48 protein-coding genes and 1 pseudogene (1 of these 49 cut by a window edge) are annotated in these 57,238 nt (G+C 68.6%); 24 read left to right on the forward strand and 25 right to left on the reverse strand.

Going from position 1 to position 57,238, the window contains the following annotated elements; all coding sequences use genetic code 11:
- Nucleotides 1–162: 162 nt before the first annotated feature.
- The 4 genes from ACFVT2_RS32330 to ACFVT2_RS32345 all read right to left on the reverse strand — a co-directional run bounded on the left by ACFVT2_RS32330 (nucleotide 163) and on the right by ACFVT2_RS32345 (nucleotide 4,861).
- The gene (locus ACFVT2_RS32330; protein ID WP_390023794.1) at nucleotides 163–1,233 is read right to left on the reverse strand and encodes a threonine aldolase family protein; all 1,071 of its coding nucleotides are present in this window, start codon (nucleotides 1,231–1,233) and stop codon (nucleotides 163–165) included.
- A complete protein-coding gene (locus tag ACFVT2_RS32335) occupies nucleotides 1,230–2,027 on the reverse strand; it encodes an SDR family NAD(P)-dependent oxidoreductase (protein ID WP_390023796.1) in 798 nt (265 codons plus the stop codon). Before ACFVT2_RS32335 ends, ACFVT2_RS32330 begins: the two co-directional genes overlap by 4 nt.
- A gap of 68 nt (nucleotides 2,028–2,095) precedes the next feature.
- Nucleotides 2,096–3,493, reverse strand: a complete 1,398-nt coding sequence (locus ACFVT2_RS32340) for a DUF6421 family protein (RefSeq protein ID WP_390023685.1) — start codon at nucleotides 3,491–3,493, stop codon at nucleotides 2,096–2,098.
- Between the two features lie 207 nt (nucleotides 3,494–3,700).
- A complete protein-coding gene (locus ACFVT2_RS32345; RefSeq protein WP_390023687.1) occupies nucleotides 3,701–4,861 on the reverse strand; it encodes an LLM class flavin-dependent oxidoreductase in 1,161 nt (386 codons plus the stop codon).
- Between the two features lie 49 nt (nucleotides 4,862–4,910).
- On the opposite strand from ACFVT2_RS32345, the gene ACFVT2_RS32350 reads away from it, so the two are divergent.
- The 5 genes from ACFVT2_RS32350 (at nucleotide 4,911) to ACFVT2_RS32370 (ending at nucleotide 9,151) form a co-directional block, all read left to right on the forward strand.
- The gene (locus ACFVT2_RS32350) at nucleotides 4,911–5,516 is read left to right on the forward strand and encodes a PadR family transcriptional regulator (protein ID WP_390023689.1); all 606 of its coding nucleotides are present in this window, start codon (nucleotides 4,911–4,913) and stop codon (nucleotides 5,514–5,516) included.
- 164 nt (nucleotides 5,517–5,680) lie between these two features.
- Complete coding sequence (locus ACFVT2_RS32355) at nucleotides 5,681–6,364, forward strand: glycerophosphodiester phosphodiesterase (RefSeq protein WP_390023691.1); 684 nt, start codon at nucleotides 5,681–5,683, stop codon at nucleotides 6,362–6,364.
- A 152-nt stretch (nucleotides 6,365–6,516) separates the two neighbouring features.
- Nucleotides 6,517–7,398: an ABC transporter substrate-binding protein gene (locus tag ACFVT2_RS32360; protein ID WP_390023693.1), complete on the forward strand. Its 882-nt coding sequence runs from the start codon at nucleotides 6,517–6,519 to the stop codon at nucleotides 7,396–7,398.
- A 65-nt stretch (nucleotides 7,399–7,463) separates the two neighbouring features.
- Entirely contained in the window at nucleotides 7,464–8,345 is an 882-nt protein-coding gene (locus tag ACFVT2_RS32365) for an amino acid ABC transporter permease (RefSeq protein WP_390023695.1), read from the forward strand.
- Complete coding sequence (locus ACFVT2_RS32370) at nucleotides 8,342–9,151, forward strand: amino acid ABC transporter ATP-binding protein (protein ID WP_390023697.1); 810 nt, start codon at nucleotides 8,342–8,344, stop codon at nucleotides 9,149–9,151. The genes ACFVT2_RS32365 and ACFVT2_RS32370 overlap by 4 nt, the downstream gene beginning before the upstream one ends.
- 27 nt (nucleotides 9,152–9,178) lie before the next feature.
- Here ACFVT2_RS32370 and ACFVT2_RS32375 read toward each other — a convergent pair whose 3' ends face one another.
- The gene (locus ACFVT2_RS32375; RefSeq protein WP_390023699.1) at nucleotides 9,179–9,712 is read right to left on the reverse strand and encodes a GNAT family N-acetyltransferase; all 534 of its coding nucleotides are present in this window, start codon (nucleotides 9,710–9,712) and stop codon (nucleotides 9,179–9,181) included.
- Nucleotides 9,713–9,860: 148 nt separating this feature from the next.
- On the opposite strand from ACFVT2_RS32375, the gene ACFVT2_RS32380 reads away from it, so the two are divergent.
- Together ACFVT2_RS32380 and ACFVT2_RS32385 are read left to right on the forward strand one after the other, a co-directional pair.
- On the forward strand, nucleotides 9,861–10,247 hold the full coding sequence (locus ACFVT2_RS32380) for a VOC family protein (protein ID WP_390023701.1): 387 nt from the start codon (nucleotides 9,861–9,863) through the stop codon (nucleotides 10,245–10,247).
- 645 nt (nucleotides 10,248–10,892) lie between these two features.
- Nucleotides 10,893–11,933, forward strand: coding sequence for a pentapeptide repeat-containing protein (locus tag ACFVT2_RS32385; protein WP_390023703.1), 1,041 nt, complete (start codon nucleotides 10,893–10,895; stop codon nucleotides 11,931–11,933).
- Between the two features lie 136 nt (nucleotides 11,934–12,069).
- On the opposite strand, the pseudogene ACFVT2_RS32390 reads toward ACFVT2_RS32385, so the two are convergent.
- From ACFVT2_RS32390 to ACFVT2_RS32410, 5 genes and pseudogenes are all read right to left on the reverse strand, one after another.
- Nucleotides 12,070–12,353 (reverse strand): annotated as a pseudogene (locus ACFVT2_RS32390) (transposase); the annotation flags it as partial.
- Between the two features lie 21 nt (nucleotides 12,354–12,374).
- On the reverse strand, nucleotides 12,375–13,100 hold the full coding sequence (locus ACFVT2_RS32395) for a hypothetical protein (protein WP_390023705.1): 726 nt from the start codon (nucleotides 13,098–13,100) through the stop codon (nucleotides 12,375–12,377).
- Entirely contained in the window at nucleotides 13,097–13,915 is an 819-nt protein-coding gene (locus tag ACFVT2_RS32400; protein WP_390023707.1) for a DNA-methyltransferase, read from the reverse strand. The genes ACFVT2_RS32395 and ACFVT2_RS32400 overlap by 4 nt, the downstream gene beginning before the upstream one ends.
- 77 nt (nucleotides 13,916–13,992) lie before the next feature.
- Nucleotides 13,993–14,886, reverse strand: a complete 894-nt coding sequence (locus ACFVT2_RS32405) for a TRM11 family SAM-dependent methyltransferase (RefSeq protein WP_390023709.1) — start codon at nucleotides 14,884–14,886, stop codon at nucleotides 13,993–13,995.
- A 12-nt stretch (nucleotides 14,887–14,898) separates the two neighbouring features.
- Complete coding sequence (locus ACFVT2_RS32410) at nucleotides 14,899–15,561, reverse strand: hypothetical protein (RefSeq protein WP_390023711.1); 663 nt, start codon at nucleotides 15,559–15,561, stop codon at nucleotides 14,899–14,901.
- A gap of 605 nt (nucleotides 15,562–16,166) precedes the next feature.
- Here ACFVT2_RS32410 and ACFVT2_RS32415 point away from each other — a divergent pair.
- From ACFVT2_RS32415 to ACFVT2_RS32490, 16 genes are all read left to right on the forward strand, one after another.
- Complete coding sequence (locus ACFVT2_RS32415; RefSeq protein WP_390023713.1) at nucleotides 16,167–16,481, forward strand: ESX-1 secretion-associated protein; 315 nt, start codon at nucleotides 16,167–16,169, stop codon at nucleotides 16,479–16,481.
- A gap of 1 nt (nucleotide 16,482) precedes the next feature.
- On the forward strand, nucleotides 16,483–17,574 hold the full coding sequence (locus ACFVT2_RS32420) for a WXG100 family type VII secretion target (protein WP_390023715.1): 1,092 nt from the start codon (nucleotides 16,483–16,485) through the stop codon (nucleotides 17,572–17,574).
- Nucleotides 17,575–17,576: 2 nt separating this feature from the next.
- The gene (locus ACFVT2_RS32425) at nucleotides 17,577–18,182 is read left to right on the forward strand and encodes a hypothetical protein (RefSeq protein WP_390023717.1); all 606 of its coding nucleotides are present in this window, start codon (nucleotides 17,577–17,579) and stop codon (nucleotides 18,180–18,182) included.
- A 350-nt stretch (nucleotides 18,183–18,532) separates the two neighbouring features.
- Entirely contained in the window at nucleotides 18,533–19,360 is an 828-nt protein-coding gene (locus tag ACFVT2_RS32430) for a hypothetical protein (protein WP_390023719.1), read from the forward strand.
- Between the two features lie 350 nt (nucleotides 19,361–19,710).
- Nucleotides 19,711–20,097, forward strand: a complete 387-nt coding sequence (locus ACFVT2_RS32435) for a pilin (RefSeq protein ID WP_390023721.1) — start codon at nucleotides 19,711–19,713, stop codon at nucleotides 20,095–20,097.
- Nucleotides 20,098–20,447: 350 nt separating this feature from the next.
- On the forward strand, nucleotides 20,448–22,073 hold the full coding sequence (locus tag ACFVT2_RS32440; RefSeq protein ID WP_390023723.1) for a hypothetical protein: 1,626 nt from the start codon (nucleotides 20,448–20,450) through the stop codon (nucleotides 22,071–22,073).
- A gap of 5 nt (nucleotides 22,074–22,078) precedes the next feature.
- A complete protein-coding gene (locus ACFVT2_RS32445; RefSeq protein WP_390023725.1) occupies nucleotides 22,079–23,029 on the forward strand; it encodes a PrgI family protein in 951 nt (316 codons plus the stop codon).
- Nucleotides 23,026–24,879, forward strand: a complete 1,854-nt coding sequence (locus ACFVT2_RS32450) for a VirB4 family type IV secretion system protein (RefSeq protein WP_390023727.1) — start codon at nucleotides 23,026–23,028, stop codon at nucleotides 24,877–24,879. Before ACFVT2_RS32445 ends, ACFVT2_RS32450 begins: the two co-directional genes overlap by 4 nt.
- A gap of 10 nt (nucleotides 24,880–24,889) precedes the next feature.
- Nucleotides 24,890–27,301 carry a type IV secretory system conjugative DNA transfer family protein gene (locus ACFVT2_RS32455; protein ID WP_390023729.1) on the forward strand — a complete coding sequence of 804 codons (2,412 nt, stop codon included), beginning with the start codon at nucleotides 24,890–24,892 and terminating at the stop codon, nucleotides 27,299–27,301.
- A gap of 46 nt (nucleotides 27,302–27,347) precedes the next feature.
- A complete protein-coding gene (locus tag ACFVT2_RS32460) occupies nucleotides 27,348–28,334 on the forward strand; it encodes a replication-relaxation family protein (RefSeq protein ID WP_390023731.1) in 987 nt (328 codons plus the stop codon).
- A complete protein-coding gene (locus tag ACFVT2_RS32465; RefSeq protein WP_390023733.1) occupies nucleotides 28,328–29,272 on the forward strand; it encodes an NlpC/P60 family protein in 945 nt (314 codons plus the stop codon). Before ACFVT2_RS32460 ends, ACFVT2_RS32465 begins: the two co-directional genes overlap by 7 nt.
- Nucleotides 29,269–30,105, forward strand: coding sequence for an extensin (locus tag ACFVT2_RS32470; protein ID WP_390023735.1), 837 nt, complete (start codon nucleotides 29,269–29,271; stop codon nucleotides 30,103–30,105). Before ACFVT2_RS32465 ends, ACFVT2_RS32470 begins: the two co-directional genes overlap by 4 nt.
- A gap of 379 nt (nucleotides 30,106–30,484) precedes the next feature.
- Nucleotides 30,485–31,471, forward strand: coding sequence for a hypothetical protein (locus ACFVT2_RS32475; protein ID WP_390023737.1), 987 nt, complete (start codon nucleotides 30,485–30,487; stop codon nucleotides 31,469–31,471).
- A gap of 287 nt (nucleotides 31,472–31,758) precedes the next feature.
- A complete protein-coding gene (locus ACFVT2_RS32480; RefSeq protein WP_390023739.1) occupies nucleotides 31,759–32,223 on the forward strand; it encodes a hypothetical protein in 465 nt (154 codons plus the stop codon).
- Nucleotides 32,223–33,977, forward strand: a complete 1,755-nt coding sequence (locus ACFVT2_RS32485) for an alpha/beta hydrolase (protein ID WP_390023741.1) — start codon at nucleotides 32,223–32,225, stop codon at nucleotides 33,975–33,977. Before ACFVT2_RS32480 ends, ACFVT2_RS32485 begins: the two co-directional genes overlap by 1 nt.
- A gap of 88 nt (nucleotides 33,978–34,065) precedes the next feature.
- Nucleotides 34,066–34,548: a hypothetical protein gene (locus ACFVT2_RS32490; protein ID WP_390023743.1), complete on the forward strand. Its 483-nt coding sequence runs from the start codon at nucleotides 34,066–34,068 to the stop codon at nucleotides 34,546–34,548.
- Between the two features lie 219 nt (nucleotides 34,549–34,767).
- On the opposite strand, the gene ACFVT2_RS32495 is transcribed toward ACFVT2_RS32490, so the two are convergent.
- The 7 genes from ACFVT2_RS32495 to eccD form a co-directional block, all read right to left on the reverse strand.
- Nucleotides 34,768–35,064, reverse strand: coding sequence for a WXG100 family type VII secretion target (locus ACFVT2_RS32495; RefSeq protein WP_390023745.1), 297 nt, complete (start codon nucleotides 35,062–35,064; stop codon nucleotides 34,768–34,770).
- An 83-nt stretch (nucleotides 35,065–35,147) separates the two neighbouring features.
- Complete coding sequence (locus tag ACFVT2_RS32500) at nucleotides 35,148–35,510, reverse strand: WXG100 family type VII secretion target (protein ID WP_390023747.1); 363 nt, start codon at nucleotides 35,508–35,510, stop codon at nucleotides 35,148–35,150.
- Nucleotides 35,511–35,647: 137 nt separating this feature from the next.
- The gene (locus ACFVT2_RS32505) at nucleotides 35,648–36,847 is read right to left on the reverse strand and encodes a S8 family serine peptidase (protein WP_390023748.1); all 1,200 of its coding nucleotides are present in this window, start codon (nucleotides 36,845–36,847) and stop codon (nucleotides 35,648–35,650) included.
- A gap of 1,777 nt (nucleotides 36,848–38,624) precedes the next feature.
- Nucleotides 38,625–39,116 (reverse strand): hypothetical protein, encoded by a 492-nt coding sequence (locus tag ACFVT2_RS32510; protein WP_390023750.1) that lies wholly within the window; start codon nucleotides 39,114–39,116, stop codon nucleotides 38,625–38,627.
- Between the two features lie 189 nt (nucleotides 39,117–39,305).
- Nucleotides 39,306–40,547 (reverse strand): type VII secretion-associated serine protease mycosin, encoded by a 1,242-nt coding sequence (gene mycP, locus ACFVT2_RS32515; protein ID WP_390023752.1) that lies wholly within the window; start codon nucleotides 40,545–40,547, stop codon nucleotides 39,306–39,308.
- A gap of 88 nt (nucleotides 40,548–40,635) precedes the next feature.
- Complete coding sequence (gene eccB / locus ACFVT2_RS32520; RefSeq protein WP_390023754.1) at nucleotides 40,636–42,192, reverse strand: type VII secretion protein EccB; 1,557 nt, start codon at nucleotides 42,190–42,192, stop codon at nucleotides 40,636–40,638.
- Nucleotides 42,193–42,279: 87 nt separating this feature from the next.
- Entirely contained in the window at nucleotides 42,280–43,755 is a 1,476-nt protein-coding gene (eccD, locus tag ACFVT2_RS32525) for a type VII secretion integral membrane protein EccD (RefSeq protein WP_390023756.1), read from the reverse strand.
- A gap of 287 nt (nucleotides 43,756–44,042) precedes the next feature.
- Here eccD and eccCa point away from each other — a divergent pair, with 287 nt between their 5' ends.
- Nucleotides 44,043–47,993 (forward strand): type VII secretion protein EccCa, encoded by a 3,951-nt coding sequence (gene eccCa / locus ACFVT2_RS32530; protein ID WP_390023758.1) that lies wholly within the window; start codon nucleotides 44,043–44,045, stop codon nucleotides 47,991–47,993.
- 281 nt (nucleotides 47,994–48,274) lie between these two features.
- Here eccCa and ACFVT2_RS32535 read toward each other — a convergent pair whose 3' ends face one another.
- The 8 genes from ACFVT2_RS32535 to ACFVT2_RS32570 form a co-directional block, all read right to left on the reverse strand.
- A complete protein-coding gene (locus tag ACFVT2_RS32535) occupies nucleotides 48,275–48,727 on the reverse strand; it encodes a hypothetical protein (RefSeq protein ID WP_390023760.1) in 453 nt (150 codons plus the stop codon).
- Nucleotides 48,728–48,861: 134 nt separating this feature from the next.
- Complete coding sequence (locus tag ACFVT2_RS32540; protein ID WP_390023762.1) at nucleotides 48,862–49,125, reverse strand: hypothetical protein; 264 nt, start codon at nucleotides 49,123–49,125, stop codon at nucleotides 48,862–48,864.
- A gap of 94 nt (nucleotides 49,126–49,219) precedes the next feature.
- Nucleotides 49,220–51,040 carry a VWA domain-containing protein gene (locus ACFVT2_RS32545; protein WP_390023764.1) on the reverse strand — a complete coding sequence of 607 codons (1,821 nt, stop codon included), beginning with the start codon at nucleotides 51,038–51,040 and terminating at the stop codon, nucleotides 49,220–49,222.
- A gap of 70 nt (nucleotides 51,041–51,110) precedes the next feature.
- Complete coding sequence (locus tag ACFVT2_RS32550) at nucleotides 51,111–52,196, reverse strand: AAA family ATPase (protein WP_390023766.1); 1,086 nt, start codon at nucleotides 52,194–52,196, stop codon at nucleotides 51,111–51,113.
- Between the two features lie 1,000 nt (nucleotides 52,197–53,196).
- A complete protein-coding gene (locus tag ACFVT2_RS32555; protein ID WP_390023768.1) occupies nucleotides 53,197–55,980 on the reverse strand; it encodes a BTAD domain-containing putative transcriptional regulator in 2,784 nt (927 codons plus the stop codon).
- Between the two features lie 42 nt (nucleotides 55,981–56,022).
- Nucleotides 56,023–56,472: a pilus assembly protein TadG-related protein gene (locus ACFVT2_RS32560; RefSeq protein ID WP_390023770.1), complete on the reverse strand. Its 450-nt coding sequence runs from the start codon at nucleotides 56,470–56,472 to the stop codon at nucleotides 56,023–56,025.
- Nucleotides 56,469–56,849 (reverse strand): TadE/TadG family type IV pilus assembly protein, encoded by a 381-nt coding sequence (locus ACFVT2_RS32565; RefSeq protein WP_390023799.1) that lies wholly within the window; start codon nucleotides 56,847–56,849, stop codon nucleotides 56,469–56,471. The genes ACFVT2_RS32560 and ACFVT2_RS32565 overlap by 4 nt, the downstream gene beginning before the upstream one ends.
- 53 nt (nucleotides 56,850–56,902) lie before the next feature.
- On the reverse strand, nucleotides 56,903–57,238 hold the 3' portion of the coding sequence (locus ACFVT2_RS32570; RefSeq protein ID WP_390023772.1) for a TadE/TadG family type IV pilus assembly protein. The gene runs 72 nt beyond the window's last position; only the last 336 of its 408 coding nucleotides appear in the window; its start codon lies beyond the right edge, outside the window — the gene reads right to left on this strand; the stop codon is at nucleotides 56,903–56,905.

The raw sequence follows: 57,238 nt of genomic DNA on the forward strand, positions 1-57,238 counted from the left end.
GGACGTAAAGCGCAGCAGTCCTGCACACCGACCCCTCCGCCCCGACACCGCACCCAACAGCCCCGCGCAGCGGCCCCGCCCGCGCCGCCAGGCGCAAAAACAGCAACCCCCACGGCGGGACGGCCGACAACGTGGGAAGCCCAGCCAAGCGCAGCGGACCGGTTAGCGCCCCATCTCCTCGCGGATCGCGGTCAGGAAGCCGTCGATGTCGTCCTCGGTCGTGTCGAAGGCGCACATCCAGCGGACCACGCCGGCGCGCTCGTCCCAGAAGTAGAAGCGGAACCGCTTCTGGAGGCGTTCGGTGACGTCGTGCGGGAGGCGGGCGAAGACGCCGTTGGACTGGACGGGGTAGAGGATCTCGATGCCGGGGATCTCACGGACGCCGGTGGCCAGGCGTTGAGCCATGGCGTTGGCGTGGCGGGCGTTGCGGAGCCAGAGGTCCTTGGCCAGGAGCGCCTCCAGTTGGACGGAGACGAAGCGCATTTTGGACGCCAGCTGCATGGAGAGCTTGCGCAGGTGCTTCATGGCGCCGACCGCGTCGGGGTTGAGGACGACCACGGCCTCGCCGAAGACCGCGCCGTTCTTGGTGCCGCCGTACGAGAGGATGTCGACGCCCACGGCGTTGGTGAAGGCGCGCATGGGGACGTCGAGGGTGGCGGCGGCGTTGGCTATGCGGGAGCCGTCGAGGTGCACCAGCATGTTGCGTTCGTGGGCGTGGTCGCAGATGGCGCGGACCTCGTCCGGGGTGTAGACGGTGCCGAGTTCGGTGCTCTGGGTGATCGAGACGACCTGCGGCATGGCCCGGTGCTCGTCGTCCCAGCCGTACGCCTCGCGGTCGATGAGTTCGGGGGTGAGTTTGCCGTCCGGGGTGGGGACGGTGAGGAGTTTGAGGCCACCGATCCGCTCGGGGGCGCCGCATTCGTCGACGTTGATGTGTGCGGATTCGGCGGTGATCACCGCGCCCCAGCGGTCGGTGACGGCCTGGAGCGCGACGACGTTGGCGCCGGTGCCGTTGAACACCGGGAATGCCTGGGCGCGCTGCCCGAAGTGGCTGCGGAAGACGCGCTGGAGGTGCTCGGTGTAGTCGTCCTCGCCGTAGGCGACCTGGTGGCCGCCGTTGGCGAGGGCGAGCGCGGCGAGCACTTCGGGGTGTGCACCGGCGTAGTTGTCGCTGGCGAAGCCGCGGATCTGCGGGTCGTGGTGCTGCCGGGCGTCGGTCTTCGCCCGGTTCACGGCGTGGGGGTCAGCCACAGACGCTGTCCATTCACTTCCTGGGCGGGCCGGTTCCAGACTCCGGCGATGGCCTCGGCCAGCTCCGTGACGTCGGTGAAGCCCGCGAACTTTGCGTTCGGTCGCTCGGCGCGCATCTGGTCGTTGACGAGCGCCTTCACGATCAGGATGGCAGCTGCGGCGCGTGGCCCTTCCTCGCCCCCCGACTTGCGGAAGCCGTCCCCCATGGCGAGGGTCCACGCTTCGGCGGCCGCCTTGGACGCGGCGTAGGCGGCGTTGCCCGCGGTGGGATTGCTCGCGCCGGCCGCGCTGATCAGGACGTAGCGGCCGTTGCCGCTGCGTTCGAGGGCGTCGTAGAAGGCGAGGGAGGTGTGCTGGACGGTGCGGACCAGGAGTTTGTGCAGGGTGTCCCAGTCGCCCAGGTCGGTCTCGGTGAACGTGGAGCAGCCGCGCCAGCCTCCGACGAGGTGGACGACGCCGTCGACCCGGCCGAATTCCTTCTCCGTACGGGCGGCCCATTCGCGGGTCTGGTCGAGGTCGAGGAGGTCGACGGTCTCTCCGATGACGGTGGCGCCGCCGTGGGCGTAGCGGGCCGCGTCGACGGCCTCCGCCAGCCGCTCGGCGTTGGAGTCGGAGCCGACCACGACCGCGCCAGCCTCGGCCAGTCGCATCAGGGTGGCTCGGCCTGCCGGGCCGGCCGCGCCGGCCACCGCGATGACCGCACCGTCCAGCGGCCCCTGGCCGCCCGTCGAAGTAACCATCTCCGTCGCCTCCTCGTCCTGCCCCTGGACGGCCATTGGCCGGGTGTTCCGGTCGGTCCGCACGCTCTGCTGTCCGTTCTGTTCCTGGTCGGTCCGCACGCTTCTCACGCCGCCGCCGGCACGTCGCTGTGGGCGGTGATGCCCTTGGTCGAGGCGATCACGGTACGCAGCTTCTTGGCGAGCGCCTCGTAGAACATGCTCAGCGGGAACTCGTCGGGAAGCACGTCGTCCACGAGTTTGCGCGGCGGCTGGTCCAGGTTGAGGGCGTCCGGACCCTTGGCCCAGACCGAGCCCGGGTGCGGGGCGAGGTAGGTCGAGACGAGGTCGTAGGCGGCGAACCAGTGGACCAGCTTCGGCCGGTCGATGCCGTCGCGGTAGAGCTGTTCGATCTCGCCGCAGAGCTGGTTGGTGACCCTGGGCGCCCGCTCCCAGTCGATGTGCAGTGTGTTGTCCGTCCAGCGTACGACGTCGTGCTTGTGGAGGTACGCGAAGAGCAGCTGGCCGCCGAGGCCGTCATAATTGCGCACCCGGTCGCCGGTGACCGGGAAGCGGAACATCCGGTCGAAGATCACCGCGAACTGTACGTCGCGGGCCTGCGGGTAGCCCTCGGCCTCCAGCTTCACGGCCTCCTTGAAGGCGGTGAGGTCGCAGCGCAGCTCCTCCAGGCCGTACATCCAGAACGGCTGGCGCTGCTTGATCATGAACGGGTCGAACGGCAGGTCGCCGTGGCTGTGGGTGCGGTCGTGGATCATGTCCCAGAGGACAAACGCCTGCTGGCAGCGCTGCTGGTCGTCGAGCATGGCCTCGACGTCCGGGGGGAGTTCGACGCCGAGCAGGTCCACGGCGGCCTCGCTGACCCGGCGGAAGCGGGCGGCCTCGCGGTCGCAGAAGATGCCGCCCCAGCTGAACCGCTCGGGGGCCTGGCGGACCGCGATGGTCTCGGGGAAGAGGACGGCCGAGTTGGTGTCGTAGCCGGCGGTGAAGTCCTCGAAGGTGATCCCGCAGAAGAGGGGGTTGTCGTAGCGGGTGCGCTCCAGGTCGGCGAGCCAGTCCGGCCAGACCATGCGCAGGACGACGGCCTCGAAGTTGCGGTCCGGGTTGCCGTTCTGCGTGTACATGGGGAACACGACGAGGTGCTGGAGGCCGTCGGCCCGCTGCTGGGCGGGCTGGAAGGCGAGCAGCGAGTCGAGGAAGTCGGGGACGCCGAAGCCGTCGTCGGCCCAGCGGTGCAGGTCGGCGGCGAGCGCCTGGTGGTAGGCGGCGTTGTGCGGAAGGAGCGGGGCGAGTTCGCGGATGGCGGCCATCGCCCGCTCGACCTCGTGGCGGACGGCCGCGGCGGTCGGTGCGCCGTCCGCTGCGAGGTCGATCGAGCCGTCCTTGGCCTGCCACGGGCGGATGGCCTCGATGGCGTCCTTGAGTACGGGCCAGGCGGGGTGCGCAACCACGGACTCGTCGGACAGGGTGCCACCCCGGACACCCACAGGCGAAAGAATTTCCGTCATGACTGCCCTCCGGCGGTAGATCGTCCTGTGAGGACACCGTAACCAGCCAAGGATCGCCCATTCAAGTGGGGTCGGTGAAAATTATTCTGCCTACCCCCCGTGGTCACGACTGTTTTTCCTGTGAGGTAAGGCTCGGACCTCACTTCCTGGCATGCAGGGCACCGGATTCCGCGTTTTCTCCGGAGGGTGGCGGGGTAGGCGCTGGAGTCACGGCCCGGCCGGGCGGGTGACGGGCGCCGGGCGGACGCGGTCCCCGGCGAAGTGCGGAATGACCTTTTCACCCCATTGGCGGATGGTCTCCAGACAGGCTTCCTGCGGCACGGTGCCCATCTGGATCAGGCACATCACCTCGTCGGCGCCGGCCACCCGGAGCCGCTCCACGTAGGCGATGGCGTCCTCGGCCGTCCCGTAGGCGTGGTCGGCCCGGAACGTCGCGGTGGCGTTCGGGCGGACCGGGATGCGCTGCTCGTGGAGGTGGGCGACGACCGTCTCGGCGGCCCGCCGCAGTTCGGCGGCCTCGTCCGCGCCGTCCACCACGGCCTCGTCGGGGATCCCCGCCCCGCCGTACCAGTGCGCGATGGCCTGGGCGAAGAAGCGCTGGCCGCGCAGGCCGACGGCGCGGGCCCGCTCGCGGTCGGCCAGGACGATGGTCGGGCAGAGCACCGCGAAGTGGTCGTTGATCCGCCCGGAGACCAGCCGGTCGTCGGTGCGGGCGGCACGGGCGGCGTCGTACGCGGTGCGCAACTCGGCGACCGCCTCCGGGCCGGCGAAGCCCATGACGAGGGCGCCCACGCCCAGTTCGGCGGCCTGCCGGAGGGTCTCGGTGCGGCTACAGGCGAGGAAGAGCGGCGGGTGCGGCATCTGGTGCGGCCGGGGCAGGATCGGGTGCGGCGGGATGTCGATCAACTCCCCGTGGTAGGCGAGCTGTTCGCCCTGCCAGGCACGGCCGATGATGCGCAGCGCCTCCTCCACCTCCTGGGTCGTGCGGTCGCGGTCGACGCCGCACAGCGAGGTCTCCTGTGCGGTGCCGCCGCGGCCGGCGCCGAGGTCGAGGCGACCGCCGGAGAGCAGGTCGAGGGTGGCGGCGCGCTCGGCGACCCGGGCCGGGTGGTTGAAGGCGAACGGCATGCAGACCACGCCGTGGCCGACGCGGATGGTGCGGGTCCGGGCGGCGACCCAGGTCAGGAAGACCTCCGGGGCGCTCATGTGCGCGTACCACTTCAGGGAGTGGTGCTCGACGGCCCAGATCCGGTCGAAGCCCATCTGCTCGGCGAGCACGGCCTGTTCGACGCAGTCGTGGAACAGCTGGTGCTCGCGCCCGACGGTCGGATCGGCGAGCTGGGCCTCGAAGATGATCGAGAACTGCATGGCGCCTCCTGGCTTGTCCGGCGGCCAACTCACTATTTCAATCAGCTATATGACTAATCGTCAGATGTTGGAAGGGGCGGGACTGCCGGACCTCCCGCCGACCGCGTGGGCGGTGCTCGGACTGCTCTCCTTCCGCGGTGCGCGCACCGGCTACGAGCTGAAGAAGTGGGCCGACTCCTCGCTGCGGTTCTTCTACTGGTCGCCGGCGATCAGCCAGATCTACGCGGAGCTGCGCCGGCTGGAGCGGCTGGGGCTCGCCACGTCGCGGCGGTCAGGACCGGAGGAGCCCCGGCCCACCCGCCGCTACACCCTCACCGACGCCGGGCGCGCCGCGCTCGCCGGTTGGGCGGACGGCACCGACGACCCGGGTCCGCCGGTCCTCAAACACCCGCTGGTGCTGCGCCTCTGGCTCGGCCACCTCGCCGCCCCGGAGACCCTGCACGCCCTGGTGGAGCAGCACCTCGCGCGGACCCGGGACGCATTGGCCGAGGTCCGTGGCGCCCTGCGGCGCGCCGAACAGGTCCCGGAATGGGCGTTCCCCCGCGTCGCGCTGGCCTGGAGCGAGCGCCAGCACCTCGCGGAACTGGCGCTGGCCGAGGCGATGCTGGCGGATCTGGCGCGGATGGCGGCATCCGGTCCGGCCGACGGTGCGTAGAGGGCGCGGCACGGGGGCACTCGTACGGGCTAGAGGGCACTTGTCCCTACCGGGCTGCCGCTGTTGCGCGGATTAGGCTGTGGGCCATTTCGGGCAGCAGTGCGCCGGCGGCCGACATGTGCGCGGAGCCGACAGCAACCGAGCCGACTTAAAGCGAGGCAGCCTTGTCCTTTCTCACCATCGGGCACCGCGGAATGATGGGTGTGGAGCCGGAGAACACCCTGCGCTCCTTCGTACGGGCCGAACGTGAGGGCGTCGACGTCATCGAACTGGACCTGCATCTGAGCAAGGACGGCGCGCTGGTGGTGATGCACGATCCGGACGTCGACCGGACCACCGACGGCACCGGCACGATCGCCGAGCGCACCCTCGCCGAACTGCGGGAGCTGGACGCCGGGCAGGGCGAGCGGGTCCCGGTGTTCGAGGAGGTGGTGGACGCGGTGCGGCTGCCGCTCCAGGCGGAGATCAAGGACGTCGCGGCGGCCCGGGCGCTGGCCGAGGTGGTGCGCTCGCGCGATCTGACCGGCCGGGTGGAGGTGATCTCGTTCCACGACGAGGCGCTGGCCGCGATCCGCACGCTGCTGCCGGGGGCGCGCACCGGGCTGGTGGGCGAACGGTACGGGGCCGATGTCATCGACCGCGCCAGGGCGGTGGGCGCGGAGCTGGTGTCGCTCGACATCCGGCGGCTCACCCTCGAACTCGTCGAGCAGGCGCATGCCGCGCAGTTGACGGTGCTGGGCTGGACGGTGAACACCCACGACCAGCTGCGGCTGGCGCGCGGGCTGGGGCTGGACGGGGTGGTGACCGACCAGCCGGAGATCCGGCGGGCGGTGCGCTTCACCGCGTAGCCGGCGGACCGGCGGGCGGGCCGGCCGAGCCGGCACACGGGGGTCGCCCGGCGGGAAACCCGCAGTTCACAGCGGCGCAACGGACTTCCAGCATGTGGACGTTCACCCCGGTGATCTCGACAGGGAGGCCGGTGCGCTGCCACTCTCCCGACATGCACCTGTCGCCACACCCCGTACGTCTCACCGTCTGCGCCACCGCCCTGCTGCTCGTCACCGCGGTCGGCTGCGCTCCGCAGGACGCGTCCCCCAGCGGCTCGCGGGCCGCCGGGCAGGGGAAGCAGAGCTGTACGCCCGGCAAACTGACCACCGTGGCGCCCGGGAAGATCACGGTCGGCACCGACAAGCCCGCCTACGCACCCTGGTTCAGCGACGACGACCCGGCCAACGGCAAGGGCTACGAGTCGGCGGTGGCCTATGCCGTCGCCAAGGAGCTGGGGTACGGCAAGGACGCGGTGCGCTGGCAGACCGTGCCGTTCAACAGCGCCTTCGCGCCCGGTGCGAAGTCCTTCGACTTCGACGTCAACCAGGTGTCGATCAGCGCCTCGCGCAAGCAGGCGGCGGCGTTCTCCTCCGGCTACTACGACGTGCGGCAGGCGGTCGTCGCGGTCAAGGGCTCCAAGGCGGCCGGGGCCAAGAGCATCGCCGACCTCAAGGACGTCAAGCTCGGCGCCCAGGTCGGCAGCACCAGTCTCGACCTCGTCAACGACACCATCCGCCCCCGCCAGCCCGTCGCGGTCTTCCAGAAGAACGATCTGGCCAAGTCCGCCCTGAAGAACGGTCAGGTGGACGCGATCCTGGTCGATCTGCCGACCGCCTTCTACATCACGTCAGCGGAGCTCAAGGACGCCGTGGTCGTCGGACAGTTCGCCCAACAGGGGCCGGCCAAGGAGCAGTTCGGGCTGGTGCTGGACAAGGAGAGCACGATCACCGGCTGCGTCACGGCGGCGGTGGACGCGCTGCGCCGCAAGGGCACCCTGGCCGCGCTGGAGAAGCGGTGGCTGGCCGACGCCGTCAACGTGCCGGTGCTGAAGTGACGTCCGGGACGGCGAAGGTGGCGGAGACGGGGACGGGGAAAAAGACGCGGAAAGGGAAGGGGGCCGTGCCGGACGGTGTGGGTGGATCCGCCGACGACGACGGGTACGTGCCGTCCCGGCGGCGGATCGAACGGGAGCGGTACAAGCGCACCCGGGCGCGCCGGGCCACCGCCCTCGCGGCACTGAGCACGCTGGTCACCGGAGCGGTGCTGTACTTCGTGGTCACCGCCGCGCCCGGCTGGCCGCGCACCCGGGAGACGTTCTTCAGCGCCGCGTACGCACGGATCGCGCTGCCGAAGGTGCTGGAGGGGCTGCTGCTGAACCTGCGGCTGCTGGTGGTGTGCGGGGCCGCGGTGCTGGTGCTCGGCCTGCTGCTGGCGGTGGTGCGGACGCTGCGCGGACCGGTGTTCTTCCCCCTGCGGCTGCTGGCCACCGCCTACACCGACTTCTTCCGCGGTATGCCGCTGATCATCTGCCTGCTGATGGTGGTGTTCGGGGTGCCGGCGCTCCGACTCCAGGGCGTCACCACCGATCCGGTGACCCTCGGCGGCGCGGCGCTGGTGCTGACGTACTCGGCGTACGTGGCGGAGGTCTTCCGGGCCGGTATCGAGTCGGTGCACCCCTCGCAGCGGGCCGCGGCCCGGTCGCTGGGGCTCTCCGGCGGGCAGACGCTGCGCTTCGTGGTGCTGCCGCAGGCCGTACGGCGGGTCGTGCCGCCGCTGCTGAACGACCTGGTGTCGCTCCAGAAGGACACCGGGCTGGTGTCGATCGCGGGTGCGGTGGACGCCGTCTACGCGGCGCAGATCATCGCCAGCAAGGACTTCAACTACACGCCGTACGTGGTGGCCGGGCTGGTCTTCGTGGCGCTGACGATCCCGATGACCCGGTTCACGGACTGGGTCACCGCCCGGATGGACCGCCGGCGCGCCCAGGGAGGGACGGTATGAGCACGACGGACGGGACCGTGATGGCGGAGGCGGCGGGGGCGGCGGCCGGGGACGGCGGGCCGGTGCTGCGGATGGAGTCGGTGCGCAAGACCTACGGGCGCGGCGGCACCGTCGTCCTGCGGGACGTGGACCTGGAGGTCGCCCCGCACAGCGTGACCGTGCTGATCGGGGCCTCCGGGTCCGGCAAGTCCACGCTGCTGCGCTGCACCAACCTGCTGGAGGAGATCGACGACGGGGCGATCTTCCTGGACGGCGAGGAGATCACCGATCCGCGGGCCGACGCGGACGCGGTGCGCCGCCGGATCGGGGTGGTCTTCCAGGCGTACAACCTCTTCCCGCACATGAGCGTGCTGGACAACATCACGCTGGCACCGCGCCGGGTGCACGGGGTGCCGCGCGCCGAGGCCGAGGAGCGCGCCCGCGAGCTGCTGGAGCGGCTGGGGCTCGGCGGGCGGGCCGGCGAGTATCCGGACCGGCTCAGCGGGGGGCAGCAGCAGCGGGTGGCGATCGCCCGGGCGCTGGCCGGGCGGCCGCGGTTGCTGCTGCTCGACGAGATCACCGCGGCGCTCGACCCGGAGCTGGTCGGCGAGGTCCTCCGGGTCGTCCGGGACCTCAAGGAGGACGGTATGACGATGGTCATCGCCACCCATGAGATGGGCTTCGCCCGGGAGGTCGCCGACCAGGTGTGCTTCCTGGAGGGCGGGGTGGTGCTGGAGCGCGGGGCGCCCGGTGAGGTGTTCGGCGCGCCCCGGCACGCCCGGACCCGGCAGTTCCTCCAGCGGATCATCGAGGCCGGGCGGTTGTAGGGCCGGCCGCCGCGGCCGGCCCGGCGGTCAGCCCAGCGGCTTGACCAGCAGCTCGAACTCCAGGTCGGCGCGCTGCGGGATGCCGAACCGCTCGTCGCCGTACGGGAACGGGGTCAACTCGCCGGTGCGGCGGTAGCCCCGGCGCTCGTACCAGGCGATCAGTTCCTCGCGCTGCCGGATGACGGTCATCCGCATCTCCGGGGTGCCCCAGGTGGTCAGTGCGGTGCGCTCGGCCTCGGCGATGATCACCTTGCCCAGGCCGCTGCCCTGGAGGTCCGGGCGGACCGCGAACATCCCGAAGTAGGCGTGGTCCTCGCGGTGCTCCAGCTGGCAGCAGGCGACCAGCTCGCCGTCCCGCTCGGCGACCAGCAGTCGGCCGCTCTCGTTGCGCACCACCGCGGCGACGCCGTCCGGGTCGGTCCGCTGGCCCTCCAGCAGGTCCGCCTCGGTGGTCCACCCGGCCCGGCTGGCGTCCCCGCGGTAGGCCGATTCGACCAGGGCGACGAGCCCGGGGACGTCGGCGTCGGTGGCGGTGCGGAAGGTCAGCGAGGTGGTGGGCATGGTGCGCGGGATCCTCTCGGGCCGTAAGGATGGCTGTCAGCGAGGCTAACAAGAGGCGGCTGCCGGCGGCAGGGCCGGAAGGCCCGAAGGTCCGGCGGTGCGCCGTGTCCGGCCCGTCGGGGCGGTCCGGCGGCGTAGGGTCCGTGCCATGGTGCAGGTACTGAGCAGCAGGGTGCTGGTGCGGCCGGCCGATCCGGAGCGGTCGCGGACGTTCTACGGCGAGGCGCTGGGGCTGGCGATCTACCGCGAGTTCGGTACGGGGCCGGAGCGCGGCACGGTGTACTTCCTCGGCGGCGGGTTCCTGGAGGTCTCCGGGCGGGCCACGGACGCCCCGACGCCGACCCTCCAGCTGTGGCTCCAGGTGGCCGACGCGGCGCGGGCGCACGAGGAGCTGGTGGAGCGGGGGGTGGCGGTGCTGCGGCCGCCGGTGCGCGAGCCGTGGGGGCTGATCGAGATGTGGATCGCCGACCCGGACGGGCACAAAGTTGTAATCGTGGAAATCCCCGCGGACCATCCACTCCGATACCGACCCTGACGACAACGCAGCCTAACGGCACCTCGCGGCCCAAGCCATAGGCTCTTCGAAGTCGCCGCCCTTGCTGCCCTTGCCGGGGGCACTGCGCACCCATTACAGCCATCGTGCGCGAACGGGGCCGCTTTCAACGCAGAGATGCTCAATCACCAGCGCGCTCCCTCCGCAATGACCGCGAAGACGGTTTTCGCGATTCACACTTCGCTGCACAAGACCAGCGCGACGGAAGCTGGACCCCTGGCGCCGGCATCGCCGACCAGCTGGCGCACCACATGCTGAGGGTCACGACCAGATCACCTTGGACAAGCACGGCGAGGCGCCCACATTCCAAGGTGGTCGCCACGTAGCTTCCAGAACGGCTAAATGGCCGTCTTGAGTGCCCAGGCGAGCCCCCACACTCACATGGTGAAGAAGTGGCAAATACACCCAGGTGGCTCTATCAACGGAGTGCCGGCGGTCGCTATGCGCCGTCGCTGTGGCGTGTGTGGATCGTGGCACCGCTGGCTGTCCTTGTGGCGTGTGCAGCCAGTTACGTGATCTACCAATACGTCGTCTACGCCCTCATCTCCGGTGGCGCCAACAAGGCAACACCACCGAAGCCGGTGAACGTGGCGGACGCCATCAAGACCACCAATCGCCATCGTCACCTTGATCGGCGCCGTCCTAGTAGGCGTCTACGCCTACCGCAAGCAGCTCATCGCCGAAGGCGACGCCCACCGAGCTGATGCCAGCCAACTAGCTGACCGTTACACCACGGCGGCCGAACAGCTTGGTCACGAGAAGGCCGCCGTGCGCCTCGCCGGCGTTTACGCCCTCGCCCGGCTCGCGGACGACTGGAAAGAGCAGCGCCAGGTTTGCGTCGACGTGCTATGCGCCTACGTGCGGATGCCCTACCAATCAAACCCGAGGTTACCCGGGTATAAGGAGGGAGAACTCGAAGTCCGCCAGACCATCATCCGGGTCATCCGCGAGCACCTGCAGCAACCAGGGGAAGCCGCTTCCTGGTCGAACTGCAGCTTCGACTTCACCGGAGCCAGCTTCGACGGCGGCGATCTCTCACACAGCCACTTCCACGGCGACGTCTCGTTCAGTGGCGCGACGTTCTCCAGCCGCCTGCTGTCCTTCCACAGGGCAACTTTCTCTAGCGGCAGGGTCTCCTTCGAATCGGCGACGTTCTCCGGCGGCAGGGTCTCCTTCGAGTCGGCGACGTTCTCCGACAGCAGGATGTCGTTCGACTCGGCGACGTTCTCCCACGGCACGGTGTCCTTCGGCCCGACGACGTTCTCCAACTGCAGGCTGTACTTCGTCGATGCGAGATTCTCAGGCGGCACGGTACCCTTCGAGTCAGCTACATTTTCCGGCGGCAGGGTCTACTTCGAATCGGCGACGTTCTCCGGCGGCAAGGTGTCCTTCCAACCGGCGAAGTTCTCTGACGGCACCGTGGCATTCGACCGAGCAGAGTTTTCTGGCGGCAGGGTGTCCTTCGAGTCGGCGACGTTCGCCGGCGGCACCGTGTCCTTTGGCTCAGCAAGCTTCTCAGGCGGCACTGTGTCCTTCGAATCGGCGAAGTTCTCCAACGGCACCGTGGACTTGCACTCTGTCACTTCGTGGGCGGAGCCACCTCTCTTCGACGTTGAGGTGTTGGATAACCCACCTGTGGGACTACTTCTCCCCTCTCTCAGCGCCTGAGATATCAATTCTCAGGTCGCCCGGCGGCTCTCCGGCAGGCCTCACCCTGCCTGGTTCAGTCACAGCAACCGCCAGATCATGAGGTTTCCGAGCCGGTGACTCGGCGGTCAAGCAACGAGCCAAGGCCGAGCCACCGTTACGGGTCGCTGGTGGGGTCGGCACCGGCTGAGAAGCCGTTGAGGACGTTGGGGCGGTACTGGAGGCGTTTGAGCCGGTTGCGTACGAGGGTCTCGAGGCGGTCGAGTGCGACACGGCGAGGTTGGCCAGGCTGCGCTTGACGTGCGCCCACACACCTTCCACCGGGTTCAGGTCGGGCGAGTAAGTGGTCAGCAGGAACTCTGTCAGCCACTCTCGCTCGGCGATCAATTCACGCATGGCATGGGAGACGTGGGTGTTCAGCCGGTCCCACACCAGCACGATTATCCCGCAGTACCTCTAGTACTAACCACGCCCCAGGAACCGCACCACGGGGTAGCTGAAGTGGTTGTCACTGCCAGAAGGCATTGCGCGCTCCAAGGCCAATCGCGCGCGAACAGGGCGCCCCTCTGCGCGAAGCTGCTCGATCAGCACATGCAAGCCCTCGACAAGGGACCACGCTGCCGACATTAATTGAAACTGCCCCACATCAGGAAGATCGGCCAACTGAAACGCCAGCAGGATGCTTGGTCGCAACCCTTGCCCAACCCGGGTCAAGAGTGTGCGCCCTGCTGCCCCTTCCCTCACGCTCTCCTCTACTGGCGGGAACCTTCGTGCCTTCTGCGCCGAATTAGGGACGGCGGACCTATCCGAGCCGTAAATCCTCATTCGAGTTTCAATCGCGGCCAACCGGTCTACGACCACATCTACTGAAGCGGCGGTGGTCGTGACCTCAAATGTGTCGCCGCCCTCTTGACCGCACCGTTTCGGCGCGCCGCCGAAGCGCGCGGCGATACAGTCTGCGACATCCATGTCACTTGTCGTAACTCGCCAAGTGTCCAGCGCAACCGGGCGGCCGGCACACACAGTTCCAGCCCTGAATCGCCCCACAGGCACTGCCGATGGATGAATCCCCTTGAGCGTCGATTGCCCAGATTCCGGACAGCAGGGCCCAGGCGCGTGAGACATACGCTGGAGGCCCGATTCTTCCTCAACCGTCTCTTGCTGCACCCACGATGGTCGAGATGTCATCTGCCCGGTCCAAACACCTCAAGCCTGCATTGAGCGATGCGTTGAAACGCAGCGACTCCTGCGGTCGCCGTGCCGCTGAAAGGGTCGAGTACGTCGCCCCCGAGGCGGCAGCCGGCGGCAATGCAGCGCAGCTGGAGGTCGAGGGGGACGGCGGCGGTGTGCGGGAGGCGGCCGGGCCGGGTGGGGATGGTCCAGACGGTGCCCGGGTTGCGGCCCTTGGGGTGGGGGCTGGCGGACTGAACCCCGGTGGGCTGGCAGGAGGGACCCAGCACGGCGGAGCAGCTGCGGGACTTCGGCCAGATGCCGCGGGCGGCGTGGGGCTTGCTGGCGCTGCGGTGGATAGGGCGGGAGAGGGCGCGGTCACCGGTGTAGGGCTGGTGGATCGGGTCGAGGTCGAAGTGGTACGCCGGGGGTCTAGTGAAGAAAAACAGGAGGTGTTCGTGGTGGCGGGCGAGGCGGTCGCAGCGGGATTCGGGGACCGCTTTGGGCTTGTGCCGGATGGTCTCGTTGCGCAGGATCCAGCCGTCGGCCTGCGGGGCTAGCGCTACGCGCCAGGGGATGCCGAGCAGCTGTTTGGCCGGCCGGTTGCGGCACCTGCGAGGCATCGTTGACGTGGCGTATCGGTCGCCCAAGTTGAGCCATAGTGAACCGTTCTCGACCATCACGTCTCGCGCTGCGGCGAAGACCTCCCGCAGGGCTTCGATGTGCTCCTCGACGGCGGCTTCCTGCCCCAACTGTCCTGGAGCGCCTTCATAGTCACGGGTCTGCCAGTACGGAGGGGACGTGACGACGCAGTCGATCGACCCCGCATCCATGGAGCTCAGCGCCCGTCGGGCATCTCCGAGCAGTAGTGTGCTGCGGTCATTTTGGAACCACAATGGGCGGCTCGTTCTCACGTCCCGCTCCGGTGCGCGGTGTCCGGCCATGACGGATCGGGAAGGGCCTTCACCGGTCGGGTGAAGATCAGGGCGTCCTCGTGCTGGACGACGGAGAGGGGGGTGCCTTGTCGGCGGGCGTCGCGGACGTTCTTCATCTGGAAGAACGAGGGGCGGGTGATGAGGCGGCCGTTGCGGATGCCGGCGAGGAGGGCGACGCACCGTTGGGAGGGGATGAGTCCGACTGTTTTGCCGGCGGCGAGGACGGCGGAGGGAAGGTCGATGAGTTCGCCGCGTTCTCGCCAGGGGCGGGTGGTGATGACGGCGGTACCGCCCGGGCGGAGCATGGTGCGGCATTGGGCCAGGATCTCGGTGAAGGCTTCGATGAGGTGGGTGGTGGGGACGTGGGCGAGGTTGGCGCGGTCGTGGCCGTAGCGGAAGTCCTTCTTGACCACCCCGGGTGCACCGGTCTCCCGGGAGGAGCGGACCTGACCGTGGACGCTGGGCCCGTAGGGGGGTGAGGTGATCACAAGCGCGACTTCGCCGCGGGCGTCGGCGGGGGCGAGGTCGGTGAGGTGGCGGGCGTCGCCGCAGCGGACGATGCCGGAACCGGCTCCGGTTTTCTGGGCGGCGGAGCGGGTGTTGAGGGAGGCGAGGGTGGCCCACCGCGGTTCGTACTCAACCCCGAGGGCGTTGCGGCCGAGGTGGAGGGCTTCGACGAGGGTGGTGCCGATGCCGCACATGGGGTCGAGGACCAGATCACCGGGGTGGGTGTAGGTGCGGATGGCATGGGCGGCGATGCCGGGGTGCATCTTGGCGGGGTGGGCCGATGAACCGGGTACGTAGCGGTCTTTGCGTTGGGCGGGGGCAGAGGTGGGGGCGGTGTTCCACACCGAGGCGGGACGCGTCATGGGTCGTCTCCCTCAGGCTGCGGTGTGGTGGATGGCGGCCAGGGCGATCAGGTCGCTGTGGGTGACGCCGGGGCTGGCGTCGGTGGGCGGGGTGGGGATAAGGCGGTCGGCGGCGGGGTGGGCGTGGGCGACGATGATGTGTTGGAGGTAGCGGAAGCCGGCGGTGCGGGCGCAGGCAATGAGCGCGCCGAGGGGGTCGGTGAGGATTCCGTCGTCGCGGCGTTGGCGGGTGGCGAGCAGCAGCAGTCCGTCGGTGGGCAGGAGGCGGTGGGCGCGGTGGAAGAAGCCGGCCCAGCCCTCGTCCATGGCGCCGGGCATCTCGCCGACAGTCCCGGGGAGGCTGTCGGTGGGGGTGGGCAGGGCGTTGGGGTGGAGTTCGGCGAGCAGCATCGACAGCCTGCTGGGTGTCCCGTCGGTGTAGGTGATGACGGGGGTGCGGGCGTCCATGCCCGGCGCGGTGTCCCGGACGGAGAGCTTCAGCAGCGGTGCGGGGGCCTGGCCGGGGCGGCGGGTGAACTCGGTGCGGATCTTCTCGATCGCCCAGTGCGGCAGGACGGTGCCGGCGGCTGGGACGGCGTCGGGCTGGTCGGGCGCGGGGAACCAGAGGGTGGTCGGCAGCGGGCGGGTGGTGTGGCGACGGACAGCGCTTTCGGCGCGGCGGCGGTTGGTGGACATCGGCGGGTGGCGCCCGGAATCGGGTTCCAAACCGTCTGGTGCTGACGTGAGTAATAGGGAAACGGCAACCTCGAATTGTCATCGCCACTGGATGCGTTCGAACACGTCGAGCGGCAGCGGTCCCACGTGCGGACTTTCGCTCGGCTTCTCATCGACCCATCGGCTTGCCCAGCTCAGCGGCCAAGCGAGCCAGTGGCGAACCACCTGCGAGCCACCGTCGAACCAGCCCTGAGGCCATCGGCGGTCTCGGTGAACACGGTCCAAAAATTCTTTGCGTTCGATTCTCAAGCGATGGGCCGCAGGGGTGATGCTGGTCGTATGCGGTGCTCCGTGCCGTCGAAGTCGATTGATGTCACTGAAGGTTGGTGACCGCCACGTTCGTGCCCGAGTCAGAGCACGGTAGTTGGAACCAGGCACGGTTGTTGACCCACTGGTTGTGCTCACTCTGGTCGAGCCACCTCGGGCTGGACCATGAGCTTGTCCGGGGGCTCTGGGCGCGTTAGGGGCTCGTGAAAATCCATGCCCTGCGCATCAGATTTGCGATGCCTGTCTGCCTAGGGTCCTGGGTGTATCGATCACACGCGACGTCACCATGGGGGACAGCGATGGCGCATGAGCATTTTTCGATCCATCCCGAGCCGGTCACGGCCCTGGGCAAGGATTTCACCGCCTCCGCCGACCACCTCGATGACCGCATCGGGGCTTTCGCGTCACGAGCGGAGACCGTGGACGACGCCTTCGGCGTGATGTCCGAGTCCACCGAGGTCCTGTCCCAATACGTGGAGATGACCCGTCACACCGTGACCGCGCTGCAGCGATTACGTGCGGGGTTGCAGCATTACGCCGTGGGCTTGCAGCACACCGTCGCCACGTACCAGGCGTCCGATGCCGCACAGGCCCAGCAGTTCGGGGGGAAGTGACATGGCCGGTCAGCAGCAGGAGCAGCAGCCGCAGATCGAGAAGAGCTTCGACGTGTTCAATCCCGGTGGGGACCCGTCGGTGCTGCGGGCCTGCGCCGAGGCGTGGCGGCACATGGCCCACGATTTGAAGAGCACGATCGAGACTCAGGACCAGGAGGTCGTCCGGCTCGGCGACAACTGGACCGGGGCGGCCGCAGACGCCTTCCACGCGCACTGGGCGCACACCAAAGGCCAGGTGGAGAAGGCCCTGCCGCAATTCGAAGCCGTCGCCCAGCAACTGGACCAGACCGCCGACGCCATCAAGAAGGCCAATGACGAGGTCCATCGGGTGGCCGAGGAGATCGCCGCGACGGTGGCGATCGGCATCGGCCTGACGGTGCTGACCGGGGGATTCTCCGACGCCATCGCGGCCGGCGCGGCCGCCGCGGAAGTCACCGAGGCAGCTGGCGAGGTCACCCGACTCGGGCAACTCCTGATCCGCGTCGCCGAAGTGATGGAAAAGATCAGGACCGCGATGAACAGCAGCAAGCTGCTGAAGTTCGGCTTCGAGTTCGGCAAGAACATGGACGCCAACTTCATCGGCAACGTCGGCGGACAATGGGTCACCGGGCAGAAGGTCACCTGGGGCCAGGACTTGCAGGATGCTGCCGTCGCCGGGCTGGCGGGCACAGCCGTCTCGGAAGGCGCCGGGAAGGTCGGGGACAAAATCGAAGAATGGGCGAAGAGTTCCGGGAAGCACGGAGCAGCGTGGACCCCCGGCGAGGCCATCGGCGCGGGATTGGGTGGCAAGAACGCGCTTGGCAGGATGTCTGTGGAAGGCCTGGGCAGTGCGGGCGGGCAGGCCGCTGCGGACGGCGTGGACATGTGGGAAGGGCAGGAAAAGGACTTCTGGCGCGACGTGGGCTTCAGCGGCGCGGCCGGAGCCGCTGGCGGTGCCGCCAACCACACGGGCGACAAGATCAACAACGGCGGCGGCAGTCACCGCACGACCAACCGGGACGGGATCCCCGCCTGGCAGCAGGTCCCCTTGGACGGCGCCATCTACGGCATCGGCAACGCTGCCAACTCCGAACTGCCGAAAGACGATGACTGACGGTGTTCGAGGTTCGCAAAAGCATCAAACGCTTCCGGGACGACCCGGCCTGGACCTACCGCAAGAGAGACCGGGACTACCTCAACGCGTTCAACCATGACGGCTACCCGTTCAGCCTCGGACCGGACGGTCTCTCTCTTCGTAACCTGCTGCAGGGCAGTCTTGACGGTCGGGAGGTGAGCCTGTTCCACCTCCGTGCATTGCGGCGCAGCGGCCGGGCACATGTCGCGCGGCTGTACTCCGTAGCCGTGCTCCCCCTACCTCGCGCCCTCCCGGCCACCGCCTTCACGAGCAGACGACTGGCGCCGTCGGGGCGGGAAAAGCGTCCTGCGCTGCCTCGCACTCCCGGCTGGTTCCGGGACCTGAAAGAGATCGGCACCCACCTGGTTCAGTGCCACTCAGAGGATTTCGACTTCGCGGCGCTCATCAACACATACGCCCTGGAGCGGCTTATGCACGACACCCGGCTCGGTTGGCGCATCGAGGGAAACCGCATCATCGGGTGGACGTACGGGCGCAAGAGTTACGAGGACCTTCTCGCCCTCGCCGAAACCGTTGTATCCATCATCGACGACTTCCCCGAACAGGCATGGCACTGGACGGAGTGAAAGAAAGCCGGCACGGGTCGCCAGCCCAGAGATGGCGAGCGGAGCACGTATGGCACAGCCACTCTCGATTCACTGCCATATGAGCCAGCGGCGAGCCATAGCCGAGCCAGTCCTGGACGGGGTGGTGGTCTCCTTGGGCAGAGCCCGAAAATTCTTTGTGTTCGATTCTCGGGCGATAGGCCACAGCGGTGGTGCTGGTCATGTGGGGTGGGCAGGTGGCGGGCCATCGCACATGCCGGACCAGCGGCCCGGCGGTCGCCCGGTGTTGGTGCGCGGGCGGTCCGTGGGTGGCGCGGAGCGCTGAGAGGGCTTGCGGCGACAGTGATCGCCACTCCCGCAAGGAGCTGCACATGCACCCCCACCCCACCTCCCGCCGCGCCTCCCGGCGCACTGCGTGTACGCGTCCGGCCGGCCGCTCGCCGCTCCAGACGCTGGAGGAGTCCTTCCTCGCGCTCGCCACCGCGGCCCAACCGCTCACGCTGCCCGCTCACCTGGTCTGTGAGGAGCCGGAGCAGTCTGTGCTGCCTGTCGACCAGGTCCGCTCTCGCCTTGCCCACGCCGCCACTTCACCGGCGCTTCGTGAGCGGACCTGGCGTGAGGTGGTGTGCCGTGCTCGGCGCCTGGGCGATCCGTGGGACGTCGTGGCCGTTGGGATGACGGTTCCGGTGCTGCGCCGGATGCTGGCCCGCCTGGCCTGCCCCGCCCACCTGGAGCGCGCGGAGCTCGAGCAGGAGGCTCTGGCTGCCGTCGCTACTGCCCTGTCCATCGTGGATGTGGAGGCCGCGGACGTTGCCCGGGAGCTGTTCGCGGCGGCCGACCGGGCGGTGAGCCGGCTGGTGTATGCCGCTCGGCGCCGCGTCGAGCGGGAGACGGGGCACGAAGCCGCTCACTTGGGCCGTCTCGCCCGGTCGACGGATCGGACCACGTGTCAGGCCACGCCGCTGGGGGTCGGGAGCGGTGAGGCGGAGGACGAGTACGCGGTGTTGGCTCGTGCGGTCAGTGCCCGTGCCGTGGGTGTCGCGGAGGCACTGTTGATCGCCCGTACGCGGCTGGAAGGTGAGTCGATGCAACTCCTGGCCGATGAGCGAGGCGTGGGCGTGCGCCAGCTCTACCGCCACCGCGCTGCTGCCGAAGAGCACCTGGCTGCCTATCTGCGCCACCAGATGGGTGAGCAGTAACCCTGCGGCATTTGGGGGACTTTGTGGCCAGCGATGTCATTTTCCGGGCCGTGAGTCTCTATTACCAGTGAGCGTCACCGTCGGATGCACACCACGCACCCGGCGGTGATGGTCCCCGGCGCAGGCCTTCCCTGGTCTGCTGCCAGGTCGTTGCTGTGTGGGGTGAGCGCACCGTCTCGTGCTGACACCCGAGCCCCCTGTTCCCACCGCCTCAAGGAGGACGGCCCCCGGACAGGTTTCCGTGTTCGCCCCACACAGCACGGCCCCGTCGTGACGCGTCTGGTCACGTCGTACTTCGTCGATCCGCTTCTTTCCCCTGCTGTGTGCTGTCTGCTGGAGGTGCGTCCGCCATGCTCGCAACATTTCGTCGGCCGCACCGGCGGCTGAACCGCCCGATGGGCCGCTGGGTAATCCGGTTCGCCTTCATCACGGCGGGCGCTGTCCTGGTGCTGTTGGTGAATTCGCCCCGTGTGTGGGCGGTCGCGGATATCCCCACCGTGATCAAAAATCTGCGGAACTGGGTCGTCGGCATCCTGGCCGGGCTCGCCACGCTGTTTCTGACCTTCGGTGGTCTGCGTTATCTGATGGCCGGAGGCGACCCAGGTGAAGTCGACTCCGCCAAGCGGGCCTTGAAGGCCGCGGCGATCGGGTACGGGCTGGCGGTCCTGGCCCCTGCTCTGGTCACCGTGTTGCAGCACATCGTTGGTGTCGGTGGCGGCGGCGGTGACGGGGAGTGAGTCGCGCCAGGCGCCTCGCACGCATCGTGCCCGGACTGTGCGTCTTGGCGGTGCTCGTTGCAGGAGCGCTGTCTGCACCGAACGCGGCGCCACGAATGGTGTCCGCGGCGGCAGCGGCCCCGGCGCCCGCAGCTCCGGAGCCGCCACAGCCCGAGCCTCAGCCTGCGCCCGGCCCAACCGCAACCGCTCCGAAGCCGCCTTCCGCATCGCCGAAACCTGACCCCACGCCCGGCCCGACACCCGCGCCAGGCCCTCCGTCTCCAAAGCCTTCACAACCCTCCCGGCAGGCATCCCCGGAGCCGCAGCCGGGTCCTACTCCCCCAGCGTGCGAGGCAGAGGGGCGCGAGTGTGTGAAGGACACCTCCTCGGGCTGGGACGTGCTCACCGACTTCCCCGCGATGATCGTGAATGCGATCACCTCGTTCCTCGGCACGCTGATCGAACAGGTCATGAAACCGATCCGGGAGTTCCTGGCCGACACCCTGCTGGCGACCCCCGACGTCACCCAGCACGCCGACGTCAAACGGCTGTGGAATGCCATGCTGGAGATCACAGTCGGGATCTACGTGCTGTTCGTGACCGCGGGCGGCATCACCGTCATGGGCTACGAGACCGTCCAGTCCCGCTACGCCCTCAAACAGATCCTGCCGCGGCTGCTGTTGGGAATGGTCGCGGCCGCCAGCTCGCTGACGGTGATGGGCAAGGCGATCAGTCTGTCCAACGCCCTCGCCCACGCCATCATGGCCACCGACCTGGCCGACGCCGGTCAGGGCATGGTCGAACGCGTCCTGCCGTTCGCCATCTTCGGTGTGGCCGGGCTGAAGCTGTATCTGCTGCTGTTGGCGATCATGATGATCGCGCTGGTGCTGGCGGTGCTGATCGGCTTCATGGTGCGGGTGGCGGTGCTGGCGCTGGTGGCCGTCTGCGGCCCCCTCGCCCTGGCCTGTCATGCCCACCCGCTGACCGATCCGATCGCGCGGCTGTGGTGGCGGGCCTTGGCCGGGTGCCTGGTTATTCAGGTCGCGCAGTCGATCACGTTCGTCCTCGCCATCAAGCTGTTCTTCGCTCCGGCCGCCTCGACGCTGGGCATCCCGAAGTCCGACCAGCTGGGCACGCTGCTCGCCGGACTCGGACTGTTCTGGGTGCTGTTCAAGATTCCCGGCTGGACGCTCCAGGTCATCCTGCGCGGCACTCCCGCCCACAGCCCGCAAGCGCCCGCCGCGGTGCGGATGCTCCGGCACTTGGCGATGTACCGGCTCATGGATCACTACCTGCCCGGGATGAGCCTACTTCGGCGCCGCCCCGGTGGAGGCGGCGCAGGGGGACGCGGCCCAGGTCGTGGCGGGCCGACGGGCGGAGGGGGACGTCCCGGTCCGGGCGGAGGCAGCGGAGGCGTACGGCCGTCTGCCCCCGGACCTGGGCGCGGTGGAGGTGCTCGGCGGCGAACGTTTCTTTCGCGCGGCGGTTCCTCCCCGGGATACCCCCACATGCGATCCGCCGCCGACGGTCGGTCGGCACCCACACCCCCGACGCCCAGCGGGACGCGCCCGACGACCGCCGTCGCCAACACGACCTCAAGGGCTCCCGCAGGTACGGCTTCCGGCGTCCAGGCTCCTCGACGTCCCGGCCCGCGCGCCGCCCCTCTCACACGTACGCCGACAGGTCCCCATTCCGTACTTCATCCCAACCAGGCCCGCCGGATCCGGCAACTCGCCCTCCCCGTCACCGCGGAGCGCATCCCGGCCCGAGCGCCCCGACCCACGCAGGCGTCACTGCCGATCCGCGCCGAACGGACCACCACCCCAACGCCCAACTCCCCTATCCGGCCAGCCACATCGCGGCCGGCCTTCCCCTCGCCAGCACCAGGTGCACGACAGCTTCCCCAGCTTCCCCTGCGTAATCCCGCCGCACACGTACGCCGGCACCCGCCGCAGCCCATGCAACTGCGGCTACCCCTCGAACTACCCCGGAGTTAAGTCTCATGGCAGCACCCGACGCCCCGACCGACGCCCCATACACCACGCGTATCCCCGCAGATATCTCCCGCCCAGACCGCCTCCTAGGCCCCTTCACTGCCCGGCAGACCGCCATCCTCGCCGCCGCAGCCGCCGTGCTGTACGGGGGCTGGTGGGCAACGCGCCCCTTCATGGCACCGCTCGTCTACGTGGTCCTGGCCGCTCCCATTGCCGGAGCCGTGGCGGCGCTCGCGCTCGGCCACCGGGAAGGCATCGGTCTGGACCGATTCCTGCTCGCCGTGCTCGCCCATGCCCGCACGCCTAAGCGCCGGGTGCATGCCCCCGAAGGCGTGCCTCCACTGCCAACCATCGTTCCCGCCCGCTGGACCAAAGCCGCAGGTCCGCCCCCGGCCGCCATGCGCATGCCCTATGACGGCATCGTCCCGGAAGGGGTGCTCGACCTGGGCAGCGAGGGGAGCGCTGCCATGGCGACGTGTTCCCCCGTCAACTTCGAGCTGCGGTCGGTGGCCGAACAACAAGGGCTGACCGCTGCGTTCGCCCGCTGGCTCAACTCCCTCACCGGACCAACCCAGTTGCTGGTGCGCTCCCACCGCATCGACCTCACCCCTCTGGCCGACACCTTGCAACACAACGCGGCAGCCCTTCCGCACCCAGCACTCGAAGCGGCCGCCCTCGCGCACGCAGACTTCCTCGCCGACCTCGCCGCGAGCGGCAACCTGCTCGGCCGGCAGATCCTGCTGGTCGCCCGCGAAGAATCCCCCATGCCCAGCGTGATGCGGAATGCGGGCACGGGGCGGGCGCTCCAGCGCCTTGACGAGGCCGCCCGCACCCTGGCACCAGCCGAGATCACCGTCACGCCCCTGGACGGCCCGCGCAGCGCCCGTCTGGTGCACGCGGCCTGCAACCCCGAAACACCCACCCCGCACATCGGCGCATCGGAAGGTGACCTCACATGACTCGATGTCTCCTCGGCCGCCGTCGCCGCCCAACCCCAGCCCCGGCCATCGACAGTGCGGCATTGCTCGACGCTACCGGGCCAGAGGCCATCGAGGTGCATGCCCGAGCCCTGGCCATCGGCGCCCACCTGGCCACCACCCTCGTGGTCACCGGCTATCCGGCGGAGGTCACCCCCGGCTGGCTCGCGCCGCTCCTGAACTTCCCAGGCCACCTCGACATCGCCCTGCACATTGAGCCTGTCCCCAACCCGGTGGCCGCCGCCGGACTGAAGAAGCAGCGCGCCCGCCTCGAATCCGGCCGCCGCACCGGCTTCGACAAGGGCCACCTCGACGACCCCGAGGTGGAGGCCGCTGCTGCGGACGCCGCTGAACTCGCCTACCGCATCGCCCGCGGCGAAGGAAAACTCTTCCACGTCGCCCTGTACCTCACCATGCACGCACCGGACGAGGACACCCTCGCCGAACAGGCCGCCGCCGTCCGCGCCATCGCCGAGTCACTTCTGATGACGGTCGCGCCGACCACCTACCGGGCGCTGCCGAGCTGGCTGGCCACCCTGCCGCTGGGCCTCGACACCCTCAAGATCCGCCGCACCTTCGACACCGCGGCGCTCGCCGCATGCTTCCCCTTCGCCAGCCCCGACCTACCGCTCACCACGGGCAAGGATGGCGCGGCATCGGGAGTGCTCTACGGGCTGAACACCGTCTCCGGAGCGCCCGTCGTCTGGGACCGCTTCGCGCAGGACAACTACAACTCCATCACCCTGGCCCGCTCCGGTGCCGGCAAGTCCTACCTCGCCAAACTCGAACTGCTCCGCCTGCTGTTCACGGGCGTCACCGCCTCGGTGATCGATCCGGAGGACGAGTACGTCCGCCTCGCCGAAACCGTCGGCGGCAACATCATCGCGCTCGGCGCCGACGGGGTACGCCTCAACCCCTTCGACCTACCAACAGCGGACGAGGGGGAAGACGTCCTGACGCGACGGGTGCTGTTCCTGCACACCTTCCTCGCCGTCCTACTGGGGAGCGACCTGACCGCAGCAGAGAAAGCGGTCCTCGACCGGGCCATCCTCACCGCCTACGCCCGTGCCGGGATCACCACCGACGTTCGCACCTGGACCCGCACCCCACCCACCCTCACCGACCTCACCACCGTTCTGGCCGAGGACGGAAACGAGACGGCAACCGATCTCGCCGACCGGCTCACCCCCTACACCACCGGCTCACACGCCCACCTGCTCAACGGGCCCAGCACCGCAGCCACCACCGGCCACCTGGTGGTCTTCGCCCTCCGCCAGCTCCCGGAAGAGGTCAAGGCCCCCGCCATGCTGCTCGCCCTGGACGCCATCTGGCGCCAGGTCACCTCCCGCACCCGCCCCGGTCGGCACCTGGTCGTGGACGACGAGGCATGGCTGCTGATGCGCGACGGAGCCGGCGCCCGGTTCCTGTTCCGCATGGCCAAAGCCGCCCGCAAGTACTGGACCGGCCTCGCAGTGGTCACCCAAGACGCCGACGACGTCCTCGCCTCCCCGCTGGGCCGCGCCATCGTCTCCAACGCCGCCACCCAGATCCTGCTCCGCCAGGCCCCACAAGCCATCGACGTCATCAGCGAAAACTTCCACCTCTGCCACGGCGAGCGGGAGTTCCTCCTCTCCGCGGCACGCGGCGAGGCCCTGCTGCTGACCGGCGACCGCCGCCACAAGGTCGCCCTGATCAGCGTCGCCGCACCCGGCGAACACGAGGTGATCACCACCAACCCCAGCGAGCTGGCAGCAGCACAGCCCCAGAAGGTGAGGAATCCCGCTACGCCGATGGCTGTGCAGGCGACACCACCTGCGACGACGGCGAAATGAGGTGGCCACTGTGACCGGGGCCGTGGCGCTGGCCGTCGCCCAACCCGACGGACCCTTGGTGGACTTCCTCACCCACCCCGAAACGTTCGTCCCCACCGCTTTCCAAGCCATCCTCGACTGGTGCATCGGGGCCGCGCCCGTTCTGATCCCCGCCGTTCTCGCGTCCACAACATGCGGGTACGCAGCCCGGCGCCGTCTGCTGCATTCACGCCACCAGCGCCTCATCGATGGCGCTCGCAGCGTAGAAATCCTCGCGCCGCCCCACGTCGCCCCCAAGGGGGGTGAAGTTCTCTGGGCCCAACTCGCCGGGCTACTGCGCCCATGGTGGCGCCGCATCACCACCGGCCAGCCCCACCTCGCCTTCGAATACAACTGGTCACACACGGGCTTGCACATCCGTATGTGGGTCCCGGGCACAGTCCCGATTGGACTGGTACGCGGCGCCGTCGAAGCCGCTTGGCCCGGCGCCCACACCCGCGTCACCGAACCCATCCCCCTCCTCCCGGACACAGACACCGCCGCTACAACCGCCGGCCGTCTGCGGCCGGCCCGCCTCGACGTCCTGCCGCTACGCACCGACCACCCCGCCGACCCACTGCGCGCTCTCCTTCAGGCCGCCACCGGCATGGCCGACCATGAATCGGCCTGCGTACAGGTCCTGGCCCGCCCCGCCACCGGCCACGCCCTGCGCCGCGCCCGCCGCCAGGCAAGACGACTCAAGGCCGGGCACGCCCCCACCCGTCTCCCAGCCCTGACCGCACTCCTCCTCCACCGAGCCCAACCCACCGCCACCGGCAAGCAGGACCCCGACCACAGCACCGCCGTACGACAGATGGTCGCCAAGCAATCCGGCGCCCAGTGGCAGTGCACCCTCACCTACACCGCCACCTGCTCACCCAAGGCAGAACGAGCCCAGGATGTGGCCCGCGGCCGGGCCCACGCGATCGCCTCCGCCTTCGGCCTGTACGCCGACCGCAACTACCTCGTCCGCGCCCGCCTCCGCCGCCCCGAACCCCACCTCACCGCCCGACAGTTCCCCTCTTCCCGCCCGGCGCTGCTCTCGGTGCCCGAACTCGCCGCCGTCGCCCACCTCCCCTACGACGCAGACGCCCCCGGCCTGCGACGGGCCGGCGCCCGCTCCGTCCTCCCACCACCCCAGATCCCCAACCCCTCCCCCGGAAACGGCATCAAACCCCTGGGCCGCTCCGATACCGGCGTCCGCCGCGGCGTAGGTCTCGCCGTCGCCGACGCCCGCCACCACCTCCACGTCATGGGCGCCACCGGCTCCGGCAAGTCCACCCTCATCGCCAACCTCGTCCTCGACGACGTCCGCCACCACCGCGGCGTCATCGTCATCGACCCCAAAGGCGACCTGGTCACCGACCTGTTGGACCGCCTCCCCGACACCTGCGCCGACCGCCTCATCCTCATCGACCCCGACGACGCCCACACGCCCCCGTGCCTGAACGTCCTGGACGGCACGGACATCGACGTCGTCGTCGACAACATCACCGGCATCTTCCGCCGGATCTTCACCGCCTTCTGGGGACCCCGCACCGACGACCTCATGCGCGCCGCCTGCCTGACCCTCCTCAAACACCGGGACCGCACCGGCCAACCGGTCACCCTCACCGACGTCCCCCGCCTCCTGGGCGAGGCCGCCTACCGCCTGCGCATCATCCCCGCCCTCAAAGACCCCGTACTACGAGGCTTCTGGACCTGGTACGAGTCGATGTCCGAACCCTCCCGCGCCGCCGTGGTCGGCCCGGTCATGAACAAGCTCCGCGCCTTCCTGCTACGCGACTTCGCCCGCCGCTCCATCGCCGCCGGCCCCTCCACCTTCGACCTCACCGACGTACTCAACGGCGGCATCCTCCTCGCCCGCCTCCCCAAAGGCGCCCTCGGCGAAGAGACCGCCCGCCTGCTCGGCTCCTTCATCGTCGCCGGCACCTGGCAAGCCGCCGCAGCCCGCGCCCGCACCCCCGAACGTGAGCGGATCGACGCCACCCTCAGCATCGACGAGGCACACAACTTCCTGAACTTGCCCTACCCGTTGGAGGACATGCTCGCCGAAGCCCGTGGCTACCGCCTGTCCATGCTTCTGGCTCACCAGCACCTCGCCCAGCTCCCCCGCGACCTGCGTGAAGGCATCTCCGCCAACGCCCGAAACAAGGTCTTCTTCAACGCCTCTCCAGAGGACTCCGGCGCGCTGGAGCGCCACACCCTCCCGACACTCGCCGCCCACGACCTCGCCCACCTAGGCCCTTACCAGGCCGCCGCCCACCTCCTGACCAACGGTGCGGAATCCACCGCCTTCACCCTCACCACCCGCCCCCTGCCACCCGCCGTCCCCGGCCGCGCCAAAGATCTGCGAACGGCCGCCGCCTCCCGCACTGGCCCACGACAAGCCACCCGCCCCTGAACAACCACCTCACCAGCCCTTCGCCCCCACCCGAAGGTGAACCGCCATGCCCGCACTCCCCCGCCCCGCCTCCGGCCCCGGCTCCCGCTACACCGCCCGCGCCGCCACCACCCGCCGCCCCACCCAACACATCGACATCGCCGCCCTCGCCCGCCGCCTCACCACCCGCGACCTGTGGCTGGCCCGCATGCTCCACGAACACCGCGTACTGACCACACGCCAGATCACCCGCCTCGCCTACACCTCACTCCGCTCCGCCCAGCGCCGCCTACGCGCCCTCCACCACCACACGGTCCTCGACTCCTTCCGCCCCCTTACCCAGACCGGCTCCGCCCCCGAGCACTACACCCTCGGCCCCGCCGGCGCCGCCCTCCTTGCCGCCCACGCCGGACTCGACACCGCAGCCCTCGGCTGGCGCCCCACCCACACCGGCCGCATCGCCTACTCCCCCTCCCTCGGCCACGACCTCGGCGTCAACGACCTCCTCAGCCACCTCGCCGCCCACACCCACACCACCCCCACAGCCGGCCTCACGCTCTGGCTCTCCGAACCCTCCGCAGCCCGCCGCTGGGGCGACATCATCCGCCCCGACGCCTACGCCCACTACCGCGACGGCGACCACCTCCTGCCGTTCTTCCTCGAATACGACACCGGCAGCCAACCCCTCGCCCGCGTCGAAGCCAAGCTCTCCGGCTACGCCGCCTTCACCACCGCCACCAACACCCGCCCAGCCCTGCTCATCCACACCCGTACTCAGTCCCGTGACCAAGCCATGCGGCAGCGCCTGGTCACTACCGCACGCGAGCTGGGCCTGAACGTGGCGACCTCATCGGCGGATTTCACCACCACCGAGCCATGGGGCTCCTGGTGGGCACCACTCCAGCCCGGCGCCCACCGCACCACCCTTGCCCATCTCGCCGCCCACTGGCTCGCCCTCAGCCCCGCCTCCGGCCTGGCACCGACCGACGCCGACACCCCCCTCACCCGCCCCGTCCCCCCGCTACCACCCACCGCCCCCAAGGCCGAATGGTGAGCTCCCTGCTGACAAAAGCGATCATCGGCATCGGATGCACAGTCCTGGCCCTACCGCTGCTCGCCGCCCTCACCATCGCCGCAGCACTCGGCGGACTCTCGGCAAGCAGCAGCACGCCAACGTCCCCGAGCGCACACGCCCTGAACGACATCCCGCCCCGCATACTCGCCCTCTACCAGCGCGCCGCGCTCACGTGCCCCGGCCTGTCCTGGACCGTCCTCGCCGCAATCGGCAAGACCGAGACCAACCACGCCCGCCACCCCACCATGATCTCCACCGCCGGCGCCGTGGGACCGATGCAATTCCTGCCATCCACCTTCATGACATACGCGCGACCCGTACCGCCCGGAGGCAAGAAGCCCCCCACCCCCTGGGACCCGATCGACGCTGTATACGCCGCAGCCAGGTTGCTATGCGCCAACGGCGCCCAAGGAGGCAAGAACCTCCAGACAGCGATCTTCGCCTACAACCACTCCCACGCCTACGTCACCGCGGTCCTCACCACCGCTCGCAGATACACGACTGCCACAACCGGTCCAACAGGGGTAGCTGCCAAGGCGGTTGCGTTCGCCCGCAGCCAGCTCGGAACCCCATACGTCTGGGGTGGGAACGGCCCCTCCGACGGCGGCTTCGACTGCTCCGGGCTCACCCAGTCCGCCTACGAAGCCACAGGCATCCGCCTCCCCCGCGTCGCACAAGCCCAGTACAACGCCGACCCCCGCCTGCCGAAAGGATCGCCATTCGCACCAGGCGACCTGCTGTTCTTCGGCACCAGCCCCCGCCACATCACCCACGTAAAGCTCTACACCGGCAGTGGTGAAGCGATCGACGCTCCTCACCCCGACGCGGTCGTCCGGCAACGGCCCGCGCGCACCAAGGCCCTTGCCTTCCAAGGTGCAACCAGGCCCGCTGCGCGAGCAGGGGGCCGTTCCCGGTGAAGCAGATCGAAGCCCGCGAAGCCGTCCACCTCCTCCGCTCCATGACCCGCGTCCTGTGCATCGTCGGTGTCCTGGCCCTGGTCTTCACCACCATCAACGTCACCCGATTCGCCACCAGCCGCGATGTCCCCCTCCCCATCGCCGTCCTCCTCGACCCCATAATCGGCACCGCACTCGCCGGAGTCCTCTACGTCGACGCACGCCTGGCCGCCTGGGGCATCACCCCACCCGCCTGGTCCACCACCCTCCGCTGGAGCGCCGGCTCCACCGCCGCCCTCATGAACACCTGGCAAAGCCTCTGGCCAGACGGACACATCGGCTGGCCCCACTACGCCGACCCAGCAGCCGTCCTCCTCCACCTCACCCCAGCTCTCCTCCTGATCGCCCTCACCGAAACGATCGCCGCCTATCGCCGCACCATCACCGATCTGCTCGACCGCATCAGCTCCCCAGATCCGACCGCTGCCCCCGCCTCCCGATCGGCCTCCCCAGATCCGGACAATCCTCGACCGACGAACGAACCCGATCGCAGCCCACCGGGCACCAACTCCCCCAGCACCGCAATCGCGCGGCAGGCCCGGCCCGACACGGCAGACAACACGCCCCATGACCAGAATCCCACCCCCGATCGCCAGCCGACCGGCTCCGGGGTGGCAGACGCCGACATGTGGCCGCACGCCATTGCCCTTGACAATGCCGTCCGGGGCACCACCGGCAAGCCGGCAAGCATCTGGCGGCTGCGCACCGAACTACACATCGGCCCCGAACGCGCCAGCCAGCTCCACAACCAGCTCCAAGCCCGCCACACCGACCACCCACCCCCGATCGGCTGACCCCGACCGATCCACTCCGTCCCGGCACCGGTCAGAAGCCCTTGCCCGACCCAACGCCAGACAGCTCGTCCCGATCGGGACCAGCACCCGATCGCTCCCAAGAACCGCCCCTCCACCGACCGCAACACCTCCTCTGACCAGGCCCGATCTGGAGAAACCGCTCCCCAACGTCGCTTGACTTCCCCGCTGGTTCGAGCGTCCATGGTCGTGGCCGACGATGACCGCGAGTTCCGAATCCGTGAACTCGCTCTCATCGCCGTCAAGTTCGCCGGAAGACGCGATGCGCACGCGCCGACGAACACCTACGGCCGCACATGCGGGCCGCCCCGGCCGGGGACCTCACCCATCCGCAACACGTCCGGAATCGAGGAATCCCCACATGTCCGAAACCACCCTCGACACTCCACACACCCCGCACCCCACAACCGCCCCCGCACCACTGACCGACCTGACCGGCTCACACGCCGCGATCTACACCGAACTGACCTCCCTCACCGAACCTGCCACCGTCACCGAACTCGCCCTCGCCGCCGGCATCGGCCACTCCACCGCCGGAAGGGCCCTGACCATCCTGGAAAAGCGCGGCCTCGCCGCCCGCACCCCTGGCGGCCACGACGGCCCCCGCCGCACCCCCGACCTCTGGCGACTCGCGCCCAACGACAAGGCCATCAGCAGCGACGGAAACAGCCACAGCCCCGGCAACAACGAATCGACCCCTTCCACCACCAACACCCCAGCACTCTCGGCTACCGACGCCCCGGAGCCCGTAGGCAACGAAACAGGCAACAGCGAATCCTCGGTGGACAACGCCGGCTCCGTCGCCCTCACCACACAGAGCGTCGACAGCGAGACTCAGCCGGACGCACCGGACCCAGCCCCGCACGCCGACCCCACCCACGACACAACCTCAGCCGCAGCCGCAGCCGACCAACCAGATCCTGACAACACCCAGCCCGCGCCTGACACCGAGGGTACGAATCCGACCACAAGGCAGGAGACCGCTGTAGCCCCGCGCGAACTTGGTCAGAACGCCGAGCATGACAAGAGCGACGATGGCGACGACAAGGCCCCTGCACCGCAGGCGGCCAGCGAACCGTCCACAAAACCAGCAGACGCAATCACCCTGCCGAGCGCGAAGCGGCGACTCGCACCTGGAGCACTCCGGCACATGGTCATCGACCACCTCCAGGCACACCCCGACGAGGCGTTCACGGCCACCAAGATCAGTCGCATCATCGGGCGGTCGTCGGGAGCTATCGCGAACTCGCTCGACAAGCTGGCCAGTCAGGGAACCGTCGAGCAGGTGAGTGACAGGCCCCGGATGTTCCGGCTGGCCGCTTCCGCCCCGGCGGACAACAGCCAGTAACTGTCGATTGCAATAAGTGGGTTGGGGATCCTCATACGGCATGCGAGGAACCCCAACCCGCTCGTTACGATCGACTACAGAATCCTTCCCGACGGGCCAGTGGGCGGAACGCCTGGCATTTCAGGGTGAGCTGGCGCGCGCGGGCTTGGTCACAGTCGCGTGAAGAACTACCGCCGGCAGGTTCCGCCAGCATTTGAGTACACGTACTCACGTACGGGCGCCTGCATGGCTGCTACCGTCGCACGCGCGCGTGACAGCGACAAGCATATGGTTTGGCAGGGGGCGGAGTGACGTTCGAGGAAGAGTGGGCCGAGCTCAAAGGTGAGACCTCGGTCCGCATGAACCTGGCCGGCACCGGTGGGGAGGGCTGGAGCTCCGGAGGCGGGCAAGGCGATCTTCGCTCGTCTCCGCAGGTGTGGAGCCAGGGTTCCCAAGCCGTCGGATCGGTACACGTGAACCTCAAAGCTGCACTGAGGGACCTAGAGACCAAGCAGGACGGGGTCGTGAGCGGCAGCAGCGGAGTCGATGGCCTGCGAAGCGGCGCATCACAGCTCAGCGTCTTTCAGTCGTGGCAACAGCGCCTCGACCTCGTGAGCCGTGAATGCGAGGAACTCAAAGATAAACTGCAGAAGTCCGGTAACGCCTTTTACAAGACCGATGAGGCCATCAAGGACGCCTTCCAAGAGCAGAAGACCACGCCCAAGAGCGGAGCGGGCAACGGCAACTCCTCTGAAGGAAGAGGTGAGTCCTGATGGTGAGTTTTTCCCAGCTGCGCAATTTGAATCCCTTAGATTTTGAAGAGGCCGCAGAGGGTTGGCACAGGGTCAGTAGCGCTGCCAGCGAGGCGAAGGATCGAGTGGGAAAGGATATCGTAGCCAAACTGCAGCACGGCCTGGCGGGTGCGGGACGGGACGCTGCGTTGGAACGACTGCGGCGGCTGAGCCGCAACTTCCACTACGTTCAAATAGAGAGCGGCCTGATACATGCGGCATTGAACGGACTGGCTTCAGAGCTGCGCGCCGCGAAGAAGAAACTGAACGAGGCCATAGCGGACGCCGAAGCAGAGAAGTTCACCGTTAAGCCGGACGGCTCGGTCCACTGGGTATTCCAGCCTGAGTTGATGCCCCTCAACCCCGAGCAGAGCACAACGGCAGACGGCCCGAGAGTGGTTCTGAACACAGATCCACAACGAGTAAAAGCCCAAGGCTATGCCGACAGGATCGCCGCCGCAATCACGGATGCCAACGAAGCCGACGTCCACTACTCACAGACGCTCGACCGGCTCAAGGCAAACAACAATCTCAATGTGACCGATTCGGACTGGGCAGACGTTCAGAACGATATGAGCGCACTGCGAAAGTCCGCTGGAAAGTATCTACAGCGCAACGACATTCCAAAGGGTAAGTCTCCAGCGGAGAACGCTAAGTGGTGGAAGGGTCTCTCTGTGGACGAGAGAGCCGACTACACCGCTCTGTTCCCGGCGAGCATCGGGGCGTTGGACGGCATCCCCTCCGACGTTCGCAACGAGGCCAATAGGACCGTCTTCACGGGGACACGGGCCACGTACCAGACTCGGCTCGACGCGATGCCGCCGGAGCCCTGGCCCCAGTGGGTATCCGTCGGTGGACCTTACGCCAGCATGGTGCAGAGTGACGAGTGGATGGCCTGGAACAACAAGTACCACGCTGAAGAGGTGAGGGCGGCCCTCAAGGGAATGGATGCCATACAGAATCGGCTCGACTCCACTGCCAAAGACGGCCTCCCCGAGACTTACTTGCTGGGCTTCAGTCCGGAGGGCACCGGGCGCGCGATCATCGCCAACGGCAACCCCGATACGGCCAACCACACCGCTGTCTACGTTCCGGGTACGACATCGAACCTCAGCGGGATCGAGGGCGACATCAAGCGTATGACCGATCTCTGGCGAGCCACAGAGCCGATGGCCGGTGATCAGAAGGTCTCAACTATCACATGGCTCGGCTACGACGCACCACAGAAGCTGGTCAGGGATTCGCCTCAAAGTCATTTCGCAGATGATGGTGCACCAGCATTCAATAGTTTCATTGACGGGCTCAAGACTTCACACGATCCAGAATCACGCAACCACCTCACTGCGATCGGCCACTCCTACGGCACCACATTGATTGGCTCCGCTGCCCGTCAGGGCAATCTCAATGCCGACGACGTGGTGTTCGCGGGAAGCCCAGGTGTCCAGGTTGGCAAAGCCACAGACCTGGACGTCCCGCGGGGGCATGTATGGAATGAAGACGCCGACGGCGACCCTGTGCCGGAGCTGGGCCGATGGGGCCACGGCGGAAGCCAATGGAAATACCGAGGCGGTATCGGCATCATTCCTAGCGATGATCTCTTCGGCGCCAATCAGATGAGCACCGACACAGAGGGACACAGCAACTACTGGAAGTACGGCAAGCGCCCCTCTGAGAGCCTCCAGAACCAGGCAGCTGTTGTTGTCGGCCAGTACGAGGAGGTCAAGCGTGCCAAATAGTCATTCTCCAGCCCGAATCAAGCGTGCGAGACACTCCTTCGCCGCGCTAACCATGGCAGTAGCCGCCGCGTTGACTGGATGCTCAGAAATGAAAGACCCCAATAACGGTTCTGACCACGCGCCAGAAATTCGAGAGGTTTCCACTGCAAAAGAAGAGGCACGACGGACTTCCAGTGAAATCCTTTCCATCATCAACCTTCAAGGGAAGACCAGCAAACCTGGCCCGGGAGTTGCCGCATGCGGAGACAAACCCGCGGACAAGTTCTACTCGATCCACCATCCTTGGTCTTTGATGGATGTTCCAGTCGAGGACATGAAGAAAGCCATGGGGCGCCTCAATGAGCAACTCCCCAAGAAGGGGTGGAAAGTCACCAGTTACGGACCAGACACAAGCCCCAGTAAGACTCTTGAGCTGACCGCCGACTCTCTCGAGAAGAAGTCTTCTGTCAGTATCCGACTACTCGACAGGACCAAGCGACACAACCCCGGAGCCCCCGAGGCGCTGATTTACGTGGATCTAACCTCGGAATGTTTTCAAGTACCCGCAGGGAAAACCGTAGACGAGTACTGATCGCATAACGGCCACGACCTTTCTCCGTACGACACTTTGGGGACCCCGGCGAGCGCCGCTGGACGCCCTATTACACATTGACCCCACTGTCACACCCCATCGCGACACAGCCCAACTTGCCTCCATCGGCTGGCGTGGCTCACGTGGTCGGGAGAAAGGTGTGGGGTGAGCGCCCACGACAGGGGCGCTCACCCCGTGGTTGCGCTGTCCGTCGGCTGGCTAGTGGAAAAAGCCCGCCGCCTTGCGGTCCGTCGCCCGGTAGTCGGCGCTGCCCGTGCGGATCTTGGCGGACACCTCGTGCAGCGTGCTCTGGATGTGGCTCGCGCGAGCGTTCCACTGCCGCTCCGCGGCCTGGAACGCCTGGTGCGCCTCGCCCTCCCAGGACTCGGAGACGCGCTTGACCGCGCCCCAGATCTTGTCCAGCTCGGCCTGCAGTTCCTTTGCGGCCCGCTCGATGTCGGCGGCGGTCTGCTCCAGAGCGCCATAGGTAACCCGAAGGTTCTGGTCGCCGGCCATATTCTCCCCCACTTCTCGGAGTTGCTACTCGGTGGTCGTGATGCGCCCGCTGGGGAGTCGATGCCCCAGCCCTACGGCAGGGTCTAGTAGTTGCTGATGCCGCTGGCAGCGCTGGGGTCCAGGTGTCCGCCGGCCGCACCGCCGTTGACGTCGATGCCCCGGAAGCTGGACAGCACCTCGGCGTCATTAGCGTCGCTGGTGACGCTGGTGCGGGCGACGGCGTCGTTGATGCCGTCGAGCATCCGGCGCAGCGCGGCATGATCCTCATTAAGCGCGTTCTGAGCCTGCCGGAAGGCGCTCGCGCCCTGGCCCGTCCACGCGGTCTCGACCGCCGCGATGGCGTTCACCAGCGTCCGCAGCTGCGCCGACATCGACTGGCTGCCGCTCTGGATCTCGCTCTTGAGCTTTTCAATCTCCGCATAGGTAAGTGCGGTGTTCCCTGCCATGATCCACCTTCCCCCATGAATAAGTGTTGAAGTCGAACAAATCCCTCAGTTCTCGACTTCACGTTACGGCCGCCCCAACGAGGGCTGCCTGACCTCTGGTCACCTTAGTCGCGCGACTTGAGCCGCGATCTCCCTTCCTAACTTTTGAGCTTGACTCTACGACGACGAGCGATCACCAGCCCACCGACAATCGCCGCCCCGGCCACCGCCCCGGCAGCGACGATGATCGGCCACACGTTGGAGTCACTATTCTTCGCCTGGCTGGATTGATTCTGCGTCCGACCGGCGTTGTCATCGTTTGGTGCTGACGGCGACTTGGAAGGTGAGGCGGTACTGCGTGCCGACAGCAGCGGGTTGACATCGGCCGGCCCGGGGTCGCCCTCTTTGTCAAGCAGTACCTTGCGCGGGCGGACAATCCCGTAACCGAGGTACTTACTCGGTACCTTGCCGTCCTCCGGCTTGCCAGCAGTCTCCATCAGGACGCGCAGAACCTGATTGTTGGTCCACGTGGGATGTACGGACCAGATCAATGCCGCCGAGGCTGAAGCGATGGCAGTGGCATCACTGGTTCCATCCTCGATGCAGTACCGGAGTTCCGTAGTGCAGCGAGTGAGAATACCAACCCCGGGAGCCGCTAGCGCTACCTGCGGCCCATAGGTTGAGAACGTGGCTACTTTCAGGGACTTGTCCACTGCGCCAATTCCGACAGCCCCAGGTAGGCTTGCTGGGTAGACAGGCGCGTTGCCATTGTCCCCATCATTACCCGTGCCCGCAAAGATCAGGCTTCCTTTCTTGTTTGCATAGTCAATCGCCGGTTGCAGCTCAGTCTTCGCTTCTTTAACGGCACGTACAGCACGGGAGATGTTGATGACCTTCGCACCCTGGTCCGCCGCGTAGCGGATGGCTTTCGCCATGTTGGCGATCCCGTACGCCCCTCCGGACTTGAGGGGAAGGACCTTCGATCCCGGCGCCAACCCCCAAGGACCGGCTCCGTTCCGCCTGCCAGCGATAATCAACGCCATGCTCGTGCCATGGCCCTCATCGTCGTGGTCTACGCCCTGTCCTTTGCCTGAGAAGTCTCTGCCCGGCAACAATTGGCCGCGCAGTTCGGGTACGGAACTGTCGACACCGCTGTCGATCACAGCAACCGTGACTCCCTCGCCCGTGCTGACCTGCCACATGTGCTCGGCCTTCATCGCGTCCAGATGCCACTGACGCGATCTCATGTCCACCGCAGCAGCAGTTGGCGCCAGCAAGCCCAGGCACAGGGCCAAGAAGCAGACGGACACTGCCAGCCGGATTCGATCCCACCGCATGCGAACTGCTGCCCGATTCACGGTGCGGAGTCCTCCCTGCTGTCCTGGTCGTTGCACGTTCACGCCGGCCTATTCGATCACCGGAGGTACGACCGATCGGTCCTGTACCACCCATGTCTCGTCGTCCTCCTGGAGATAGTCCGGCCGGCCGGCGGAGCCACGCCTCCCCCGGGAGGACAACGGGGCCCCCGTCACAGGGTGGACACCATCAGAGGCGTTGCCCCGCGTCAGACCGGATCCACCAGGCGTGAATTCTCCTGACTGACCATGCGGTGCCTGTGCTCTTCCGCTCGCCCCTACCGGGTCAGGCGCAGAACCGCGGCTCGTTGCCGACGGCGTGCCGGAGGCGGCTCCCTCGGCAACGCTTCCTGCGCCGCCGGTGCCCATCGCGGATTCGTGCCTCCTCTGGCGCTGCGGCCCCCCCACCACCGGTCCACCGGATGCCGCACCAACGGTGCCACCGGGCTCGTACGCCCAACGACGCCCAGGAGCGCCCCGGCTCACACCATTGCTGGCGCTTCCCGGATGGCCTCCACCCGTGACGCCACCCGCCATGGCGCCGCGGTCCTCTCCCATAACCGCCCCACGGGGTGCGCTGACCGCTTCCCCGCGAGGAGGGGCCAGACGTTGTCCAGAACGGCCCACGCCACCGCCATTCGCCCCGCCTCCGGCGACAGGAGGGTTCCCGTCGGTGCCGACCGGTCTGGGCGGGATCACCCCGCGTTCCTCACCTATGACTGTCCCTCCCGGCAATCGGAGACGTCCAGATGCGGTGCCGCCCCGCTGAGCAGTTGCGCCGGGAACATCGTCTTCCATGGCACTGCGGGGGCGTTCCTGCGCCACGCCCGTGCGGGCGGTACCCGGCTGCGGGGTCCGTGTCGTGCCTCCACCCTCTGGGGGAGCGTTAGTTGCCCCAGGGATCTTTGGCAGACCGGATGGGATGGGACTGGAGGGAATGCCGGAGTGCTCGGGAGTGGCGAGGCTGCCGCCTCCCTGCGGCGATGTTGTATCGGGCACGACAACGGGCGCAGTGGAGTCGACAGTCGTACCGACCTGCGGGTCATGCTGCGCGCCGCCGACAGTCGAGCGGGAGACTCCTTCTGCATGCTGCTCACTGCCGCGGCTCCCCGTTGAAGAAGCGGCACCTACGCCACCTGCGCCATTCCCGGCTCCACTACCGCCCGGCTGGTCGAGGAATGTGTAGCGCTTGCTGATCCCCTCCTCCATACGCGGCGGATCCGGCACGAACCCCGATGCGGGCTGGAAGTTAGGCGGCTCCTGGCTCTCGATGTTCTCCTGGGCCGTGCGGTAGTACGAGGCCAGCCGATTCATCGCCGTCACCGCCGCTTCGCGGTCCGGGTCCGTCATCAGGGGAGCGCCCGTCGCGCCGCGCGCCGTAGGCGTTGCCGCGCTGTCCAGATGAACGGCGTTGTGCTGGTTCGGCTCGGGCATCGTCTTCGCCTCCCACAACGCCGACCCGGCGTCCGAGAGGGCGTTGCCGGTGGTTGAGGTGAAGCGGGCCAGCTTGTGGCTTTCCTTGATGGTGCCGTTGCTCCACTCACGGAAGGCAAGGGCGCCCTCGCCCTCCCACGGCACTCCTTCGGCAAGTGCCTTGAGTTCCGTGGCGATCTGCTCGATCTCCTTGCCCGCCTGGACCAGGCTGGCGCCCGTGTACGAGATCTTCATGTGGTCGGCGCCGGCCACCATGTTGTACAGGGCCTGGTGCGTTGCGTTCTCGAAGTTGCTGCTGCCGGACGAGCCGGAGTTCCCCGCCATCCTCTCTTCTTCCCCCCTCGTGTCAGATGCCGTCGGCGCCCGCGGACTGCCCCTCGCCCATGCCGACGGCGGGAGAGCCTGCGGCATCGGTGGACCGCTGCACCGGCTGTGGTGACTGGTGCAGCTCCTGAGTGCGGCGCTGGATCGCCGCCAGACGGTTCTTCACGTCCGCATCTATGGCTTCGTATCCATGTTCAGCAACCCGGGTGCCGATGCTCAGCGTCTCGATCTGGTCGCCGAATGCCTTGGAAAATGCCTCCAGTTGGGACAGCACCTTCTCGTACGCGGTAGCCAGGCTCTGCGCCTCGGCGAAGCCCTGGCCGAAGGAGGCAGGGGTAATCCTGCGGTGGCTGAGCGTCGCCGGACCCGCGTTCGAGTCCTTCAAGCGCGCCAGCAGGTCTTCCACCCGATCCTTGAGCTTCCTCAGCTGCTCGGGGTCAACGCCCAGATCGACGCTCTTGCCTTGTGGGGCTGCCCCGTTCACCTGCATGCCCGTGGTCTCGTCGGCTCGCATGGCGCTCTTCCCCCCGGATACTGCTACGCGTAAGTCACCAACGTCAGGAGCCACTTTATCCATCACCTCTGACAACGACCGTGCGTCTTGCGTTCACGCGTTCGGGGAGCTCTTTCTCCTAATGTGCCAGAAGCGTAGTCGTTGGCGCCGCCTGATTCACGGGCCACGGCCCCAGGAGAGTGAGTACGGCTACTCATTGACGTGCGGCGCACGCGAGCGTACGCCCCGCTTGCGCGCGTCCCGCCAGACGATCGCCGCGCCCGCAATGACCGCGACCGCGACGCCGCCCGCCCCCAGCCCGTACGTCGCATACCGCTCCATCCGCTCCTGCGAGCTCTCGCCGTCGGGCCAGGTGGTGGGGTCCGGCCGCGTGGCTTTGGCCAGACCACTGTTCGCGCTCGGGCGGTCGATGGGGTGGGCGTCCTCGGTGAGGGCGCCCACCGGATCCACTACGCCCCAGCCCACGAAGGGGTCCTGGCCGTTGACGGTGCGTTCGGCGGTCTGCTCGATCTGGGCGACGACCTGGTGCTCCTTCCAGTCCGGGTGTTTGGCCTTCAGGAGGGCGGCGACTCCGGCGACGTAGGGGGCGGAGAAGCTGGTGCCGTTGTCCACGCACTGGCCGCCCTTGGGCACTGTGGAGACCATGTCCACGCCGGGGGCGGCCACTCCGATGAAGTCGCCGCTCTGGGAGAAGGGGGCACGTTCGTTGTTGCGGTCGGAGGAGGCGACGGCCAACACCCCGTCGTACGAGGCCGGATAGGTGTCCTTGAGCCGACCGTCGAGGCCGTCGTTGCCTGCCGAGGCGACGACGACGATGTTGTTGTTGTGCCGGGCTTCCTGGACGGCGGCCGCAAGGTCGGAGTTGGGGGTCAGCGGCTTGGTGGTGTCCTGGGAGATGTTGATGACGTCCGCGTCGGCGGCGATGGCCTTGCGGATGGCTTGGGCCAGGGTGGCGGCGTTGCCGCTGCCCTTCTCGTCGTTCTGACGGATGGGGATGATGGTGGCTTCGGGGGCGAGTCCGACGAAGCCGGTGCCCGCATGTGGGCGGGCGGCGATGATGCCGGCGACCTTGGTGCCGTGGCCCACCGGGTCGTACGTGCCGTCCGTCGGCGCCTTCGGATCCCCTGCCGCGTCGTTCCCGCCGTCCTTGGTGTTGTACAGGAAGTCCCAGCCGTGCTTGGCGTCAACCGCCTCGGTCAGCTGCGGGTTGGTGTTGTCGACGCCGGTGTCGATGACGGCGACGCGTACCGGGCGGCCGTGCGCGTCCCGGCCCTTGGTGTCCTGCCACAGCCGGTCGAAGACGATGCGTTGCAGGGCCCAGGGGCGTTCCTTGATCTGTTGCTTCATGGGGAAGGTGCAGACGCCGTTCCCCAGCGGGACCGGAGTCACGCCCTCTCCGTCCGAGGCGTGGGCGACTGCGGCTGGAGCCATGGGCGCAACGGTCCCGATCGGGGCCATGAGCAGGGTGGCCGCGGCCCATGCGGCTCGTGTTCTCCTCCTCACTGCGTCTCCTCGTTCCTCAGGAGCCCTGGGGCTGGCGGGCAGCGTTCGCATCCAGCCGGGGCCCCATCGGCAGGAACTGCGACCAGTTCGTCGGCACCAGCACCGGTTTGATGTCCTTGTAACCGAGGAGGACCTGCGCCCGATTGGACTCCTGCGGGCGCTCGCCGGAGTGCTCCTCCTTGGCTGTGCCTGCGGTTCCGGCGCCGGCGCCGGTTTGTGTGGCGCTGCTGTCGTTGTTCGTCTGAACGCCGTAGCGCAGACCGGTGTCCGTGACGAGGAAGTGCGCCCCGGAGCCGGCGTCTCCTGGCTGGATCTGCTTGTAGAACAGGCCGGTTCCCGGGGTGACGTATGCGCTGGTACCGCCGTTGGCGATCTGCTGGGGAAAATCCGCTCCGGCCCAGGTACTCAGCTCCGTACTGCCGGTCTTCGACACCGCGCGCAGCACACTGCAGACCGTGCCCCGGCCGCCCTGCGCCGTGGCGGTGTTGACCTGCTCGGCGACTCCCTGCGGCCACTGCTTCTCGGCGAACAGCTGCTGCGCCTGCGGCGTGAAGGACTGCGCGTCCACCTCGGTGGGGCGGTTGTGCTGCTCCAGCGGGGCCGTCTGCCGGGAGAACAGGAGCAGCTTGGCCACGAATTCGGAGACGGGTACGACCTTGCCCTGGAGCACGACATAGTGCTGGATGCCTTCGCCGGTTGTCGCGCGCAGAACCATGCCGATGCGGTTTTCGCGTGCGCCGAGTCCCTTGACGTTGGCGGGTTGGGCGACCGTCCCGGGCAGGGTGGGGAAGGCGATCGGTGTGCCGTCGTGGAAGGTAGCGAGCCAGTCCTTGGTGACCTGCTGGGGCTGCCGGCTGCCCACCAGGGCGCGCAGCAGCAGTTCCGTGTCACTGCCGCCGTCGATGAGGTACTTGGCGCCCTTCGGGTCGATCAGGTAGCGGGCCCCGTCGGAATCCCCTGATCCCCTGGCCTCTTGGACGTAGAGGGTCTGACCGCCGTGCAGCCGACCCGGCCCCTCCACCTTGTCCGCGTCGCGGTCGGCGAAGAGGAAGGTGGCCTTCTGTACGGACTTGCCGTTGCCACCGGGTTGTTCGCAGACCGCCCAGCGCTTGCTCTTCGCCGCCTCGGCCGCCTCCGGAAGGCGGTCGGGGGCGTACGGGATACCCAGGGTCGGACCATGCGGGAGTTTCCCGGTGTCCAGCTCGCTCTCGTCGACCTTGAGGACGTCGAACCGGTCGGGTTTGAGGAGTAGTCGGGCGGAGGCCATGTTGAGGACGGGATGCAGCTGCTTCTTGCCGCCGGTCTCCAGCACCACGTACAAGGTGGCTGATTTGCTACCCAGGATGACGTGTCCGCCGGGGGTGTCCCAGCCCTTGGGGGCCTTGGGACGGAACATGCCCCAGGCGCCGCATCCGGCCAGGATCAGGGCGGCGATGACCAGGCCGGGAAGGACCGCGCGCAGCGGGCTCGGGGCGCCTTCGTCCGTACGGTCCGGGGACGGCTGCAAAAAGGCCGCCACTAGCCGTTTCTTGGCGAAGGTGTAGCCGTTGAGCTCGTCCCGCCGTGATGCCATGACGCTGCGCTTCCCCCTGTCTCCGCTGCGGCCCTTCCGCAGCCGTCCCGTTCTGCGTGCTCTCGGGGTTCGTGCCCCTCAGTCTTTTCAGCCGCTGGTCATGCTCCGCGCCTGGCTGTACAGGTCCAGGACCGCCAGGCACAACGGCATCAGAGACAGCAGCAGGAATCCGTCGGCGAGATCGAGCACCCGCCCCCAGAACGGCGTCAACCCCTTCTTCGGCACAGTCAGCGCGACCGTCGTCACCAGCGCCACCGCGCCGATGACCACAAGCGCCAGCCACAGCGTACGCAGGTCCAACGGGGTGCGGTCGCCCGTGAGGAAGTCGTTCAGCATCCCGGTGGGTGGGTTAAAGGCCACGCCCAGTACGAGGAGCGAAAGCTCGGTCAGGCCGGCGACGACCGCGCAGGCGACCTGAGCGGTGTAGCGGAAGAGCCGGGCGCGCAGCAGCGTCGCCAGGCCGGTGGCGAGGGCGAGGAGCTGTGCCCATGCGGAGTGGGTGAAGCCGAGCACGCCCGCTGCGCCGATGAGGACCGCGCAACAGCCGCCGAGCAGCCCGAGTAGCAGCTCGTGGCCGCGGCGGGCCTGGGCGGCGACGCGTTCCTCGTCGACGGGGTCCAGGCCGACAGGCTCCTCACCGCCCCTCAGTTCTGCCCCCGCTTCCCGCTCCTGGCTCAGGCTGCGCGGGGTGACGTATCCGACGGGGAGCCGGGCCAGGCGCGTGGCCAGCCCCGGAAGAAAGGCCATGAGGCCGATGACCGTGGGCGCGCAGACGGCTGCGGCCTGAGCAGCCGTCGCCTCGCTGATGATGGCGAGGAAGGCGGCGAGGGCGCCGACGGCCGCGGCGAACGTGGCAGCGATGAACGGCGCATCACCGGACGGCGACACCACGACCAGAGCGACGGAGACGACGAGCACGGCAACACAGCCCAGCAGGAACTGCAACCGCCCGGCCCCCTGACCGGCATCCGGACCGACGATCCCCGAACCCGCGCACAGCATCATCGGCAACACACCCAGGCCGAGTGCGACGGCGGACGGCTGGTCCCCGTAGACCCGGGCCCGGACCCCCGCGAAAGCGGCCAACAGCACTCCGGCCGTGCCGGCGATCACGCCCGGCAGGCTGTGCATGTCGTGCCGTACCGGGTCGGCGAACCACAGCACGAGGGCAAGGAGGGCGAGCAGCACCCCGACCCCGACCAGACCCGTCCCGCGCAGCAGGCCGTCGTTCCACAGACGGCGGTCGCGGGTGACGGCGGCGGCCACCGCATCGGAGACATCGTCGAAGACCGCCGGTGGGAGCGACTGAGAGAAGGTTCGCAAGTGCAGCATCTCGCCGTCGACGACGCGCTGGTCGGCGAGTGTGCGGACGCTGTCGAGCGCGCTGCCGTCGGCACGGAAAAGGTAGTAGCCGGTCGGCGCGCCCGGGGGCTGTCGCTGGCCGGTCAGGCGCAGGATCTCCGGATAGATGTCGGAGACCGGGATGTTCTCGGGCAGTGCCACGTCGATACGACTGTCGGGGGCGACCACCGCGACCCTGCGGAAGCCGGTCCCCGTACTCATGCTCACCGTGTTCAGCTCTGCCCCCTGCTCACCTGTTCATCCGGCCACTCGGTCAGGCGGCCGCCCGGTCTACTTGTTCATCGCCGCGGTAGCTCCGTACGCGGCCCATGCCGGGGCGCCATCGTGCCACCGCACCGTGGTAGCCACCGCAGCTTTGCGTCACCGCGCCGTGAGGCCCTTCCCCACTCGTCACATTAGTCGGCAGTAGGATCGCCTGACGCGGGGGGCGCCGTCGCCAGGGGGCGATCGGGACGGAACTTCCCTCCATGTCGAGGGATTGATGCTCGGTGAGCCAGATCGTTGTCAAGCGCCCACCGCGAGCGCTTCCGCCCGGCCCCGCCACGGACGAGCTGCACCTTCAGGCCCCGCCTGAGCTGCCGCGCGGCCAGCAGGAGGGCGTGCTGATGCAGCTCCTGCCGATGATCGGTATGGGCTCGTCGGTGGTCTTCTTCTTCATGCCGGGCATGCCTCCTTTCATGCGCATCATGGGCGCGCTGATGCTCGTCTCGACGATCGGCATGGTCATCGCCCAGATCGTCCGCTACCGCAGAGGCACCCAGGGCGAGATGGCGCAGAGCCGCCGGGACTACCTCAAGTACCTGGCGCAGACCCGCCGCCGGATCCGACGTACGGCCACCGCCCAGCGCAACGCCCAGCACTACCTCCACCCTGCCCCCGACCAGCTGTGGTCCATCGTTGCCGAGGGCAGCCGCGTGTGGGAGCGCCGCATCGGCGACGCCGACTTCGGACAGGCCCGCATCGGCCTGGGCACCCAGCAGCTGGCCACCCCGATCGTCGCCCCCGACACCGCCCCCGTCGACGAACTCGAACCCCTCACCGCCGGCATCATGCAGCGGTTCCTCGTCTCCCACGGTTCGCTGCACAACATGCCGATCGCGGTCTCCCTGCGCGCCTTCTACCACCTCACAGTCTCCGGCGACCCGGCCTGCGCCCAGGGCACGGCCCGCTCCCTGATCGGCCAACTCGTCGCCCTGCACTCCCCCGCCGACCTCCTCGTCGCCGTGGTGGTGGCACCCGGCGCCGTCGGGCGCTGGGAGTGGACGAAATGGCTGCCGCACGCCCAACTGCCCGGCTCGGCCGACGGCGCCGGCACCCGACGCCTGTTCACCGACGGCGTCACCGAACTCGAAACCCTCCTGGCCGGCCACCTCGCCGACCGCCCCCGCTTCAGCAGGGACGCCCCGCCCCTCCTCGACCAGCCCCATCTCGTCATCGTCCTGGACGGCGGCATGGTCCCCCCGGACTCCGCTCTTGCCGCCCCCGAGGGCCTCCAGGGCGTCACCGTCATCGAGATCGTCTCCGGCGAGCTCGATGAACCCCGCGGCGGCCTGTCGGTAACGTCCCACCCCACCCGCCTACGTCTGGAATCCGCCGTCTCCGCCTACGACGGCACCCCCGACCTGCTCTCCCTGGAACGCGCCGACACCCTCGCCCGACAGCTCGCGCCCCTGTACGTGGACGGCACGGACGAGGACGAACCCCTCCTGGCCAACCTGGACTTCACCGACCTCCTCGACCTCGGCGACCCCGCCCAGGTCGACGCCGTCGGCACCTGGCGCCCCCGCTCTCAGGCCGAACGCCTGCGCGTCCCGATCGGCATCGACGAATCCGGCCAACCCGTCATGCTCGACCTCAAGGAGGCCGCCCAGAACGGTATGGGTCCGCACGGCCTGTGCGTCGGCGCCACCGGCTCCGGCAAGTCCGAGCTCCTGCGCACCCTCGTCCTGGGCCTCTCGGTCACCCACTCCTCCGAAACCCTCAACTTCATCCTCGCCGACTTCAAGGGCGGCGCCACCTTCGCCGGCATGTCCGCCCTCCCGCACGTCGCCGCCGTCATCACCAACCTCGCCGACGACCTTTCCCTCGTCGACCGCATGGGCGACTCCATCCGCGGCGAACTCCAGCGCCGCCAGGAGCTGCTGCGCCAGGCCGGCAACTTCGCAGGCATCCACGACTACGAAAAGGCCCGGGCCGCCGGCCACCCCCTCGACCCGCTGCCGTCCCTCGTCCTGGTCATCGACGAGTTCAGCGAACTGCTCACCGCCAAGCCCGACTTCATCGAGATGTTCATCCAGATCGGCCGTATCGGCCGGTCCCTCGGCGTCCACCTCCTCCTCGCCTCCCAGCGCCTGGAGGAGGGCCGGCTGCGCGGCCTGGACACCTACCTCTCCTACCGCATCGGCCTGCGCACCTTCTCCGCCGCCGAATCCCGCGTCGCCCTCGGCGTCCCCGACGCCTACCACCTCCCCGCCGTCCCCGGCTCCGGCTACCTCAAGACCGGCACGGACGAGATGACCCGCTTCAAAGCCGCGTACGTCTCGGGCCCCTACCGCTCAGCCAACAGCCACACGGACCACGGCGCACTCCCCATCCAGCAGCGCGCCGCCCTCTTCACCGCCACGCCCGTCCCCGTCACCAGCACCACCCCGGCTGCGCAGCCCCTCCCCGAAGCCGCCGCACAGCCCGACGACGCCTTGGCCGACACCGTCTTGGACGTCATCGTCCGCCGCCTGGACGGCCAGGGACCGCCCGCCCACCGGGTCTGGCTCCCGCCCCTGGACACCGCCCCCACCCTCGACCAACTCCTCCCGGCCCTGACCACCACCCCGGACCGCGGCCTGCACGCCGCCGACTACCCCTCCGCCGGTCGCCTCACCGTCCCCTTCGGCCTGGTCGACAAGCCCTTCGAGCAGCGCCGCGACTTCCTCCACCACGACTTCTCCGGCGCCACCGGCCACCTCCTCGTTGTCGGCGGCCCCCAGTCCGGCAAATCCACGCTCCTGCGCACCCTCATCGGTGCCTTCGCCCTCACCCACACCCCCCGCGAAGTCCAGTTCTACGGACTCGACTTCGGCGGCGGGGCGCTGAGCTCCATCTCCGGCCTCCCGCACGTCGGCTCCATCGCCTCGCGCCTGGACCCCGAACGCATCCGCCGCGCCGTCGCCGAGGTCGCCGGCATCCTGGCCCGCCGCGAGGAGTACTTCCGCGCGCATGGCATCGACACCATCGCCACGTACCGCCGACGCCGCGCCGAAGGCGACCTCCCCGACCAGCCGTGGGGCGACGTCTTCCTCGTCATCGACGGCTGGGGCCCCTTCAAGGACGAATACGAACTGCTGGAGCCGGTCGTCACCGACCTCGCCTCCCGCGGCCTCGGCTTCGGCATCCACGTCATCCTCACCGCCTCGCGCCACCTCGAAGTCCGCGCCGCCCTCAAGGACCAGATCCTGGGCCGCCTGGAACTACGCCTGACCGACCCCATGGACTCCGAGTTCGACCGCAAGACCGCCGCCAACGTCCCACCCGGCGTCCCCGGCCGCGGCCAAACCCCCAACAAACTCCACTTCATGACCGCCCTTCCCCATACGGGAAAGCCGGGCGCCACCGCAGAACTCGCCGACTCCACCGCCGACTTCGTCCGTACAGTCGCGGAAAGCTGGTCCGGCCCCTCCGCCCCCGCCGTCCGTCTCCTCCCCCTCACTGTCCCCGCCGCCCACCTCCCCAAGGGCTCGGACTTCCCCCACCGCGGCATCGCCCTGGGCCTCGACGAAACCAACCTCGAACCCGTCTACGCCGACTTCGAAACCGACCCCTTCCTCCTGGTCATCGGCGAAAGCGAATCCGGCAAGACCGCCGCCCTCCGCCACATCGCCCACAAAATCGCCGAACGCTACACCTCCGACGAAGCCAAAATCGTCGTCGGCGACTACCGCCGCACCCTCCTCGACGCCATCCCCGCCACCCACCTCCTCGAATACGCCCCCACCGACGACGCCCTCGACATCCACATGAACGCCCTCGCCGGCCTCATGGAACGCCGGCGACCGACCTCCGACGTCACCCCCCAACAACTCCGCGACCGCAGCTGGTGGACCGGCCCCCGCTTCTTCGTCCTCATCGACGACTACGACCTCGTCGCCACCAGCACCAACAACCCCCTGGCCGCACTGACCGACAAACTCCCCTACGCCCGCGACACCGGCATCCACTTCATCCTCACCCGCACCACCGCCGGCATCTCCCGAGCCCTCTACGAACCCGTCCTCCAACGGCTCACCGAACTCGGCGCCCAGGCCCTCATCCTCTCCGGCGACCCCAACGAGGGCGACGTCCTCGCCAACGTCCGCCCCCGCCCCATGCCGCCAGGCCGCGCCCACTACATCACCCGCAAACGCGGCACATCCCTGGTCCAACTGGGCTGGCAACCCGACCAGTAGCCCTCCCAGCCCCCCCGGATGGGCTCCACCCATCACCCGCGGCAGCGGCCCCGCATCATCCAAATGGGCTGGTACGCGCCAACCGGGCCAACGAGACTGGCCGGCATTGACGCCCTGTTGGTGAGGGCGTGCCGTTCGACCAGGCGTCATGCCCGGTCGTCGTCGCAAGCGCGCCGACCAGCCAGAAGCCGACTACCGTAATGAGCCGGTCCACGCCGGTGGCGAGAGCGTTCCGGCGGCGCGCTCGCTGTTGTTGTGACGCCGATCCCGGCCAGAGCGGGTCAGCGCCGGCCTCCGCAGCCCGCGTGGCCGCAGCCACCGCAAAATTCCCCGCTGTTGCACGCACATGAGCACAGTCCTGTCGTGCGACGCCGCGCTGGAAGCCGATCTGGTGCCGGCATCGGGGCGATGTGGCGGGCGGCGGTTTCCAGGAGACGGAGGCGCTCGGGCAGCGGGAGGCGGTCGAGTTCCCTCAGCCGATCGGCCAGGTCCTCATCGAAGGGCCGGGCCACGTGCTGGGGTGTGGCCAGGTTCAGTAGGCAGGAGACGGCCTCGTCGACGACGCCGCCCAGTGAAGGCGGGCGGTCGCCGAGTAGGTCGCGGTCGTACAGCTCAACGACGAGATGGGCAAGTAGTGCATGCATCGGTGGGGCAACCTCATCGTGGTGCGCGGCGAGGCGGCCGCGTGTCTCGGTGAGCAGACGGTGAGTGGCGTGGCGGTGGTGCGGCTCCATTGCTCTCTCCTTCGATAGCGACGAGTTGCGTATCCGGGCCACCTGCCGTGGGGCTCTGGCACGCGTGCCCCACGGCAGGTCCAGTGCTGGGGCGGGGCTCGGAGGGCGGGTCCCGCAAGGTCAACTGCGGGCGGTCACGCCTCGGTGTGGCGCATGACGGCCTGGTAGCTCTCCAGGACGGCAATGAGCTGGTTCATCGGTTGGGCGAAGCGTGCGGTGTGGAGGTCGGTGGTGTGGCCGGCGTTGGCGGTCAAGGAGTCGGTGGGCGTTTGGCCCGAGGGCCAGGCGCGGGTTTCATCCCCCGGGGCATGCCGGGGAGTGCCGTCTGTGCGGGTCGGGGTGGAGAGGGTGTGGGGCCGAGCGGTGGTGCCATGGATGTGGCTGGTGAAGTCGGGCATGGCAGTTGGATCCTTCCTGTTGATCAGGTTCGGGGCGGAAGTGGTGGTTGGGGTTCTGGTGCCGCCCCGGGGTGGGTCCGGGGCGGCACGGGGATTAGAGATGGGTGGTCGCCAGGGCTGTGGCGGCGGCTTTGCCGATGGCGGGGATGGCCTGAGCGGGGTCGGTTAGTTCCAGCACGGTGGCGCCGGGGAGAGGGCGAGGGTCGGGGGCGAAGGCGAGCCACAGGACTGCGCACCCGGTCTTCCGTAGGGCGGTGATACGGGCAGTGGCGCGGGCGGCTTCGTCGGGGCCGTAGTAGCCGTCTGAGGCGATTACCAGCAGGCGGCCCGCCCCGGGGCGGTCGAGGTCGAGTCCGGCAGTGAGGGCGTCGGTGGCTTCGGCGAGGCTGTGTCCCCCTCCCTTGGCGTTGAACTGGGTGACGCGGGTGGGGGTGCGTCCGGGGGTGGTGATGACGGTGACGGAGCGGTCGTAGGCGACGGTGGCGCTGCGGGAGTCGGGGTCGGTCAAGGCGGTGGCTTTGGCGAGGATCCAGGCGGCCGAGGTGATGGGTGCGGTGGCGGCGCGCATCGATCCGGAGACGTCCACGGCGATTCCGACGCGCAGGGGTGGGATGGGGGTGGGGCGGTGGATGGTGCGGGTCCAGGGCGTTGCGGTGGGGGTGGCTCCTGCGGCGCGTTGGGCGTCGCGGGCCAGGGCTTGGCGCATGTTGAGGCGGCCTGGCGGGGCGGCAGAGGCTGTGACTGTCGTGGTGCGTTCCCGGTAGGCGGCGGCTCGCAGTGCCCTGGCCAGCTGTCCGGCGGCTGCCTTCTCGACTGCTTCCGGTGGTCGGGTGCCGGTCACGGGCGAGCGATGGCGGCCTTTGCCGGGTTCGCCGGGGGTGAAGGGGTGCCCGTTGGAGGCGAAGACCTTCTCGGCGGTCTTCGCTGCCTGCCGTGCGCGCGTGGCTTGGTCGGCTTTGGCTTGGGCGCGGGCTGTCCGGGCGGCGGCGACCTTGGCCTCGGCTGCGGCCTGGGCGGCCTCGTTCGCCTGGACCTGGCTGATCACCTGGCCGATGGCTTCGGCCAGTTCTCCCTTCCGCCCGGTGGACGGGTCCGGAGCTGGTGCCGGTGAGGCGGTTTCGGCACCGAGCGCCTGGCACCAGGCGCGGGCGTGTTCCCTCATGGACCGGCCGTCCTCGTCAGCGGTGGTGTGGGCGGCCGTCCAGATGTCGGCGAGGGTCTGGAGTAGGTGGCAGCCGAGGGCGCTGGTGAGAGTGTTCTCCAGGGTTTGGGTTTCGTCCGGGTCGAGGATTCCGGCGTCTCGGCGGGCGAGGAGCAGTCCGGCCGCGAGGGCTGCCTGCCACCGGTCGGTCGGGGCGGTGGCGGTGAAGTCGTTCAGGACCAGTGTGCGGACGGCGGCGCGGAGGTAGCGGCGGTCGCCGGGGCGGCGGCGTAGGTGGGCGTGCTCGGCGCGGGATTCCTCCAGGATTTGTCCTGCTACGTCGAGGGCGGTGCCGCGCAACTGGGGCGGGGTGTCCCAGCGGCTGTGGGCGGCGTGTGCAGCTTCGTGGACGAAGGCTCCCCAGGCGGCGGGGTAGTGGTCTTCGTCGCCGGGCCGGGCGGGGCGGATGGTGGCGGGGTGCAGGGGGGCGAAGAGGGCCGTGTCGATCTCCAGTCGGGCGGTGGCGGGGTAGAAAGCGGCGGGGGCGCCGGAGCGGGTGCCGTTTTCGCAGGTGACGAGGACGTCCTCGCGCCCGGTCAGTTCGGGCAGGCGGGCGCTGAGGGCTGCGGCGATGCGCAGCCAGTGGGCGTGCTGTGCGCTGGGGCGGGGTTCGGCGAGGTTGCCGCCGTCGTCCTCCCAGCGGGCAGTGGCCCATTCGGCCTTGGATAGGGCGGGCGGAGCCGGTGGGAGGTGGTTGTGCAACTGGGTAGCCATGGCTGGGGTTTCCTTGGATGAGGTGGGTGTGCGGTGTGGTGCGCGGCCGGTGGGCCGGGCCCGAGCGGGGTCAGAGTTGGCGGCCCAGGGCGAGGGCGGTGATCGGGCGGCCGAGGGCTTTGGTGACGATCTCAGCGACCACGTCGCGGTCTTCCAGGGGTGCGATGCCGACCAGGTTTGCGAAGGCAGCCTCGGTCCCGAGAACGTCGGCGATCTTCTGGAAGGCGATCAATTCGCGTAGCTGCGGTGCCCAGCCGACTTCGCCCGCCTGCTGACCGGTGGCTAGGTGGCGGGCCACGCGCACCGCCGTTCGGTTGATCTTCAAGGAGGCGGCCAGGTCGTAGTCCGAACCAACCTGGATCTGCATGCTGAACCGGGAGGCGAGGGCCTCGGTGAGTACCGCACCGTGCACGCCGGGGTTGTGCCCGGCGATCACGTAGAAGCCGTCGGCGGCGGTGATGGTCTCGCCTTTGTGCGCCTTGACCTGGATCTGGCGCCGCCCGTCCATCGCCGGATAGAGCGCGGCCAGAACTTTCGGGGAGATCAGGGTTGCGTCGTCCAGAAGGAGGGCGCGTCCCTCCTGCATCGCGGTGACCAGCGGCCCGTAGATGAACTCGTAGCCGCCGCTGGCGTCCTGGGTGTATTCGCCGATGAGGTCGCCGACGGTGGTGTCCCCGTCCCCGGCTACCGTGATCAGGTCTGGGAAGGCTGCCTCGATCAGAGAGGTCTTGCCCGTCCCTGGCGGTCCATACAGCAATACCGGCACACTGGCCTCGCGCAGTCTGCGCAGTGCTTCGACGTCAGGGAGTTGTGCCAGGGCCCTGGGGTGGTACTGCTGCCCGTTCGGTCGGGTGATGGGCTGCGGCTTCCCGCCCGGCGGTGGAGTAGCGGTCGCAGGCTGGGGAGTTGGCCGTGGTCCGGGCACCGGAGCAGGCTGACTGGGCCGGTCCGCACTGGTCGGGGTCACCTGCGCTGCGGCGGAGGTCGCGGACGTGGCACGGTACATACGCGGGTTGGAGCCCACCCGCTCCGCCTCGCCCCGGCATACGAGGGTGTCGCAGGCGTTGCCGACCGCGCCTCCCGAATGTCCCAGCATCTTCGCCAGCTCGGTGACGCTGAACATCGAACCGGCATGATCTGCCAGGATCTTGGCCACCCTGGACCGCAACTCACCAGGGCGTGCCTTCGACGGAGCGGCCAAGGATGCAGGGGCGGCGGAGGCAGATTGCGGCTGTGGCGGGAGCGGCGTGGTCATAGGTGACTCCGTTCTTGGGCGCCGAAGGCGGTGGGTGGGCTACTTGTCGGCGGGCGGCACTTGGCGCGGCACACGGGGCTGCCGGGGTGGGAGGGGTAGGGGCTCGGCGGGGCGTCTGGGCCGGGGGATGCGGGGGATTGCAGGGGTGTTGTCGTCCCAGGCATGGCACATGGGTCTCTCCGTCTTCGAGGCGTAGTGGGGGCGGTGTTCGGCGGCGTTCAGGCGGCGGTGTGCCGGAATTGTTTTTGGCCGCACTTCACCCCTGCGCGGATATCCTCCGCGAGAGAATTAGCGGGATTTTTCCATTCCCATCCCCTGGGAACAATTCAAATATAGCTCGACCCGCATTCCAGCTGAAGCCGGATTCGGCTTGATAATGCTGGACTTCTCGCGAGTTCACGACGGGAATTCAGGAGAATTTCAAAATGCGCGACGCAAGGCGTCGTGGTTCGTGGAATCAACGACCGTTTGCCAGGTGCCTGCATATGTCGGCCCCCGGCGCGGCCCCCGGCGCGGCGGCACCCTCGGCTACGCCCGGGCGCCGCTGCGCCTCGTAGGCATGCGGAGCTGAGCAGTGACAGGCAGGTCTGTAGAAGAGTGACCAGAGGGAGGCGGTGAGGTACAGAAGACTGCACGGCCGGATGCCGGCAACGCTCAGGGTTCACGGACGGCCGGGGCCCGTCACAAGTAGATCGGGATGCATTGCTGCACCGATATACAGTCGCCCTCGCCCACGGGTGGCTCGCCGGGCACTTGACCTGCGGTTACGGGCCCAGTGGGGGTGTCGTATCCAAGCGCGTACACGGAAGCGAGGGTGGAGACGACGCCCGGATCGACGGGGGAATCGCCAAGGCGCCTTTCGGGCTCGATGTGCGGCTCGCAGGGGCGTTGAGCTGCGCTTTCACCCCATTCGGCGCGTGGGGGTCCGCGGTGCGATGAGAGCTTGGGTGGATGGGTCGGGTTCGAGGCCGAGGTCGGCGAGGTGGCGTTCGAGGCGGGTGTAGGTGTGGCGGGCGGCGTCGTGGCGGCCGGCAGCTTGGTATAGCCGGATGGCGTGTTGGGTCAGCCGCTCGTGGTCGGGGTGGAGCGCTCCGAGGTGTTCCAAGAGCGTCAGGATGGTGTCCCGCTGCTGCGGGGCGGCGGTGGCGTGTTCGGCTTGGTGGGCAAGGCGGAGAGCGACGTCGGTGGCCTGCGTGGTGAGGTGTTCCCGAATCGCGTCAGCCCACAGATAGTCAGCACCTTGCGCGAAGGGACCCCGGTAGTGGACCAGAGCCTCTCGTGCAGCAGGCAGGGCGTCATACGCCGAATCTTTCGTTCGAGAGAATTCTTTCTTGACGGTTCTGGTGAAATCGTCGAGATCGGTTTCTACGAGTTCCGGGTGGAGTTTATGGAGTTCCCCTTGGCGTAGGATGAATTCCTGTGCGGTGATCCCCGTTGCGGCACGCAGGGCACGCCGTACGGCGCGACGAAGGTTTTTCAGGGCGTTGGGTGCGTTGTCGGGTTCCAGGTGGAGTTTGTCGGCGATGTCGGTGGCGAGGAGTCCGGTGGGGTGGGTGGCGAGCAGGGCGAGGAATTCGTGGACCTCGGACCTGAGGTTGGTGCCGATGGGGTCTTCGTGGCCGCGGACGTACAACGTGACGGGGCCGAGGACGTGGAGGCGAACGGGCTTGGTCTGTTGCGGACGGGAGGCGGTGGTGGCGTGCGGGCCGGCAGGGGCCGGTTCGCCCTCTGGCTCGTCGGCGGAAGGCGATGGCGGCTGGCTGTCTCGTGATGGTGGGCGTTGGTCGGGGAGGATGCGCAGGTGGGGGCGCTGGCCGTGGGCGCCGAGGAGGACTTCGGTCATGTCGCGGCCAGCGTCGGGTGTGAGGTGGAACAGCTCCAGGTGACTGGGGTGTTGGGGGTGTGCGTCGGGTCGGGTGGTGGTGCCGTCGGCGGCGATGTTCCAGTGCTCGGCGCCAGGCAGTGGGGTGTCGAGGGTGAGCACGATCAGGACGCCGGGTCGGCTGCGGGCGGCCAGGGACTGGACCTGTCCGAGGTGGGCGGCGTCCGGTGTAGCCAGCAGGATCAGGGCGCCGGGTTCGGTCTCGTGGGCACTGCCCGCTGTTGCTGGGCCGGTTGTCGGCGTTTCGCGGTCGTGCTGTGCACGGGCGTGGATGACCAGGTGTTGTTCGGCCATGCGGACCGCTTGTGCGGTGTCGGTGGTCTGGGTCAAGGCGGTGAACTGCGGTGGCAGTCCGGGCAGTAGGCGGTCGGCGGTGTCTTCGGTGACGACGGCTTTGAGGTGGGGAGGACCAGGGCGTTGGCGTTCGGCGGCGGTGAGCACGCCGGTCAGCAGGGCGCGGGCGGCACCCTCGGCTCCAGGGCCGGTCCAGGTGCAGCCGCCGGTGGCGGCCAGGACATCGACGGGCACCTCGGTGTTGTCGCTTACCCCGATGGTCACCATGTCTGCGCTGCGGGGTTGTTGGGGTGAGGTGCGGCGGGTGATCAGGGCTTCGGGGTCGTGGGAGCGGCGGGGTTGTGCAGCGGCATGCGCGGCTTGAGCGGCCTTGTCGACGAGCGGGCTCAAAGCGGGGACCTGCGCTTCCGGCTCGCGCAGGCGACGCTGGTACACGTACCAGTAGCGGCGCGCGGCCAGGAGACCTGCCGCCATCGTGATCCCGATCAGGCTCGCCTCCCCGAACCCGATCGTGGCCGGTCCCGACGCGGCCTCCGTTTCCGCCTTGCGGTCCGCGGCACCGTCGTCCTGTCGTGGTGTGGAGAGGGCGTTCCGGCCGGTGATCTGCTGGTCGTTGACAGGTCTGTGGGCGGGGGCCGACCGTGGCGAAGTGGGCGAGACGGACGGGGGCTCTGCTACGGAATCCAGCGGAGGGCCGTCGGGAGCGGGGGTAGTTGCCGACGAAGCGGGGTGGCGGTCGCTGACGGGGATGGTCAGTTGCCAGCCGGGCTTGAGCAGGTCAGGGTCGTGGAGGCGGACGCCGTCGCTTTGTACTCGGTCCTTGTTGAGGGCGTAGATCCGTGGCCACTTGAGCGCGTCGCCGAGGTGCGCGTCGGCGATGTCCCACAGCGTGTCGCCTTCCATCACCGTGTACTCGATGTGTCGCACCGTTTTGACATTGGCATGAGGCTCGGCAGCCTCAGTACGGGACGTCGCTGCCATGCTTGCGGAACTGGGGGCGGCTTGCTGCGCCACCGCGGGGTCGAGGGGGGCTGTCGCGGCGATCCGGTGCGGGGCCTCGTTCGCGAAAGAGAGCTGCTGCGCGTCAGCAGCCGCGGGGCGCCAGAGGCTGAGCAGGGCGACGACGAGGCTGCCGATGCAGAGCGCACCCAGCGAGCCCTTGAGGGACAGGGTAGCGACGTGGTCGTGGTGGGCGCGGCGGTCCTGCAGCAGTTGCGGGAGGTGGGCTGTATACCAGCAGATCTCGCGGACCACGGTATAGGCGAAGGCGGCCCAACAGGCCCAGCCCACCACCGCCAGCAGCTCGATGACCAGCGGATCGCTGATCGGCTGCGCGAGCCGTTCGCCCAGCTCGCGCCAGGAATGGATGCTGTCGGGCCACGGGACGCCGGTGGCCTGCCACAGCACGTAGGGCATTCCGCCCAGCAGGCCAAGCGTGACGGTGAGAGTGCCCAGGGCCATAACGGCCGCAGTCAGGCGCTCGCGTAGTGCGGCATGGTGAGTGCTCATGGCGGCCGGTTCGCTCTCCGCGGCAGAAGTGATGAACAGTCTTTACGGGCTGGTGCGTTCGGCGTGCGAGGTCGCGGTCGCGTGCAGTGTGAGGGAGTTCAGGCCGACCAGCTGCACGATCTGCGTGCGGTAGCGATGGGTGACCTGGACGGTGACGGCGTTCCCCCTGACCGACGCGCTGCCACTGTCCCCGGCAGAGACGACATAGGCATGGGCGGCGCGCGCAGCCTCGGCACGTAAGAGGCGGACCTCATGGCGATCACGCAGCCGGCCGGCGTCGAGCTGCTGAGCGCCGCTGCGTGCGGCTTCCTGCGCCACGTCCAGCGCTCGGGCTTTGCCGGCCAGGGCCAGGCCCCCGTCGACGACGATCCCGGCGAAGAGCCACAGCGCAGCCATGACACCGATGACGAACGCCGTGGCCTGCCCTCGGTCGTCTCCGTGAGTGATCCTGGCCCGGACGTTGGTCAGGTGGGCTCGGAGTCGTGGTGTCACGAGGTACCCCGGTGGGAGTCGACGACGGAGAAGGCGGTGCCGTCCAGGTGTACGTGGCCAGGCATGCCGGTGTGGGTGAGGCCTGCGAGGGCAGCCGTGCAGGAGACCTTCGCCGAAACGCTGGCACCCGGTGTGAGCCCGTCAGTGGTGACGTGGACGCTCGGGCTGGTGCAGGCGGCGCCTGCTTTCTTGAGCGCCACGGTTGCGGCGCCGACGGCCTGCGTATGGGCGGCGTGTTCGGTCCGGGCCAGGGAAGCGGCACGGGCGGCCTGGTGGGCGGCGTCCTCCACGATGAGGCGTGCATCGGCCAGTCGTCCCAATGCCACCACGACGAGCAGCACCAGCACCAGCAGCGGAGTGATCAGCACCAGTTCCACCGAGGCCGAACCGCAGTCGGGGCCAGCGGCACGAACATCGCGAGAGGGGGACGTCATGACCGGGCTCCGGTGGGGGTGGTGAGGCGTTCGGTGGGACCGGAGACGGTGCCGGAGGCGTGGAGGTAGAGGCCGGGCACGACGGCCATCACCGTTCCGCGGACCCGCACGGTGGTCTGCGTCGCGGTGCGCGCGACGGTCACCGAAGGCGCGGTCAGAATCCGGCCGCCCAGCGCCGCGAGGCTGCGACCGGCCTGGGCCCGGCCGTCAGCAGCCGTACCGGCTTTCGTACGGGCAGCGGCAAGGGCCCGCTGGGCGGCGAACTGCGCGATGTGCCGAGCGTGCCAGACCAGCGCGAACTGCACCACCAACATGGCAAGGAGCAGCAGCAC

The organism is Streptomyces sp. NPDC058000 (genome assembly GCF_042886435.1).
GTDB lineage: Bacteria > Actinomycetota > Actinomycetes > Streptomycetales > Streptomycetaceae > Streptomyces.

What these genes read in the sequence shown, in the direction of transcription:
- eccB (WP_390023754.1), bottom strand. Translation starts at nt 42,192, where the DNA reads ATGGCATCACGGCGGGACGAGCTCAACGGCTACACCTTCGCCAAGAAA.
- ACFVT2_RS32375 (WP_390023699.1), bottom strand. Translation starts at nt 9,712, where the DNA reads ATGCCCACCACCTCGCTGACCTTCCGCACCGCCACCGACGCCGACGTC.
- ACFVT2_RS32360 (WP_390023693.1), top strand. Translation starts at nt 6,517, where the DNA reads ATGCACCTGTCGCCACACCCCGTACGTCTCACCGTCTGCGCCACCGCC.
- ACFVT2_RS32370 (WP_390023697.1), top strand. Translation starts at nt 8,342, where the DNA reads ATGAGCACGACGGACGGGACCGTGATGGCGGAGGCGGCGGGGGCGGCG.
- ACFVT2_RS32380 (WP_390023701.1), top strand. Translation starts at nt 9,861, where the DNA reads ATGGTGCAGGTACTGAGCAGCAGGGTGCTGGTGCGGCCGGCCGATCCG.
- ACFVT2_RS32350 (WP_390023689.1), top strand. Translation starts at nt 4,911, where the DNA reads ATGACTAATCGTCAGATGTTGGAAGGGGCGGGACTGCCGGACCTCCCG.
- ACFVT2_RS32535 (WP_390023760.1), bottom strand. Translation starts at nt 48,727, where the DNA reads ATGGAGCCGCACCACCGCCACGCCACTCACCGTCTGCTCACCGAGACA.
- ACFVT2_RS32445 (WP_390023725.1), top strand. Translation starts at nt 22,079, where the DNA reads ATGGCAGCACCCGACGCCCCGACCGACGCCCCATACACCACGCGTATC.
- ACFVT2_RS32450 (WP_390023727.1), top strand. Translation starts at nt 23,026, where the DNA reads ATGACTCGATGTCTCCTCGGCCGCCGTCGCCGCCCAACCCCAGCCCCG.
- ACFVT2_RS32395 (WP_390023705.1), bottom strand. Translation starts at nt 13,100, where the DNA reads ATGACATCTCGACCATCGTGGGTGCAGCAAGAGACGGTTGAGGAAGAA.
- ACFVT2_RS32540 (WP_390023762.1), bottom strand. Translation starts at nt 49,125, where the DNA reads ATGCCCGACTTCACCAGCCACATCCATGGCACCACCGCTCGGCCCCAC.
- ACFVT2_RS32545 (WP_390023764.1), bottom strand. Translation starts at nt 51,040, where the DNA reads ATGGCTACCCAGTTGCACAACCACCTCCCACCGGCTCCGCCCGCCCTA.
- ACFVT2_RS32495 (WP_390023745.1), bottom strand. Translation starts at nt 35,064, where the DNA reads ATGGCCGGCGACCAGAACCTTCGGGTTACCTATGGCGCTCTGGAGCAG.
- ACFVT2_RS32400 (WP_390023707.1), bottom strand. Translation starts at nt 13,915, where the DNA reads ATGGATGCGGGGTCGATCGACTGCGTCGTCACGTCCCCTCCGTACTGG.
- ACFVT2_RS32475 (WP_390023737.1), top strand. Translation starts at nt 30,485, where the DNA reads ATGTCCGAAACCACCCTCGACACTCCACACACCCCGCACCCCACAACC.
- ACFVT2_RS32410 (WP_390023711.1), bottom strand. Translation starts at nt 15,561, where the DNA reads ATGTCCACCAACCGCCGCCGCGCCGAAAGCGCTGTCCGTCGCCACACC.
- mycP (WP_390023752.1), bottom strand. Translation starts at nt 40,547, where the DNA reads ATGGCTCCAGCCGCAGTCGCCCACGCCTCGGACGGAGAGGGCGTGACT.
- ACFVT2_RS32335 (WP_390023796.1), bottom strand. Translation starts at nt 2,027, where the DNA reads ATGGCCGTCCAGGGGCAGGACGAGGAGGCGACGGAGATGGTTACTTCG.
- ACFVT2_RS32460 (WP_390023731.1), top strand. Translation starts at nt 27,348, where the DNA reads ATGCCCGCACTCCCCCGCCCCGCCTCCGGCCCCGGCTCCCGCTACACC.
- ACFVT2_RS32555 (WP_390023768.1), bottom strand. Translation starts at nt 55,980, where the DNA reads ATGAGCACTCACCATGCCGCACTACGCGAGCGCCTGACTGCGGCCGTT.
- ACFVT2_RS32415 (WP_390023713.1), top strand. Translation starts at nt 16,167, where the DNA reads ATGGCGCATGAGCATTTTTCGATCCATCCCGAGCCGGTCACGGCCCTG.
- ACFVT2_RS32500 (WP_390023747.1), bottom strand. Translation starts at nt 35,510, where the DNA reads ATGGCAGGGAACACCGCACTTACCTATGCGGAGATTGAAAAGCTCAAG.
- ACFVT2_RS32435 (WP_390023721.1), top strand. Translation starts at nt 19,711, where the DNA reads ATGCTCGCAACATTTCGTCGGCCGCACCGGCGGCTGAACCGCCCGATG.
- ACFVT2_RS32420 (WP_390023715.1), top strand. Translation starts at nt 16,483, where the DNA reads ATGGCCGGTCAGCAGCAGGAGCAGCAGCCGCAGATCGAGAAGAGCTTC.
- eccD (WP_390023756.1), bottom strand. Translation starts at nt 43,755, where the DNA reads ATGAGTACGGGGACCGGCTTCCGCAGGGTCGCGGTGGTCGCCCCCGAC.
- ACFVT2_RS32490 (WP_390023743.1), top strand. Translation starts at nt 34,066, where the DNA reads ATGAAAGACCCCAATAACGGTTCTGACCACGCGCCAGAAATTCGAGAG.
- ACFVT2_RS32345 (WP_390023687.1), bottom strand. Translation starts at nt 4,861, where the DNA reads ATGCAGTTCTCGATCATCTTCGAGGCCCAGCTCGCCGATCCGACCGTC.
- ACFVT2_RS32405 (WP_390023709.1), bottom strand. Translation starts at nt 14,886, where the DNA reads ATGACGCGTCCCGCCTCGGTGTGGAACACCGCCCCCACCTCTGCCCCC.
- ACFVT2_RS32340 (WP_390023685.1), bottom strand. Translation starts at nt 3,493, where the DNA reads ATGACGGAAATTCTTTCGCCTGTGGGTGTCCGGGGTGGCACCCTGTCC.
- ACFVT2_RS32465 (WP_390023733.1), top strand. Translation starts at nt 28,328, where the DNA reads ATGGTGAGCTCCCTGCTGACAAAAGCGATCATCGGCATCGGATGCACA.
- ACFVT2_RS32485 (WP_390023741.1), top strand. Translation starts at nt 32,223, where the DNA reads ATGGTGAGTTTTTCCCAGCTGCGCAATTTGAATCCCTTAGATTTTGAA.
- ACFVT2_RS32430 (WP_390023719.1), top strand. Translation starts at nt 18,533, where the DNA reads ATGCACCCCCACCCCACCTCCCGCCGCGCCTCCCGGCGCACTGCGTGT.
- ACFVT2_RS32510 (WP_390023750.1), bottom strand. Translation starts at nt 39,116, where the DNA reads ATGCGAGCCGACGAGACCACGGGCATGCAGGTGAACGGGGCAGCCCCA.